General features: G+C 57.4%; 32 protein-coding genes and 1 pseudogene. 18 read left to right on the top strand and 15 right to left on the bottom strand.

The features are described from left to right. From IQ254_RS11295 to pilM, 3 genes are all read right to left on the bottom strand, one after another. A partial coding sequence (locus IQ254_RS11295; RefSeq protein ID WP_193966259.1) for a hypothetical protein occupies positions 1-835 on the bottom strand: 835 nt, incomplete at its 3' end. After that, on the bottom strand, positions 832-1,611 hold the full coding sequence (locus tag IQ254_RS11290) for a PilN domain-containing protein (RefSeq protein ID WP_193966258.1): 780 nt from the start codon (positions 1,609-1,611) through the stop codon (positions 832-834). The genes IQ254_RS11290 and IQ254_RS11295, both read right to left, overlap by 4 nt. A gap of 2 nt (positions 1,612-1,613) precedes the next feature. Next, complete coding sequence (pilM, locus tag IQ254_RS11285) at positions 1,614-2,717, bottom strand: type IV pilus assembly protein PilM (protein ID WP_193966257.1); 1,104 nt, start codon at positions 2,715-2,717, stop codon at positions 1,614-1,616. Positions 2,718-3,119: 402 nt separating this feature from the next. Here pilM and purT point away from each other — a divergent pair, with 402 nt between their 5' ends. Both purT and IQ254_RS11275 read left to right on the top strand, forming a co-directional pair. Further along, on the top strand, positions 3,120-4,328 hold the full coding sequence (purT, locus tag IQ254_RS11280; protein ID WP_193966256.1) for a formate-dependent phosphoribosylglycinamide formyltransferase: 1,209 nt from the start codon (positions 3,120-3,122) through the stop codon (positions 4,326-4,328). A 230-nt stretch (positions 4,329-4,558) separates the two neighbouring features. Further along, entirely contained in the window at positions 4,559-5,839 is a 1,281-nt protein-coding gene (locus IQ254_RS11275) for an ABC transporter substrate-binding protein (protein WP_193966255.1), read from the top strand. 278 nt (positions 5,840-6,117) lie between these two features. Here IQ254_RS11275 and IQ254_RS11270 read toward each other — a convergent pair whose 3' ends face one another. The 3 genes from IQ254_RS11270 to IQ254_RS11260 all read right to left on the bottom strand — a co-directional run bounded on the left by IQ254_RS11270 (position 6,118) and on the right by IQ254_RS11260 (position 9,122). After that, positions 6,118-6,507 carry a hypothetical protein gene (locus IQ254_RS11270; RefSeq protein WP_193966254.1) on the bottom strand — a complete coding sequence of 130 codons (390 nt, stop codon included), beginning with the start codon at positions 6,505-6,507 and terminating at the stop codon, positions 6,118-6,120. Between the two features lie 174 nt (positions 6,508-6,681). Next, positions 6,682-8,364 carry a hormogonium polysaccharide biosynthesis protein HpsL gene (gene hpsL, locus IQ254_RS11265; RefSeq protein ID WP_193966253.1) on the bottom strand — a complete coding sequence of 561 codons (1,683 nt, stop codon included), beginning with the start codon at positions 8,362-8,364 and terminating at the stop codon, positions 6,682-6,684. 101 nt (positions 8,365-8,465) lie between these two features. Continuing rightward, positions 8,466-9,122 carry a Uma2 family endonuclease gene (locus tag IQ254_RS11260; protein ID WP_193966252.1) on the bottom strand — a complete coding sequence of 219 codons (657 nt, stop codon included), beginning with the start codon at positions 9,120-9,122 and terminating at the stop codon, positions 8,466-8,468. 267 nt (positions 9,123-9,389) lie between these two features. Here IQ254_RS11260 and IQ254_RS11255 point away from each other — a divergent pair, with 267 nt between their 5' ends. After that, positions 9,390-10,769, top strand: a complete 1,380-nt coding sequence (locus IQ254_RS11255) for a cell wall metabolism sensor histidine kinase WalK (RefSeq protein WP_193966251.1) — start codon at positions 9,390-9,392, stop codon at positions 10,767-10,769. A 363-nt stretch (positions 10,770-11,132) separates the two neighbouring features. Next, positions 11,133-13,796 (top strand): DUF3536 domain-containing protein, encoded by a 2,664-nt coding sequence (locus IQ254_RS11250; RefSeq protein ID WP_193966250.1) that lies wholly within the window; start codon positions 11,133-11,135, stop codon positions 13,794-13,796. Positions 13,797-13,816: 20 nt separating this feature from the next. On the opposite strand, the gene IQ254_RS11245 is transcribed toward IQ254_RS11250, so the two are convergent. From IQ254_RS11245 to ribBA, 3 genes are all read right to left on the bottom strand, one after another. Beyond that, positions 13,817-15,106 (bottom strand): response regulator, encoded by a 1,290-nt coding sequence (locus IQ254_RS11245; RefSeq protein WP_193966249.1) that lies wholly within the window; start codon positions 15,104-15,106, stop codon positions 13,817-13,819. Between the two features lie 83 nt (positions 15,107-15,189). Beyond that, positions 15,190-21,204 (bottom strand): PAS domain S-box protein, encoded by a 6,015-nt coding sequence (locus tag IQ254_RS11240; protein ID WP_193966248.1) that lies wholly within the window; start codon positions 21,202-21,204, stop codon positions 15,190-15,192. 922 nt (positions 21,205-22,126) lie between these two features. After that, a complete protein-coding gene (gene ribBA / locus IQ254_RS11235; protein WP_193966263.1) occupies positions 22,127-23,875 on the bottom strand; it encodes a bifunctional 3,4-dihydroxy-2-butanone-4-phosphate synthase/GTP cyclohydrolase II in 1,749 nt (582 codons plus the stop codon). Between the two features lie 275 nt (positions 23,876-24,150). Here ribBA and argC point away from each other — a divergent pair, with 275 nt between their 5' ends. After that, positions 24,151-25,215 (top strand): N-acetyl-gamma-glutamyl-phosphate reductase, encoded by a 1,065-nt coding sequence (gene argC / locus IQ254_RS11230; protein ID WP_193966247.1) that lies wholly within the window; start codon positions 24,151-24,153, stop codon positions 25,213-25,215. Positions 25,216-25,284: 69 nt separating this feature from the next. Here the strand turns inward: argC and IQ254_RS11225 are convergent, their stop codons facing one another. Further along, positions 25,285-25,674, bottom strand: coding sequence for a hypothetical protein (locus IQ254_RS11225; RefSeq protein ID WP_193966246.1), 390 nt, complete (start codon positions 25,672-25,674; stop codon positions 25,285-25,287). A 222-nt stretch (positions 25,675-25,896) separates the two neighbouring features. On the opposite strand from IQ254_RS11225, the gene IQ254_RS11220 reads away from it, so the two are divergent. Beyond that, positions 25,897-26,658, top strand: a complete 762-nt coding sequence (locus IQ254_RS11220; RefSeq protein WP_193966245.1) for a metallophosphoesterase — start codon at positions 25,897-25,899, stop codon at positions 26,656-26,658. 383 nt (positions 26,659-27,041) lie between these two features. Here the strand turns inward: IQ254_RS11220 and gap are convergent, their stop codons facing one another. Next, on the bottom strand, positions 27,042-28,094 hold the full coding sequence (gene gap / locus IQ254_RS11215; RefSeq protein ID WP_193966244.1) for a type I glyceraldehyde-3-phosphate dehydrogenase: 1,053 nt from the start codon (positions 28,092-28,094) through the stop codon (positions 27,042-27,044). A 348-nt stretch (positions 28,095-28,442) separates the two neighbouring features. On the opposite strand from gap, the gene IQ254_RS11210 reads away from it, so the two are divergent. Next, the gene (locus IQ254_RS11210; RefSeq protein ID WP_193966243.1) at positions 28,443-28,619 is read left to right on the top strand and encodes a hypothetical protein; all 177 of its coding nucleotides are present in this window, start codon (positions 28,443-28,445) and stop codon (positions 28,617-28,619) included. A gap of 87 nt (positions 28,620-28,706) precedes the next feature. Here the strand turns inward: IQ254_RS11210 and IQ254_RS11205 are convergent, their stop codons facing one another. Together IQ254_RS11205 and IQ254_RS11200 are read right to left on the bottom strand one after the other, a co-directional pair. Next, entirely contained in the window at positions 28,707-29,228 is a 522-nt protein-coding gene (locus IQ254_RS11205) for an alpha/beta hydrolase (RefSeq protein WP_193966242.1), read from the bottom strand. A gap of 193 nt (positions 29,229-29,421) precedes the next feature. Then, on the bottom strand, positions 29,422-30,138 hold the full coding sequence (locus IQ254_RS11200; RefSeq protein ID WP_193966241.1) for a GntR family transcriptional regulator: 717 nt from the start codon (positions 30,136-30,138) through the stop codon (positions 29,422-29,424). A 247-nt stretch (positions 30,139-30,385) separates the two neighbouring features. Between IQ254_RS11200 and IQ254_RS11195 the strand changes: the two genes are divergently transcribed. The 9 genes and pseudogenes from IQ254_RS11195 (at position 30,386) to IQ254_RS11155 (ending at position 38,690) form a co-directional block, all read left to right on the top strand. Continuing rightward, positions 30,386-31,327, top strand: coding sequence for a fatty acid desaturase (locus tag IQ254_RS11195; RefSeq protein ID WP_193966240.1), 942 nt, complete (start codon positions 30,386-30,388; stop codon positions 31,325-31,327). A gap of 3 nt (positions 31,328-31,330) precedes the next feature. Further along, entirely contained in the window at positions 31,331-32,359 is a 1,029-nt protein-coding gene (locus tag IQ254_RS11190; RefSeq protein ID WP_193966239.1) for an alpha/beta fold hydrolase, read from the top strand. Positions 32,360-32,525: 166 nt separating this feature from the next. Further along, positions 32,526-33,917, top strand: a complete 1,392-nt coding sequence (locus tag IQ254_RS11185) for a DICT sensory domain-containing protein (protein WP_193966238.1) — start codon at positions 32,526-32,528, stop codon at positions 33,915-33,917. Positions 33,918-33,926: 9 nt separating this feature from the next. Then, on the top strand, positions 33,927-34,589 hold the full coding sequence (locus tag IQ254_RS11180) for a pentapeptide repeat-containing protein (protein ID WP_193966237.1): 663 nt from the start codon (positions 33,927-33,929) through the stop codon (positions 34,587-34,589). A 46-nt stretch (positions 34,590-34,635) separates the two neighbouring features. Then, positions 34,636-34,869, top strand: a pseudogene (locus IQ254_RS11175) (NAD(P)H-dependent oxidoreductase); the annotation flags it as partial. Beyond that, entirely contained in the window at positions 34,856-35,257 is a 402-nt protein-coding gene (locus tag IQ254_RS11170; RefSeq protein ID WP_228040522.1) for a hypothetical protein, read from the top strand. The pseudogene IQ254_RS11175 and the gene IQ254_RS11170, both read left to right, overlap by 14 nt. A gap of 211 nt (positions 35,258-35,468) precedes the next feature. Continuing rightward, the gene (locus tag IQ254_RS11165) at positions 35,469-37,172 is read left to right on the top strand and encodes a DUF3352 domain-containing protein (RefSeq protein WP_193966236.1); all 1,704 of its coding nucleotides are present in this window, start codon (positions 35,469-35,471) and stop codon (positions 37,170-37,172) included. Between the two features lie 13 nt (positions 37,173-37,185). Continuing rightward, entirely contained in the window at positions 37,186-38,295 is a 1,110-nt protein-coding gene (locus tag IQ254_RS11160; RefSeq protein WP_228040520.1) for a glycerate kinase, read from the top strand. 59 nt (positions 38,296-38,354) lie between these two features. Further along, positions 38,355-38,690 (top strand): STAS domain-containing protein, encoded by a 336-nt coding sequence (locus IQ254_RS11155; RefSeq protein WP_193966235.1) that lies wholly within the window; start codon positions 38,355-38,357, stop codon positions 38,688-38,690. Between the two features lie 134 nt (positions 38,691-38,824). Here IQ254_RS11155 and IQ254_RS11150 read toward each other — a convergent pair whose 3' ends face one another. Then, on the bottom strand, positions 38,825-39,958 hold the full coding sequence (locus tag IQ254_RS11150) for a SpoIIE family protein phosphatase (RefSeq protein ID WP_193966234.1): 1,134 nt from the start codon (positions 39,956-39,958) through the stop codon (positions 38,825-38,827). Between the two features lie 467 nt (positions 39,959-40,425). On the opposite strand from IQ254_RS11150, the gene IQ254_RS11145 reads away from it, so the two are divergent. Continuing rightward, positions 40,426-40,881 carry a cupin domain-containing protein gene (locus IQ254_RS11145; protein ID WP_193966260.1) on the top strand — a complete coding sequence of 152 codons (456 nt, stop codon included), beginning with the start codon at positions 40,426-40,428 and terminating at the stop codon, positions 40,879-40,881. A 72-nt stretch (positions 40,882-40,953) separates the two neighbouring features. Next, positions 40,954-42,657: a CocE/NonD family hydrolase gene (locus IQ254_RS11140; protein WP_193966233.1), complete on the top strand. Its 1,704-nt coding sequence runs from the start codon at positions 40,954-40,956 to the stop codon at positions 42,655-42,657. 390 nt (positions 42,658-43,047) lie between these two features. Here the strand turns inward: IQ254_RS11140 and IQ254_RS11135 are convergent. Beyond that, positions 43,048-44,490 (bottom strand): NFACT family protein (locus tag IQ254_RS11135; protein ID WP_193966232.1); only part of this gene is annotated, 1,443 nt, incomplete at its 5' end.

The following is a 44,490-nucleotide window of genomic DNA, read 5'->3' as shown; positions in this document are numbered from 1 at the left end:
GCGGCACGCGGGGATCATTCACCGGCACCAGTACCTCTAGGGTGAAGTCGGTGAGCAGCAAGCGACTGATACCGAGCAGATCTTCTTCGGTGGCACCATCTGGAGGCGGCGCAATGCTCTGCTGCAGATCGCGGATAATGATCAGCGGCTCTAGGCGCTCAATATTGCGCATAATGCTGAGGGTCTGGGGAAATAGCGCCTGCATGGAGACATCAATGGTGACGCGCTCTAGCTTGCCGTTGAGCTCTGGGGGGCCATCGACCATCAGGGATGAGGGGCTGGGGTTAAACCGCAGCAGATCTGAGGAGAACAGCTGCTTTTGCACCTGAGGGTCACCAGCAAATTGGGTTTTCACCCGCTGAATCTGTTCTCGGGTTAGGCCTAGGGCTGCGAGCTGGGCGTTGTCGAGCTGGGCAGGGTCGGCTCTCAATACATCTGCGATCGCCGCGTTGCTGTTCTGAATCTGCTGGTTGATATCGAGCAGCAGGGTATCGAGGGTTTGGGCGTCGCCCAGGAGGCTATAGACACCTACCCGCTGCTCAATCGCGGCATCGAGCTGGGCTTGAAGGGCTGCTCGATCTTGGAGGCTGGCCCGCTGCTGGTCAACCTGGGCCTGCTTTTGGGTCACTTCAGCTTCGAGTAATGTCTTTTGCTCTTGGACGGGTTTGACCACAAAGTTATAGAGGGCAAAGGAGCCCAGCAGCCCAAGCACCGCGAGGGCAATACCCTGCACCTTGGGGGTGAACTCGACACCAAAAACCATCGGATAGGTGGGGCCAACCTGGTCTAGGCCCTGGTTATCCTCAACGGGGAGAAAATCACCGGCTGCGGTCATTCGATTACTCCTTTTTCTCTTAGGGCCTCAAGACGGGTGACTAAACCGACAGTGCCCTGGCGCTCTAGCTCATCGACCAGCTGCGATGCCGGTGTATCGGTGATCAGGCCACCCAGGCTGTAGTCAATTAAAAAGTCGGGGTCTCCTACGGCGGTGCCCGGGCAGCGACCCTGGGTTTGGGGATCGAGCAGCGTGGGCTGCTGCTGGGCCTGGGTAATGGCAACGGTCTCTGACTGCAACAGCGGCGATCGCTGTAATACCAGGGTGAAATCGTTGATGTCGTCGTAGGAGCAGGCTACCCCATTGATGACCAGCCCTCCGGCTTTCGGTGCGGGCGGTTCGGTGCTGCCTTCTACGGGTGCGGCGGGGGCCGTTTGGCTCAGGCCGACAATTTGGACTCGGGCCGGGGTACGGGTGCGAATATCTTGCAGTAGCGCCGACCAAGGCACAATTTCGTTGAAGACCGCCACGAAGGCGTTATTCTCGGCCCGCACCAGATCAATTTGCCCCTGAATGGCGCTGATCTCGGCCAGCTGCCCCTGGAGCTGGCTCATTTCGCCATCCAGGGCAATGCTGCGGGCCTGAAGCTGGTTCACTTGGTTACGGGTGACAGCCCAGAAACCGCCGACCAGCGCCAGCGGCACGAGCGCTGCGGCTAGACCAATAAAGAGCGGTCTGCGATCGCCTGGTAATGCCCCCCCGCCCTGGGCGCGAGGTCTAGGTTCAAATACCCGAACCTCACGATCCTTAAGGAAATTGATGTCGAGACTATACATAGCTACACCTCCCGCAGGCCAAGACCAATTACCGTTGCCAACCCCGCGCGCTGCCCCTCAGGAATCTCTTCAGCCACTTCTAGCGAAAGGGCCGAGATCGGATCGATCTGACTGGCTGGCAGGCTCAGCCGCTGAGCCAGAAACTCGTCGAGCTGACCAATGGACGCACCGGGCCCGGCTAATAATAGCTGGGCCACTTCCATGTCTTCGCCCTGGTTGAGATAAAAATCAATCGAGCGCCGCAGCTCATCAGACAGCTCGCCCAGTACTCGTAACATCGCCGTAGTGCCGGGGTTAGCACCACCGCCCACTTGGGGAGCGCCGACGGTATCCATGGTCTGAACCGGTACCGTCATACCCTGCAGCAGCTCGGTATTGCGTGAAGGCGGTAGATTCATGGCGCGACTGAGGGCGCTTTGAATTTGAAAGGTGCCAATGGGTACCGTGCGCGAGAAATGAGGTACCCCATCGACCACAATAGAAATCTCAGTGTTTTCAAACTCGATATCAACCACGGCAGCCGCCTCCTGGGGCGTAAACTGTCGCAGCTGTTCCCGGATGGTGCGAATCAGGGCAAAACTTGAGGTTTCGAGCACGTTGAGTACCAGCCCAGCCTGTTGAAACACCTCTATATAGGGGTCGGTGAGGTCTTTGCGCACCGCCACCAGCAGCACCTGCACCTTCTCAATGCCATCCTCATCGACGAAGTAGCCCAGCTTTTGATAATCTACATCCGCCTCTTCGCGAGGAAAGGGCAAATAGAGACTGGCCTCTTGGTTAAGCACCATCTCCCGCAGCTCTTCGTCATCCAGCTCCGCCGGAACCGGTATGACGCGGGTAATGGCCCGCCCTGGGATAGCAGTGGTAGCCTGTTTGACCTTGAGCTTGCTCTCCGTTAGTACCGTCTGAATGGCGTCGGACATGGCAGCAGCATCTAAAATCTGCCCTTCTTCATAGATACCTTCGGCCAGCTCGACTGAGGCCAGGGTTTCTAGCTTGAGGGTAGTGCCCTGCTTCTTCAGGCGGGCAAGGTTGATTCTTTCGGGGGTGAGCTCAATTCCAACTCCCCGAGGCTTGCGACTAAAAATGGCTTTGAGACTATCCACGGTAGTATCCGAAAAACAGGTGGGTAACCAGAAAACCTGCCCAGCCAAACTAATAGCTAAGCAGACCCAAACAGGTCAATTTCCTGTCCTGAAAAGCTCTTGTTAGAGGCTGCAAGACGAGGAGCCATGACCTAGCAATCGCCCCAGGGGGAAAGTGCTAACGAATGGTACACAATTTAATTCAGAATTTCCACTTTATTATTTGAAATTCACTGCTGTTGTGGGTTGAAGGTGGGAGAACCTATCCCTCAATGATGCACCCGAGGCTCTAAAGCTGCTTTTGAAAGAAGGCCGAACCAAAAGAGTTCGGTACCACCAGCGATGTTACACACAATTCTGAAAAGTGAGCACTTAATATTGAGAAACTATTGCTGTACTGCCTTCGACTCGGAGTGACTAAGCATGACTCTTCCCTTACCTGCGCTGGGTACCCCCCCGCAAGACTACGCCCAACGCCTGCTGCTACTGGGGGCGGGAGAGTTGGGCCGTGAGGTGGCGCTGGAGGCAATCCGTCTAGGGTTGGAGGTGATTGCGGTCGATCGCTACGATCGCGCTCCGGCCATGGCCGTGGCCCATCGCCGCCATGTGATTGACATGCTCGATGGCGTAGCGCTGCGACGGGTGGTAGAGCAGGAACAGCCGGGGCTGATTGTGCCGGAGGTGGAGGCGATCGCCACCGATACTCTAGTGGCCCTGGAGGTCGAAGGCTGGCGCGTCATCCCCACGGCGCGGGCCACCCAGCTGACCATGAACCGGGAGGGCATCCGCCGACTGGCCGCTGTGGAACTGGGTTTAAAGACATCCCCCTTTCGCTTTGCGGGAACTGCATCTGAGTATCGGTCGGCTGTGCAGGCCATCGGCCTACCCTGTGTGGTGAAACCGATTATGAGTTCGTCGGGCAAGGGCCAGAGCACCGTGCGGCAGGAGTCTGAGGTGCTGGCGGCGTGGCACTATGCGGGCGCAGCGGGCCGGGGTAAGGGCGATCGCGTCATTGTCGAGGGCTTTATTCCCTTTGATACCGAAATCACCTTGCTAACGGTGCGAGCGGTGGATGGCACCCACTTTTGCCCCCCGATTGGTCATCGCCAGGAGGCGGGCGACTACCGCGAGTCGTGGCAACCCTGTGCCCTGCACCCCGACACCCTGGCGGCCTGCCAGGCGATGGCCAAAGCGGTGACCGATGCCCTGGGGGGGTGGGGGCTGTTTGGAGTCGAGCTGTTTATTGCTGGCACACCCGAGTACCCCCAGACGGTCTACTTCAGCGAGGTCAGCCCTCGCCCCCACGACACCGGCATGGTGACGATGGTGAGCCAGCATCAACCGGAGTTTGAACTGCACGTGCGGGCGATCATGGGCTTGCCCATTGGCGACATTACCCTGGTGCAGCCGGGGGCGTCGGCGGTGATTTTGGCTCCCGGTGCCAGCGACCATCCTCAATACGCTGGCTTAGACAAAGCCTTGCAAGTGCCCACCAGTAAAGTACGACTCTTTGGCAAACCCACTGCCCACCTCAACCGCCGCATGGGCGTGGCGCTGGCGCTGGGCGATACAGTAGATCAGGCTAAGACCAGGGCGATCGCCTGTGCAGAACAGGTTCGAGTTATTTTATAGCTCACCCATAACGGGGCAAGCAGAATGGGTGATGCGACGGAATTGGCCCACGGAATTGGCCACGGAATTGGCCCATCGTGTATACCACTGCCGCCCACTTTAAGGGAGAATAAACAACCGTAAATTAGCTCGCCAACACTCTAGGTATCTGGACGCGTGAGGTTGACGAGGTTGCGGTGGCCCTCTAGGGCCGGTCTTGAGGCTGTCGCGTCCCCTACCCCTGGAAAATCATGAGACTACGCTCCTACGCTCGCTTTGGTCTGTTTGCCCTGCTGGGGTTGCTGCTGAGCTGGCTGGTGGCCTGCGGCAGTCAGCCCAGCGCCACGGCTCCCGCCGCAGACGGCAGCCAGGAAGTCGAGTTTTGGACGATGCAGCTCCAGCCCGATTTTACCGACTACTTTAACGGGCTGATTGCCGAGTACAAAGCCGAAAACCCGGACGTCACCGTGCGCTGGGTCGATGTGCCCTGGGCCGACATGCAGAGTAAAATTCTCACCGCTGTGACAGCGGGAACGGCACCTGATGTGGTCAACCTCAACCCTGACTTTGCTGCCCAGCTAGCCAGCCGCAATGCCTGGATGCCCCTGGATGAAAAAATTACGGATATTGACAAGGCGGTCTACCTACCCAATATTTGGCAGGCCAATACCCTCAACGACCAGAGCTTTGGCATTCCCTGGTATCTGACCACCAACGTCACTCTGCACAATCAAGCGCTACTGGATGCCGCCGGGGTCGCCCCGCCCACCACCTACGCCGAACTGGCCGACGTGGCCCGCCAAGTCAAAGACAAAACCGGTAAGTACGCCTACTTCACCACCTTTGTGCCCGAAGACTCGGCTGACGTGCTGCAATCCTTCGTGCAGATGGGGGTAGACCTGGTAGACGAGCAGGGCCAGGCCGCCTTCGATACCGCCGAGGGCCGCGCCGTGTTCCAGTACTGGACTGATCTTTACCAGCAGGAACTACTGCCCCGTGAGGTACTGACCCAAGGCCATCGCCGCGCCATTGAGCTATATCAGGCTGGGGAAGTGGCCCTGCTTTCCACCGGGGCTGAGTTTTTCCCCACCATTGAAGCCAACGCCCCCGATATTGCCGAGGTGACTGGCAGTGGTCCGCAGATTACCGGTGAAACCGGCAAAACCAACGTGGCCGTGATGAATGTGGTGATTCCAGCGGCGACAGACGTGCCCGATACCGCGCTAGATTTTGCCCTTTACCTGACCAACGACATCAACCAGCTCAATTTTGCCAAAGCGGCTAACGTGCTGCCCTCCACCGCAGCGGCGCTGCAAGACAGTTACTTTGCCGCCGAGGGCACCAAGGGGGTCGAAAAGGCCCGGGCCGTTAGCGCCAAGCAGATGAACCAGGCCGAGGTGCTGATTCCGGCCATGGATGGAATTAAAGAACTCCAGGCGATCATCTACGACAATCTGCAGGCATCAATGCTGGGGCAAAAGACCGTTGACGCAGCCGTTAGCGATGCGGCTGCGGCCTGGAACGGACGGTAGCGACATGCCTGCATCCTCGAAACGACTGTAGGGTGCATCCGCGCAGCGATGCACCCCTGGGAGAGTCTTCACTCACGGACGGCTCGTTATCGTAAGCGGTGTATTATGGCGGGCCGCGGTGGCTCGTTTGGCCGCAGGGGTTACGGGCCACCGAATGATACGAAATCCGATTTGGAAAACCCCGATTCACAATTAGGAACCCCGTAGGGGCATAGCATACTATGCCCCTAACAATCGGGGATATGTAACCAGGATTTGGTATGACACCCTACGGATCGTTACGATTTTAGAACCTGATCCAAAATGTCGCGGGCGGGCTGGGCGCGCTCTAGGGCAATCTGGTAGTCGCCGTAGAGCTTGAGCAGCTTGGAGAGGCCGTTAATGCCGCCGCGCAGTTCTTCCAAGTCATCACCTGCGAGCATCTCGCCATCGAGCAGCCGTAAAATTAAGGGTTTGATGTCACCCACGTCTTGACGAGCCTTTTGCAGCTTTTCTACCGTGCTGAGCAAAGACTTTAGATCCTTAAATAGGTCATCAATCTGGTCCGAATCAACCGCCTCAGCGGCGGTTGATTCGCCATCGTCAGAGGCTACGACCGGGGAGTCTGTGTTGAGAACTTCGTGGGTGTCTGCTTCTGCAACCGCGCTACTACCCTTAACCTGTGCCATTGAGCTGTCTCCGTAGGAACTGCTGGGGGGGAGAATATAGTCTAGCTGAGTTCAAGCGTACTATGAAACTCGGCGAATACTTTCCCTGAGTTTTACCAAGTGCCTTCTTCTGGGGCGAGTTAAGTTCAACAAATGGTTGGCTTAGCGCCCTATCTGGGCGATCGCAGCCCCTTTCTACTCAAACACAATGGTCTGCTGTTGCTCAAGCTGCTTGCGCTCGCGTTTGGTGAGTTTGCGGCGTTGACTCGCCTCTTCCAGTTTCTGCTGTAGGCGTTCGCGCTGGTCGATTTCAGGTAATTTCAGCACAATGCCCGCCGCTAGCCAGTAGTACACATTCACCGGGTCCACATCGAGCGGGTAATAGTAAGGGAAAATGCTGATAAACAGCACAAATACCCACATCGACGCGCCGTAGCCCCGCAGGTTGGGGTCTTTGATCGACCGGTAGGCTTTGAAGGTGGTCACCGTGAGGGTGAGGTACACCGCCAGGGTGGCCAACAGCCCTAGCGGCCCAATTTCATACAGCAGTTTGGGGTGATAGGTTTCGACGAGCTCCGTTTTGCCAAAGATGCGGGCGGCGTTGGTGGCGCGGCCTACCCCCCGCCCCAAAATACCCTGCTGCTGTTTTTGGGCCCACTCAAACTGCTGCACAATGAACTCGTGGGGGGGAGCGGCGTTCCAACGATTCTCGAAGCTGGCCCAGCGCTCACTGACTACCACCGGGTTTTGGACCATAAACACACCGAGCATGAGTGCCAGGCCAATGCCGATGGGCAAAAAGCGTTTGAGGTTGGCAATCTGGCCGGTCAAAATCAACAAGCCCACAATCGTGACCGGTACCAGGGCCAGGGCGATGCGCTGCCCCGACACCACCGCCATCACCCCTACCGCCGCCAGCGACACCAGGCCGACCATGCGCCAGATCGGGCTGCGATCGCTAAACGCCGTGCCAAAGGCAAAAAAGCCGCTAGAAATGAGAAACCAGCCCCACTGCCAGGGGGCATTAAACGTCCCCGGCAGGCGGATCTGGCCCTGCTCTGGGGTATATAGCAGCGACCCACCGACAAAGCAGCGGGCCTCTAGGGAGGCTTTAAACAGGTCTTCGCCCTCGCCGACGGTGCCCTGACAGATGCCCGTCTTGAGCATCAAAAACTGCATGAACCCCAGCCCGCAGCAGATTAAAATCAGCACCACTTGCAGGCGCAGCAAAAAGTAGACGTCTTCGCGATCGCGCAGCAGATAAAAAATGCAGGGAATAATCAGCACATAACCGATCAGCACCTTCAGCCCCAGCACGCCGATTAAAATCGGCACTTCGCCCCCCTCAGCCGCCAACTGCTGACCGCCGTTGACCACCAGCATGGTCAGGCTGCACACCAGCAGCAGCGCCAGCAGCGGGATTTTGATCGCGGGGGGAATAATCAGCGGCTGCCGAGTGCGGCGACAAAACTGGATCACCCCCAGCAATGCGGGGATATAGATAGCATCTTTGGCCAGCTGCAAAATGCCGCTGCCCCCCAGGGCGTAGATCACCGTGCCGCCAAAGGGCACGTAGATGATCAGGCCGTAGATGGCCTGGCGGGGATATTTGAAGGAGAGGGCCAGACAGGCGATCGCCACCACCGCCGCCAGCCCCAGTTTGGGTTCGCCCAGCAGTGCCAGCAGCACCCCCACCAGCCCGGCCCCCAACAACGTGGCCGCCAGGTACTGAATCAAGGCCGTTTGGGCCTTCTTGGCCTGGCGCTTTTGCGCCCGCTCCTCCTTGCGGCTGGGGGCTGAGGCCTCGGCCACAGGCGATGGGGTTGCTTTGCGCCGTTGCCGCGATCGCCTGGTTTTTGCTCTAGAAGTTTTGGCCACGGTGAAGTCTGAGGAGCTTTGATTGCCAGGGTAGCTGTTGATGCCGCCATTGGGGCAAGGTGTCAGGCGTGTAACGATTATCCCTACAAAGTCGATCTTCGTTATGACTGACTCTGGCTGGTCAGAATGTCTCGAATTCGGTGGCGGAAGAGTCTCACGGCGCTGCGCTGACCAAGGGTGCGGCTTTGTTCGATGACGTAACCCACTTCGGCAATGGGCAGAAAGGGAAACGCCAGGCTGGTTTCAGCTAAGTTATAGCTGTTCTCAACCCGCGAGTAGACCAACAGAGATTGATTGGTGTAGCGCCACAGTTCGGGTACCCCTAGGGCCGCATAGATCGGCAGCTTGTTCACAGAAGAATTGGTGTAGTCTGACTCGATCACCAGGTCGGGCGGTGGATCACTGGGAAGATTTATGTTTCGTCCTCTGACCACCGCTTCGTTCTGAATATAAAAGCAGCTATCGGGCTCAACGGCGCGGGCCAGATCCTCCCGTTCCAGGGTCAGTGACCCCAGTTTCCTCACTTCAATTTCAAGTTCGTCGGCGATCGCCTCAATCAAGCTTTCCAGTAAGCCCTTCGGTTCTTCGTGCTCTTCTAGCGGCATTCTTAGCTCCAGCACGCCGCGATCGTAGGCGATTCTCCAGGCGCGATCGCCCCCGACCTCGGCCATCAGGGCTTGATAGGTTGGCCAGCTTACCCCCCGCATCACAATGGCGGTTGACGGACGTTCAAGGGAACGGGGAGGCGTGGCTACCATGGCTCTAAACTAATTCAACGATCAAAGCTACCTATGCCGTGGGGAAACGCCAGCAGCTGAGGAGAACAATTATGCCTCCAGCATAGCGCGTCGGCCCGTCGAGCCGGTCTTTGCAGCCATCTCCTCCCAGGCGGGGGCGGCGTTATCTCCCATTGAGATTGGACTAGGATAGATCTGCATCCACAACGGATTGCCGCTGCTCAACAGGCTATAGAGATGGCGGGGTCAGTCCTCAAATTTGTCATGCAAAAATTGCCCTATATATCTATGTTTCAGGCAACTCGGCGGCGGCTTGCGCTCTGGTATACAGCGGTAACGGCGGTGCTGCTGCTGCTGTTTGCCAGTGGGTTTTATTTCTACGTGCGCACCACGCTGGTCGAGCGGGTCGATGACACGCTGAACCATGTGGTGGAGATTGTGGAGCGATCGCTCGTGATCGAACCCAATGCTGGCGGGGATCGCATCTTCGCCACCGTCGATGCCTCTGGCCCGCCCCTGCGGGTGAATGTGGAAGCCAGCTTTCGCGACAACGCCCGCGCGGTGGAAGACGACCACATCGATCTGGAGTGGTTTGGCCCCGGTGGCCAGCTGCTGTGGTCAACCCTATCGGAGGTGTTGCCCGTGCCGCTGCATGTTAACCCAGCGGGAGAAACCGTGCGGGTCACCCAAGAGGTCGTGTTTCGCCAGATTACCGAGCGGGTGCAGGCCGATGGGCAGGTGCTGGGCTACCTGCGGGTCAGCCATCCCTGGTTTGAGGTCACCAAGCCCAGCCGCAGGCTGATTGTGGATCTGGCCCTGGGTACCAGCCTGATGGTGGGGGCGGTGGCCGCGATCGGCTGGCTGTTGTCGGGCATCGCCATGGCCCCGGTGCGCGACTCCTACCAGCAGCTCAAGCAGTTTACCGCCGACGCCTCCCACGAGCTGCGCAACCCGATCGCAGTGATTCAAACCAACGCCCAGGTGGCGCTGTCAGACCCTGAGCCTGAGGTCGAGATTCAGCAGAAACAGTTTCAGGTGATTGAGCGCCTCACCCGGCGACTGGGTCGATTGGTGGATGACCTGCTGTTTCTCGCCCGCCAGGAGAGCGGGCTAATTCCCTGGGCTCCGGCTTCGGTGAGTCTGGCGGGGCTGCTAGAGGAGGTGGTGGAAGAGCAGCAGGTGATGGCTGCCGAACGGTACATTACGTTGCAGGTTGAGATGCCTAAGGATGCTGTAGTGAAACACCGCCCCGGCAACCCCCAGATGCTCACAGCCCCCACGGCCAGTTCTACAATTTTGGGCGATCCCAGCCAGCTCACTAGGCTATTTACCAATCTAATCAGCAATGCGGTGCAGTACACCCCCGACAGCGGCACCGTGACGGTGACGGTCAAGCCCGCCAAGCACCAGGGGCAGATGGGCATCCAGGTAACGGTGCAGGATACGGGCATTGGCATGGATGCTGAGGCGATCGCCCATGCGTTTGATCGCTTTTACCGGGCCGACCCGTCTCGGCTGCGCAGCGGCGAGCAGGGGACGGGGCTGGGGCTGGCGATCGCCAAGGTAATCGTCGATACCCACCGGGGCTACATTCACCTCGCTAGTCGGCCAGGGAAGGGGACAGCGGTGACGGTGGTGTTGCCGCTGGGGGAAGTGGGGAATGGGTGAGGGGATGGGTGGATGCGGGGTTTAGGTTTCGTCATCACCACGTTGGCGAAATATCAACGGAGATTAAGCGCCCCAGCTTTTCCCTAAAAGTGGCGCTAGAATCAACTGAGATTATTAACGCTCGATTCCATAGTCCCTGTTTCCTGGTTGAAGGAACTGCCCCCGTTACTGGCAGTATTGCGATCCCCAGGCGTTAATCCTGACTAATCTTTAGGCTTAAACTGTGTTTACCCCCTCAAATGCTCCCTAGGGATGTGATCCCCGGCCTTTAAGTTTATTTATCTGTAATTCTCAGCGGCTGCCCGGTCTGTTTAGGCCTGCGGCTTAGCCCAGTTGTTTCCTCACCCCATTTCTCCAGTTCCTATGGCTGATTTATCACAGCATTCTGCATTGCAGACCGCTTCTGCGGCTCTAGAGTTCTACGATCGCCCCAGTGATGGCATGATCCCCGCCGTTAGCACGGGGGTGTTTGTCTGTGTTCACGGGCACTTCTATCAGCCGCCCCGCGAAAATCCCTACCTGGATGCGATTGAAAAGCAGCCCAGCGCTGCCCCGTACCACAACTGGAACGAGCGCATCCACCACGAGTGCTATCGGCCCAATGCCTACGCCCGCATTCTCAACGATCGCGGCGAGGTGGTGCGCATTGTCAACACCTTTGAATACATTAGCTTTAACCTCGGCCCTACCCTCTTGAGCTGGATGGAGCGCTATGACCTGGAGACCTACCAGCGCATTCTCGATGCCGATCGCAACAGCTGTGAGCGACTGAGCGGCCACGGCAACGCGATCGCCCAGGTCTATAACCACATCATTTTGCCCCTGGCTAACTCGCGCGACAAAGTCACCCAGGTGCGCTGGGGCATCGAAGACTTCCGCCGTCGCTTTGGCCGCCAGCCCGAGGGCATTTGGCTGGCCGAAACGGCGATCGACTATCCGACTTTAGATGTGCTCCACGCCGAGGGCATCAAGTTCACCATTCTGGCTCCGTCCCAGGTGCAGCGCTGTCGGCCCATGGTCAGCTATAACGGGGAGCGCGATACTTGGCAAGAAGTCGGCGGCGGCCAGATCGACCCCAGCCGCCCCTACCGCTGTTTTCTCAAGCAGGCCGACGGCCACCCCGACCCCAGCCGCCACATCGATATCTTTTTCTATGACGGCCCGATCTCCCGCGACATGGGCTTTAACGACGTGCTGAGTTCGTCCCAGCATTTTGCCGGGCGCGTCGGCCAGGCCATCCATGGGGATCACCGCCCCTTTCAGCTGATTTCGGTAGCCACCGATGGCGAAACCTTTGGCCACCACCGGGGCGGGGCTGAAAAAGCCCTGGCCTACGCCGTCACCGACGAATTTCCCCGCCAGGGCTGGACGGTGACCAACTACGCCCACTACCTGGCTACCCACCCGCCCACCTGGGAAGCCGAGCTCAAGCCCGTCACCGCCTGGAGCTGTTCCCACGGGGTCGATCGCTGGCAGAACGACTGCGGCTGCGGCGGCGGTGGCGAATGGCACCAGCAGTGGCGGCGGCCCCTGCGCGACACCCTCGACTGGCTGCGCGACGAGTTAACCGGGGTATTCGAAGCCTATGGCTCGGCTCTGCTGCGCGATCCCTGGGCGGCGCGGGATGCCTATGGGGCGGTGATGGGCGATCGCAGCCCCGAGAGCCTCAATGCCTTTTTTGCTACCCATCAGACCCACGAACTCTCTGCCATCGAGCGCGTTACCGCCCTGCAACTGCTCGAAATGCAGCGCCACGCTCTCTTCATGTACACCAGCTGTGGCTGGTTCTTTGAAGAAATTTCGCGGCCCGAAGGTACCCAGATCTTGCGCTACGCTGCCCGCGCCATTGAGTTGGCCGGTGAAGTGTCAGGGCTCGCCCTGGAGCCGGAGTTTGTGCAGCGGCTAGGCCATGCTCCCAGCAACGTTGGTGAGTTTCAAACGGGTGCCGGAGTTTATGAAACCCTGGTGCGACCCTCCCGCATTTCCCTCGAGCAGGTGGTGGCCCACTACGCCATGGGGTCGCTATTTACCGACTACCATCGTGAGCAGACCGTCTACTGCTACACCGTTAGCCAGCAGGACTACCGCCGCCAGCGCCTGGGGCCAATGTCTATGGCCGTGGGGCTGGTGAATATTACCTCGAATATCACCCGCGAGAGTCTCAGCCTGGCTTTTGCCGTGGTTCACCTGGGCGGTTGGGACTTTCACTGCGGTATTTCGGCAGTGCCATCGCGCCTCGACTACACCCGCGCCAAAGATACCGTCTTTGAGAGTTTGGCCACGGCCAGCACCGCCCAGGTCATTCTCGCCATCAACAGCGCCTTTGGCCCCCACACCTACGGCCTACAAGACCTGTTCGCCGAAGAGCGCCACCGCATGATGGGCCTGCTCTCCCAAGACACCCTGCTGCGCCTCGACCAGCTCTATGCCCAGGTCTACCGCGACAACTACGGCGTGCTGCGCGCCTTCCACCGCGATGGTCTACCCGTACCCAAAGAGCTGCAAGTGGCCGCCGATATTGCCCTCAGCCACCGGGCCATGGAGGTGCTGCAAGCCCTAGAGCGCGAAACCAGCGACCCTGCCACTAGCCCCCTACGCCAGGGCGAAGACTATCTGAATGAGCTAGAGGCGATCGCCACCGAAGCCAGCACCTGTAATGCTTCCCTCTCCCTCACGGCAGCCAAACCCATGCTAGAGCGGTTGATTGGGCGATCGGTCTGGCACATTCTCAACCAAGCACCCACCGCATCTCTGGCTGCCGATGTCGATTGGCTGGGGCGGTTGGTCAGCCTGGGTCAGCAGCTTTCTCTGGGGCTTTCCCTAGAGCGGCCTCAGGAACTCTACTATCAACACCTCAACCGCCAGGTGTTTGCCTTGCTCAAGCAGGCCGCCATAGCCCGCACCGCCCTCGGCCCCGACAGCCGTGCCCAGGTCAACGACATTCTGCGGCTAGGCGAATACCTCTCAATGGATGTAGCAGCGGTGCTGAAAGCATTAGATCATCTTGATCCGGGTGGCCCAAGGTAGCTCACCTTACAATGGTCAGGTCACCTGCTGATGGCCGGGAGCGTGATTATAAACTCGGTATAGGTACCGGGCTCAGTTTTCATCTCTAATACCCCTTGATGCTGACTGACGATGATTTCATGGGTCATGGATAGACCCAATCCGGTTCCCTCGGGTGGAGGTTTTGTGGTGAAAAAAGGATCGAAGATTTTGCCCTGGTCTGCCAAAGCAATGCCCATGCCATTATCTCGAATTGAAATTACTACACTACCCTGCTGCTGCTGCGTTTGAATCGATAGTGTAGGCGTAAATTCTACTCCAAGTCGCTGCTTCTTTTGCTTGAGGGCATACAGCGCATTGTCAATGAGATTAATGAAAGCGCGACTGATTTCAGTGGGTAATACGGCTACCGGTTGCAGATTGGGATCGTAGTCTTTATGAATCTCTGCAGCCAAGACTAGATCCTGGGCTCGCTTGCCATGGCAGATCAGTTGAATGGAATCCTCTAGCAATTCATTTAAATTTCTCAATTGATAGACACTCTCACCCATGTGAGCATGTTGCATCATGTTGTGAATGATGCGCTCTGCCCGCTGACCATGGTGATGGATTGTCTTAGCATTTTCTTTGAGATCTATCAAAAGCGTTTGACTAGATGCCAAACTATCGACATCTAAACGATGGATTTGGCTGGTTAGCTCTGCTGCTAATTCGTCTGCTAATTCAACCGAGCTTTCAGCATAGTTATTGATGAAGTTGAGTGGATTGCGAATTTCGTGGGCAATGCCCGCCGTTAAGGCACCCAGGGCCGCCAATTTTTCTCGGGCAATAATTTGATCCTGGGCCATTTTGAGATTGTCTAGCGCCATTTGTAGGGCGGCCTCTGCGGTTCTGCGATGTTCGACCTCTTCGGTTAGGAGATCATTTTGAACTTTAAGCGCTCGATTCAAACTTTGAATGTTGAGATGGGTCGTGACCCTGGCTAATACCTCTTCTTGCTGAAATGGCTTAGTGATATAGTCTACGCCGCCGACGGTAAAGGCCTTCACTTTGTCGCTAATGTTGTCTAACGCACTGAGAAAAATGACTGGAATTTCTCTCGTGCGGCGATCGCTCTTCAAGCGCTCACACATCTCATGGCCACTCATGCCAGGCATGAGGATGTCGAGCAAAATTAGATCGGGCGGGGCTAACTGAGCCGCATCTAGGGCCCGTGCACCATCTAAGGATCGACGTACCTTATAACCTGCGCCTGTCAGTATATCTGACAGCAAATGGAGGTTTTCGGGTCGGTCGTCGACAATTAAAATATCGTCTCGGTGGTCTGTCATAGCGATCGCCTATTCAATGCAATAAGGTCAACAAAACAGGGGTCAAGACTTGGCCATTGGCGCGGGGCCACCGTTGCCATCGGCTACCTGCTGGGGCGATCGCCCAACGCATTAGCCCCATGGCCTGGTTGAGCAGTGGCCGATGCGGTCAACTGCATCAGTTTGTCTAACCGCAGGTCAACTACCCACGATTGGAGTACCGCCAACAGGGTGGTCTGATCGGCTGGAATCTGGTTAAGACACTGCATTACCAGGTCTTCATCGGCTCTGCGAGCGGCCTGATGCAGCTGCTCGATCCAGGCGGGAGGCATGGTTTGCAACGCCTCTAGCAAGGCGGCCATCGTCATCTCTGGAGCGGCCATAACCTCGGCGGGTAAAGCCGACGTAGCTCGGTCTGCCTGGTAGAGATAGCGAACGCCCAGGTGCTCAGCTATTTTTTCAAACACCAGGGTGGCGGTGACTGGCTTCAGCACCAGATCGTCACAGCCAGCGGCGAGAATGGCCTGGCGCTCACTGTCAAAGGCGCTAGCGGTCAGCGCTAGAATCTTGGTGAGGAAGGGCTGCGGGGCCTGGGTTGCTTCTAGGGTGCGAATCTGGCGGGTGGCCGCGTAGCCATCCATCACCGGCATGCGCATATCCATCCAGATCAGGTGGGGCTGCCACTGCTGCCATGCCCTGACGGCGGCTTGCCCATGCTCTGCCTCCTGTACCGATATCCCAATGGAGCGCAAAAGCCGGGCTAAAAACTGCCGGTTTTCGTCATGGTCTTCAACCACGAGGATGTGGTATTGGGTTTGGTTAGGGGCCAACCCGACCACCTGACGAATCAGGGGCTGGGGTGGCAAGTCGCTTGCGGCTACGGGCACCACGGGAATGTGAAAGGCAAAGGTGGCACCCTCACCCAGCCTACTGAAGACCTGTAATTCTCCCCCCATGAGCTGAACAAACTGTCGGCTAATGGGCAACCCCAGGCCAGTTCCTTCGTGGGCTGCCTGACCTGCTTGGGTTTGAATGAAGGGCTGAAATAAAACCGCCTGCTCATCGGAGGCAATGCCAGGGCCGGTATCTTGCACGGAAAATCGGAGCCAGACAGTGGCGGCGGGTGGGGGGAGCTCAACCTCCTCAGGGGAGTGGGCGGGTGAGGCTACCTGGGCCCTGAGCGTGACCCGACCGGCCTGGGTAAATTTGATCGCATTGCTGAGCAAATTGGTTAGCACCTGGCGGAGTTTGGTTTCATCAGTTTGAATGTATTGCGGTAATTGATCCCCCCAGGATATGTTCAGGCTTAACCCTTTGGATTGAGCCTTGAGGTGAAACAGTTCTTCGAGTTGCTGGAGCAGTTGCTGGAGGTCAAACTTATCGACGTTGACGGTAGCGTGACCGGCTTCGATTTTCGACATTTCTAAAATGTCGTTAATCAACGTTAGTAAGTGTTGCCCACTGCGGTTAATAATGCTGACTTGGTGCTGCTGGTCGGTCTCTAGAGCATCATTGCGAGTTAATAGTTGGCTAAAGCCGAGGATGGCGTTGAGGGGGGTGCGCAGCTCGTGGCTCATGTTCGACAGGAAGGTGCTTTTGGCGCGATTGGCGGCTTCGGCGGCTTCCATGGCCTGTTGTAGCTCTTGGGTGCGTTGGGCGACGCGCAGTTCGAGGCTGCTATTGATGAGTCGGAGTTCTTGTTCTAAGCGTTTGCGATCGCTGATATCTCGCACACAGGCAAGGATCACCGGGCGAGTACCGAGTTGAACCCGGCGTAAGGTTACCTCTGTATCAAAGACCGCCCCATTATCCAACCGCTTACTTCCCCATTCTACTCGCACGGCTGCGCCAGCCTGGGCTTGCTGAAAGAGAGCAGGTAGCTGTTCAATGGGGCAATCTGGCGACGACAAATCGGGAACCGTGCAGGCCAACAGTTGCTGCCGACTGGTGCCTAGCATCTCTGTAGCGCGATCGTTGACATCTACGATTGTGCCATCTAGATCATGAACAAAAATGGCATCGTAGACGTTGTTGAAGATGGTGCGCAAATCCTTTTCTGATCGTTGAATCGCTGCTTCTGCCTGCTTGCGATCGCTAATATCTTGGCCCACGGCCTGGTATTCGATCAGCCGTTGCTGGGCATCGAAAACAGCCCGATTTGTCCATTGCTGCCAGCGGATACTCCCATCTGGAGCAATCACCTGATGTTCATAGGTGATTGCTGGATGCTCTACCGTTAGCTGGGCAATCTTTTGCCGAAACTGTTCTCGATCGTTTGGGGGCATGAGGGGCAAGAAACTATGCCCTAACAACGCCGACTCTGGCTGCTCGAAATAGCGGCAATAGGCTGTGTTGACAAAGGTGAGGGTACAATCGGCCAGATAGCGGCAAACCAATTCTGTTTGGTCTTCTACGATCGCCCGGTAGCGCGCCTGGCTCTGTTTAAGGGTGGCTGTGCGCTCCTGAACTCGTTGTTCCAGTTCTTCGTTGAGCTGCTGGAGGGCGAGTTCGGTTTGTTTGCGCGCGCTGATATCGGTGTCAGTGCCCAACATGCGTTCAGGGTTGCCTTGTTCATCGCGAAAGAGCTGCCCCCGCACCAAGATCCAGATATGGGAGCCATCTTTGTGCAACATTCGGTGTTCAAATAGGTACTCAGGCGTTTTGCCATCCAGATACGCTTGAGCGGCGGCCATCACCGCTTCGCGATCGTTGGGATGCACATAGGTCACCCATTGCTCCAGATCGTTCGGAATTTCGGCATCGGTGTAACCCAGTAAGGCTTTGATATTTGGGTCAAGATAAAAGTCGTTGGTCTTGAGGTTCCATTCCCAAACACCTACTTTTGCGGCACGAGTAGCCAGACTGTAGCGCCTCTCTGTATTTTGCAAGGCTAGATCTATCTGTTTGCGATCGCTGATATCTGACAAAATGCCGTTCCACAAAATGCTGCCGTCGGCTTGCAGCGTTGGCACCGATCGACCGCTGATCCAACGCGGCTGGCCATCAACTAGAATCGGGTATTCATAGTTCCAGGGCTCTAGGGTGGTGGCCGAGTGCTGGATAGTAGCCGCCAAGTGATCAATCTGGCTGGGCAGCAGCACATCCCACATCACCTGGGGATCGGTGCATACAGCTTCGGCTGTAATGCCGTAGAGATCTACAATGCCAGCACTCATGAACGGGAAACATTGGTCGCCATTGGGAAAGCGCTGGTATTGGTAAACCGCTCCTGGGATAGCGTTGGTGATTTGCCGCAGCTTGAGTTCGCTGGCTTGCAGCGCCTCGATAGCTTCCTGTAACGCCAGCTCGGTCTGTTTGCGATGGGTGATATCTGTACTGACCAAAATTGCAGACTTGACCTGCCCATTTTTATCAACCGGTGCGATGCGCAGATCATAGTAGGCGGGGTCACCGTTGGCACCGGTACCCAAGGTTTCGATCGCGACAGGTTCTCCGGTGGCAAATGCCTGAGCCAGGGCCGCCTGTTGAAGGTCACGACTGGTTGGGGCTGTAAATTCGTCTATCCGACGCCCAACCACCTCGGCCTTTGTAAAGCCAGGGGCAACGCGGTTGAGAAATAGCATGGTGCCAGCTCGATCGACCTCGACCACAAAACTGGGAATATTGTCTAAAATTGAGCGCTGTTCGGCTTCTAGGTTGGCCAGAGTAACTTCGGCCTGCTTGCGCTCGGTGATGTCTTGCACCACGCCCAAAACCTTTTCTAAGTCGCCGGCTTCGGTATAGAGCCCTTGCCCTTTGACCCACCGCCACACCAGGCGACTATCTAAGAGCCGGTAGCAGTACTCTTCAGCAAAGGCTGTTTGGGTGGCGAGGGCCTGTTGTATATTGGCCTGCACCCGATCGACATCCTCGGCATGGATGCGATCGCACCAGCGTTGAAACATATCGTCTAGGCCGGGGGGCAATTCCAGCAGTTCTTCCATCTTGCCATTCCACTCATAGGTCCCGGTGGTGGGTTGCCAACTCCAGGCACCAATACCCGTGAACTCTAGGGTGAGGTGCAGGTGTTCTTGGCTGGCGCGCAGTTGGGCTTCGGCCTGCCTGAGACTGGCTTCGGCTTGTTTGCGCTCGGTAATATCTTGAGCGTTGCCCAAAATTTGACTGACGCAGCCATCGGCAGCTCGGTCAAAAACTGTGTCTCGGCTGGCAAACCAGCGCCATTCACCATTTTTGTGCCGCATCCGGTATTCGAATTCGGCGATCGCACCATCGGGTAGCGTGGCCAGGCGGGCAAAGTGTGCCATAGCCTGCTCCAGATCATCGCGATGCATGAGACTGACCAGAGACTGACCGGCCTCGCCTTCAACCTCTGCGCTGGTGTAGCCGAGAAAGGTGACGACTTCTCGGTTGATATAGACATTGCGCTGCTGCGCTAGGTCATAGATATAAATCACATTGGGAGAGCTATCGGCAATTTTTTGAATAAATTGCTGACTCTCACGCAGTTGGACGTTGGCCTGTTTGGTTGCCGTAATATCCTGGGTGGTGCCAAAGAGTTTCACCACCTGCCCCTCGGCATTGACCTGGGGAACACCCTTGCTGAGGGCATAGCGCAGGTCACCGTTGGGGCGGATCACGCGGTGCTCGATGGTGTAGGGTAGCCCTTCGGCGATCGCCTGCTCAAGCACCTGCTCAAACGCCGCCCAGTCCTCGGCAGGAATCTGTTGCTGAAATTCGTTATAGGTGGGCTGCCACCGAGCAGAGTCGCGCCCGTAGAGGCGAAACAGTTCCTTAGACCAACTGACCGCTTGGGTGGTCAGATCAACTTCCCAGTTTCCCACCTGGGCAATGCGCTGGGCTTCCGCTAGGCTAACGGCACTCTTTTGCAACGCCGCTTCAATCTTTTGGCGCTCAGTTTCGATAGACTTTGCGGCACTGATATCGCGCACCATACAGAGGACACAGTCCTGCTGGTAGGGCACAATGCGAACTTCTTCGTACTGGATGCGATCGCCAAACCGAATTTGTTGCTCATAGATCTGCATTTCACCCGTGCTCAGGACTTGCTCCAGAACGGCCCGCAACTGGCTGGCGATCTCCTGGGGCAACACATCTGTCACATGCATTCCCGTTAGATCTAGATCTACCGAGGGCAGTAATTTACCCGCAAACTGGTTGTGAGCATAGCTGAGGTACTGCCCCTCGGCATTGATGACCGTCATAATATCGGGAATGGCCGATAGAATCGCTCGATTTTGGGCCTCGCTTTCTTGCAGCGCTAGCTCCGCCTGTTTGCGCTCGGTAATATCGTGAACCGTGCCCAGCACGCCCACAATGGTGCCCTGGGCATTGTGCAGTGGGGTAAATCGGTCGGCAGTCCAGCCCGATTTGCCTGTTGATGGCACCTCAAAAAACGTATCCGGCGCAAATACTGTTTCCCCCGCCAGCGCCCGTTGTAACAGAGAAAACACGCCGTTCTCCTGCAAAAAGGGAAACAGATCTAGGCAATGTTGGTCTAAAACAGCGGCGGCAGGCAGCCCGCTCAGATCCTCCATAACGCGATTCCAGACCCGATAGCGCAGCGTCTGATCCCAGACAATAACGCCTTCTTGGACGGTGGCAATGACCCGTTGGTTAAAGTCGAGAGCTGACTTTAAGGCTTGGATGTGATCGCTCACCTGCTGCCCGAGCTCGACGTTGAGAGGAGTCAGGTCTTGGTTAGCCTGGGCTAGGGCGAGCTGCTGCTGGGCCATCTGCTGCTCTTGCCGATAGCGTCGCAGGGCCTCAGTCACGGTCAGGGTGAGATCGACCTCATGCCAGGGTTTAGACAAAAACCGATAGAGACTGCCTTGGTTAGCCACATTGCTCACCGCCTCAGCCTGGGCTTGCCCAGTCAGCATCACCTTGAGCATTTGCGGGTAGCGGGCATGGAGTTCAATGAGTAGCTCATCGCCCTTCATGCCGGGCATGGTTTGATCGGCAATCACCAACGGCACCTCGCCGCCGCGGTTGACAATCTCATCCATGAGTTCTAAGGCATCAGGCCCGCTTTCGGCGATCTCGATCGCATACTCCGGAAAATGACGCAATAGCTGAGCTCGCAGAGTGAGGAGCACATTTTGCTCGTCATCAACACAGAGGATAGTCCAGGCCTTCATAGGCTACCTTTGGCAAAGAAAAATAAGGGGCCAAACCAATTGACCGATTTGATCGCATATCAGGTTGCCCAAAGCTACTGCCTGACCGACCAGTAGAGGCATAGCAGCATCGGGCTAAAACCCATCTTTAATTTGACTTCTAAAAGTTTAAACGAGATAGCAAGCGGATGGCTTAAAAGGGTTAACTTACCCAATGGGTAAGTTTTGTTGTTTATTATTCACTATAGTTTGACAGATAAGCACTCCAGTCTACAGGGTGAACTGTTAAACCTTCTGGATAACACCTTGAACTTTGGGCTTAAACATAAAATCTTATTCGATTGCTTACAAAATATTAGTTATCCCATAGATTTCGCTAAATAATACCAATCGCATTGGCAATTATTTAGCTGATCTGATACTTAATGAGTATCTGGGCTAATTCAAATGTAGGATGGGTTAGCGATGGCGTAACCCATGCGGACGTTGGTTTATTGCCTCCGGCAAGGCTGCGCCAACGTTCCTCAACCGCAACCTACACAGTCTTATATTTGATTGGGTCTTCCTACTTACATAGATCGAGGGCAAGATAGAGTACGGTTTGAGTCGTAGTCTGGTTGGCTATTCTCGACGCAAAGCAACCGCGAAAGGCGTAGGTTAGTCGCCAATGTGCGAGTACCTGTGCGAGTGCCTGTGCGAGAGACTTTGCTGTGCACTTTACAAACGGTGCCGACAAAACTAGAGAATCAAGTCTGCAACCAGCTAGTGGGGCAGGTTCAGTTAGTGTGGTTTTTCGTCGCCTGCTTGAAATTGCACAGCAGGATCTGTAAATGGATGTCGCGTGGATATCCGAGTTCGTCGATGGGAAACAGGTCTTTGTATTGCGCATCGAAACGCAGGCCCGCGTGAGCGGGGGATGAATTTGGCCTCTGATTGCCCCACCCTAATCGGTTGGCCTATGGCTGGAGAACACATAAATTCGCTGGCTCTCTAGACTGCCGCAGAGGTCAGAGGGCCGGACGGTTCCAGCGGTAGGCACTGTATCGTGGTGGAAGACCTGGCGATCGAGCCCCACCTGCAACCCACTGAAGGGGTCGCTGCCGCCGGAAATCAAAAACGCGAGTTGCTCAATGTCGGGCCAGGCGGCGAGTTTGTCTAGCAGGGTGGCGATCGCGGTCATCTGCGGCTGGTCACAATCGCGGTACCAGGCCTCGGCCCCGGGCACAGGCGGTTTGTTGAGCCCCAGATTTACAATCAAGTGGGGTTGGCTAAACAGCGCTGCGGCGACGGGGCGGGCCTCCTCTTGCAGCATTAATCCCTGGCTGTGAGCCAACGCTCGCAGATTTTCTAGCTTGGGGTAGCTGTCCTGCACTGACAGGTCGCCCCCGCGCCAGTGAATCGCCACGGTCACTAGGTAGGTCTGCACCAGCAGGTGACCCAGCTTTTGGGCCTTGGTGGCCAGGTATCCGGAGTTGTAGTCGGTGGCCTCTATAATCAGCGGCACGCGGCTCACCATATCTAAGCCGTAGCCCTTAATGCCAGCAATCTTACGGGGGTTGTTGGTGATCAGGCAAAATTTCTGGACACCGATGTCGTTGAGAATCTGCGCTCCAATGCCGTAGTTGCGCTGGTCAACCGGCAGGCCCAGCTTTTCGTTAGCTTCTACGGTGTCGAGGCCCATATCTTGGAGCGAGTAGGCCTTGAGCTTGTTGACCAGGCCAATGCCGCGCCCCTCCTGGCGCAGGTACACCACCACGCCGCGTCCAGCCGATTCGATCATTTTGAGTGCCGCCTGGAGCTGCATCCGGCAGTCGCAGCGCAGGGAGCCAAAGGCATCGCCCGTCAGGCACTCGGAGTGGACGCGCACCATCACCGGCTGATCGGCGAAGGTGGCCGGATCGCCCTTGACCATGGCCACATGCTCTGAGCCATCGAGCAGATTGCGGTAGGCATAGATATCGAACTGGCCAAACTGGGTGGGCAGGCTGGCCACCGCCTCCCGTTGTACAAAGCGTTCGTGTTGAAGCCGGTAACTAATTAAATCGGCAATGCTAATCAGCTTGAGGCCAAAGGTTTTGGCGTAGTTGACCAGCTCTGGCAGTCGTGCCATCGAGCCATCGGGGTTTTGAATTTCGCAGATGACTCCCGCCGGGTAGAGCCCCGCCAGTCGGGCCAGATCGACCCCTGCTTCGGTGTGACCCGCCCGCTTCAGTACGCCGCCTTTCTTAGCCCGCAGCGGAAAGATGTGCCCGGGTCGGCGCAGGTCATTGGGGCGTGCGTTGGGGTTGATGGCCACCTGGATGGTGCGGGCGCGATCGTCGGCGGAGATGCCCGTGGTCACCCCCCAGCTAAGGGCGGCGTCGATGCTGACGGTGAAGGCAGTTTGCTCGTTTTCGTCTTCAAAGGCGCTGGGGCTGACCATCAGCGGTATATCCAGTTCGTCGAGGCGATCGCCCGTCATGGCTAGGCAGATCAGCCCCCGCGCTTCTACCGCCATGAAGTTGATGGTGTCGGGGGTGGCAAACTGGGCGGCGCAGACCACATCGCCTTCGTTCTCGCGGTTTTCGTCATCGACTACCACAATCGACTTCCCGGCAGCCAGGTCGTGGAGGGCTGACTCAATCGAGTCAAACTGAAACTCGGAGAATCCAGGCTGAGACTCGGAGGGCGGCGGGTTGACGGCGGCGGGCATCTCCGATGTGGGGTCGAGCACGGTGGGGCGAACCTTCATAAAATACAGTCACGTTTAAAATTCTAGCTTTATTGCCACGCCTTCACCCAAGGGCGGCTTGGGCTCAGCCTGGGGGATGACAATCACGACGGTGGCATCCTAAGCCACCATGCTGATCTGAGATTACTGGTTTACTATTACAGTGCCTATCGCAGGCGATGGCGCTAGCTGAGTCGGCGCGCTAACCCTAAGACCTACCCAGCCTCGTTACGCCCTTAAATAGCTACCCCAAAACCATGAGCGATTCACCCGCAGAGAAAATTAAAGTCGGTATTGTGGGTGCATCGGGCTATGGGGGAGTGCAACTGGTGCGGTTGCTGACCCAACACCCCCAGGTGGAGCTGGTTTATCTGGGGGGCGATAGCAGCGCTGGGCAGCCCTATACCGATATCTATCCCCACTTAGCGGGGTCGGTCAATCTCACGGTGGAGGCGGTCGATCTAGCTGCGATCGCCGAGCGCTGTCAGGCGGTATTCCTCTCGCTACCTAACGGCCTCGCCTGCACCATGGCCCCGACGCTGCTAGAGCGGGGCTGCCGGGTGCTCGATCTGTCCGCTGACTATCGCTTTGAAAATTTGAACACCTACCAGGCCTGGTACGGCGGCGATCGTACCGATCAGAGCACGGCCGCCGAAGCCGTGTATGGTCTGCCCGAGCTGTTTCGCGATCGCATTCGCGGGGCTCACCTGGTGGGCTGTCCCGGCTGCTATCCCACCGCCAGCCTGCTGGGCATTGCGCCCCTACTCAAGCAGGGGCTGGCCCAGCCCGACAGCCTAATTATCGATGCCAAATCGGGCACCTCTGGTGGTGGGCGGGTGGCCAAGACCAATATGCTGCTAGCCGAGGCCAGCAATTCGTTAGGTGCCTATGGGGTCGCCCGCCACCGCCATACCCCCGAAATCGAGCAAATTTGTACTCACCTGGCCAGTCAAGAGGTCACCGTGCAGTTTACCCCCCACCTGATTCCGATGGTGCGCGGTATTTTATCGACTATTTACGCTACCCTGCGCGATCCCGGCTTGGTGCGTGACGACCTGCTCACCATCTACACCGCCTTTTACCGCGCCTCACCCTGGGTGACAGTGCTGCCCAACGGCACTTATCCCCAAACTAAGTGGGCTTGGGGCACTAACCGCTGCTATATTGGCCTCGAAACCGACCCCCGTACGGGCCGTGTCGTCGTCATGGTGGCTATCGACAATCTCATGAAGGGCCAAGCTTCCCAGGCGGTACAGTGCTTCAACCTGATGATGGGGCTGGCAGAATCTACCGGGTTACCCACCACCACCTTTTATCCCTAGCTGCCGAGGGTTAGCTGACTGCCAGGCTGGGCTTTTCCTAAACCTGGTGCCCCTGGTTTGACCAGGAGGCTAGTCATCGGTCCAAACGATAGGTCGTTCCGACGATGATTGGTAGCCGGTTTGCTCTTGGGTGATCCGCTCGGCCTGGGCCGGATCAAAATAGCGATCAAAATCTGCCCGTAGTCTGGTGTTGGCGGTCTCCGTTTCAGCCAGGTCTTGACGGGTAGTTTCTAAGCGGTCTGCTTGCTTCTGCACGTAGGGCACTAGCCGAGTTAGCGATGCCGTCGCGACTAAAATTAAAAATCCATTGATGCCCAAGCGAGCGCTGATTTCCAGTACTGCAGAATGGCGCGCTAATTTTCGCCACGGGCTCACGCGTCGCCGCGATCGCCGCTGCCCGGTTCGCTGTGGTGTTGAGTGAGGGCTAGATAACTGGCGACGAGAGAGATGACGACTCATGAATTGTGGTGCGCGAAGCTGGCATTCATTATGCCTGAGAATTTGGAGATTAAACTTGGTTTGAGAGGATAAATCTAGTTTTCTGAGATCGGTAATCCCAGATAGTTGGGTCGCATCAGCAGATTTACCGAAAACTTTTTCTATATTAAGTGTGAGCATTGCGCAAAGTTGAAAGTTGGGATTGGGGTTAAGGCATAATAAAAGCAACTGGATCTCCTCCCCATGCCTCGAAGAATCTTTATTGGCGACATACACGGTCACTACGACGGCCTACAGCGGCTTTGGGATGCGATCGCCCCAGAATCCGACGATGAGATCTATTGTGTTGGCGATCTCATTGATCGGGGCCCAAAAAGTGCCGATGTCGTTGACTTTGTGCGTCAACATGCCACCGGCTGCGTGCGGGGCAACCATGAACAGTTGATTCTCGATACCTTCATCGACGGCAAAATTAACCCTCCCACTCTCCAGGGCTGGATCTTTAGCGGTGGCCAGGCCACCCTTACCAGCTATCAAGGGTCATCGTCTACCCTCGAAGACCACCTCGAATGGCTGCGGCAGTTACCCCTCTATATTGATCTGGGGGATCTATGGCTGGTGCATGCTGGGGTCAACCCCATGCTGCCCGTCGCCGAACAAAGCAGCTACGAAATGTGCTGGATTCGGGAAACCTTTCACAGCAGCCTGACTCCGTTTTTCTCCGATAAGTTAATCATCACGGGGCATACCATTACCTTTACGTTCCCCGGTATAGACCCAGGCCAAATTGTTGCTGGGCGCGGTTGGCTCGATATTGATACTGGTGTCTATCATCCCCGCAGTGGCTGGCTCACTGCCCTCGACTGGGACAACCAAATCGTCTACCAGGTGAATGTGTTTGAGCCGATCGAACGGGTGCGATCGTGCGATGAAGCGATTACCTACCTAGATCCCACGCTACTCAAGAAGCGCCCCCGCGATCTCCTCAGTCGCACTGCCTTTTGAATTGGGCAATAGCTAGTACCGCAAGGCAGCAGTAAGAAGGCAGAGGCAGAACGGGAACCCCAGGTCTCATAAGGGTTTCCGCGTGAGTAAACAGCTGGGTTATTGCCGCCTCAGAGGACTAGGGCGGCAAGGAATTTTGGATGCAGTCGATAACAATTTTGGGCATCGCTAGAGCATCGGTACAGGATGGCCAAAACCCCGGTTTCTTTGTCACTGCCCCAACGGCGTGACTGGTATTCTGGCTGAGAAACCGGGGTTCTGTACCGGCGGGCTAGGGGCTATGGCTGCTTCCACAAACGCCGAGTCACGGCTGATGGCCAGCCCGGCGGCGGTCAAAGATCCCCGATTTTTAAAAAACCAGGGATCTGGTTACCCAGGGCAACCTACACCGTGGCGGGAATCTTCACCCCAGCTAGAATACCTTCGCTTTGGGCCATATAGAGCATGAGGTCGATGACCCGCATCGAATACCCCCACTCATTGTCGTACCAGGCGACGACCTTAAAGAAATTGGCGTTGAGCCCCAGGCCTGCCCCGGCATCAAAAGTGCTGGAATGGGGATCAGCCGTAAAGTCGCTAGATACTACCTCTTCTTCGGTATAGCCCAGCACGCCCTTCATCGAGCCTTCAGCGGCAGTTTTCATGGCGGCGCAGATAGCCTCGTAGCTGGTGGGCTGCTCGGTTTTAAAGGTAAGGTCAACCACCGATACGTCAGGAGTCGGCACTCGCAGCGCCATGCCCGTGAGTTTGCCCTTAAGCTCTGGCAGCACCAGGGTGACCGCCTTGGCCGCTCCGGTGGAGGCAGGGATAATATTCTGCCCGGCCCCGCGACCGCCGCGAAAGTCTTTTTTAGACGGGCCATCGACGGTGGGCTGGGTGGCGGTAGAGGCATGAACCGTGGTCATTAGCCCCTCGGCCAGACCAAAGTTCTCGTGAATCACCTTGGCGATGGGGGCCAGGCAGTTGGTCGTGCAGCTAGCGTTCGACACAATTATGTCGCTGCTTGGGACAAAGCTGCCGTGGTTGACGCCAATGACCAGCGTGCGTACTTTCTCCGGGTCTTTGGTCGGGGCCGAGAGAATCACCCGCTTGGCCCCGGCCGCAACGTGCTGATGGGCGGTGTCAAAGGTGGTAAATAACCCCGTAGACTCAACCACATAGTCGGCACCCAGCGCCCCCCAAGGGAGCTCAGCCGGGTTGCGCATTGACATGCAGGGAATCTTTTTGCCGTCGACGACAATGCCATCGGCTACGGCTTCAACGGTGCCATCGAAGCGACCGTGGGTCGAGTCGTACTTAAGCAGATAGGCCAGATTTTTGGGCGGCACTAGATCATTAATGCCAACAAATTCGATATTGGGGTTTTTAATGCCGCCCCGCAGCACCAGACGACCAATGCGGCCAAAGCCGTTAATGCCAACTTTGAGGGTTGTCATGGTCAAATTATCCTTTGCGTAGGTTTGCCGTAAAACGCGTGGCTATTCGATCAGCCGATATGTGGCCCAATCGAAATGGATTGCCCGATGACGATGAGCCGGGGATGAAAACTCATCACACCTTGACAAATGTGTGTCGCTCCCCACTCCCCATGGGCAAATGCTACGGTCAAAATTTCTGTGACTGAAAGATTTACGCTTTTATTTCAGAGTTGAGTTTTGGGCTGGGGGTACTAAAATACTGGGTAAAGTAGGTGGCTCTACAGGCTCGTTGCTACCACGCCTCAAACTGGCTGGGTAAGTAGGGTTACCTGTAGCGGTTTACCAGGGTTTTAGTTCCAGTCGGCCATGGGAGATAGCGTCGTGTTTACTGGCTTGGATCTGGTAGTGATTTTGCTGGTGTTTTTCGCATTTTTCTACGCGACCGGCTCAAGTAAAGAATCAGAATTTAAGCTGGAACCCCTGACACTGCTGGTGGTAGCCATTGTGGTGGGTATGGTGGCGGTTTCGCTGTTAAATCGTTAACTTGTCGCCGCGATGTGGCCAGAGAGCGGCGGGTATGAAGCGTGTCGCCGCGAACCTCAGACGCACAACGATAGCTACAGAAAAAAGCTAGAGAAAAATCGATAGAGGCTCTAGCAAATCGGCCAAACGGGTCATGGCCGACTGAATGTTGTCGCCCTCTAGCACCACTTCTTCGGTGGGGTAGTTTTGCAGTACTTCGAGTAGGGTGATCTGCCGATCGCCGCTGGCTGAGAGAACTAGGGCCGATCGCAATGCTTGGCGATCGGCGACGCCGGTACCGGTATGAATAGATTCACCGAGATAGTCGAGAACCCACTCGCCAGGTCGGCTATTCAAGGAGCGATCGAGCATGACCGGGTCGGCCGGGAGTTCTCGGGTGAGGGCCGATCGCAGCTCGTCGGGCCCTTGTCCCGCCTGATCCAAAAGTCCAGCCAGGGTGCCCGACGATTCTCCTGTTTCGGCCAGCACCGCCAAAAGCGCTACGGGTACCCTGCGGCTAAACCCGCGATAGTTCAGCCGCACGTAGTCGGCCGCAACAACGGGGCTTGCCCCCAAGCAGGCGAGCCCAAGACTGGCCAGGGCGATCGCCGTTATTTGCTGTGGTTTCATCGCGCGCTCCAAATGGATATTAGCTCATGCATTAGCTGACGCAGGGCCGACCCTGGGGGTTGCCGCTGGGTTTAGTCAGTATAGCCGCGTTATGGAGGCCAGCCTTCGCCGCGAGACCCGCCGAATTGTGGTGATGAACGCTGGCTAACAGCCGGGTTGACGGAGGAGAGGAGCCGCCCCAAACCGCCTCCGACTATTGCCCCGATCGCGTGCTGAGAGAGTAGCAAAAGCGATCGGCCCGAGACACCGTAGCGCCGTGGAGCACTGGCTGCTGGCCGGTGGTATGGGCGGTGTAGCGATAGACCATCAGCGGGTGGCCCAATGGTACCTCTAAGTAGGTGCTCATTTCATAGTCGGCGTGGGTGCATTCGATGATGGCATCGACATGTTCAACCGGAATACCGTTTTGAGCCAGGGTGGGAAAGGTCATCTGGTGCTGTAGCTGGGATGCCAGCGGGTCACCGAACTTAGCATTTAGGTACGACAGGTCGATGGCCCCGGCGACTCCATCCATGCAGAGTAGTTTTTTTTGTAGATAGACGTTGCCCTCGGCGAGTAGCCCCAGCTCTATCGCCACGTCATCGGGAGGCACCGTGCGTTCAAACTCGAGATTCTCAAATGAAAAGGCTACGCCCTGGCGGATCATGTCTTGCTCTAGAAACACCAGGGGGCTAGACAGCGAGTAGGTAACTTTTTTTTGCGGCGTGACAAATACGCCTTTGCCTCGGTAGGCGATCGCCAACCCCTGACTGACTAAATTGGCCACTGCCTGTCGGGCCGTGATGCGACTGACGCTAAAGGTTTCCATTAGCTGGTGCTCGCTGGGGAGGCGATCGCCAGACCGGTATTCACCTGCTTCAATCTGGTGACGCAGCCGTTGAGAAATGCTGATGTGAAGAGGCGTTGACATTGTCGGAGCCGTGGGTGAGTACCCTGGAGATTGCCTGCGTAGGGGCTTTGATGACCCAGGGCAAATATGCTAGGTTAACTTGTTATAACAAGTTGTGTGTGGTTCTGGTGGCGAGTGGTGCCACCGATGAACTGTGGTCGGGAAATAAGCTCAGGGCAAACAGCCGCTACAGGGTGTCTGACTCAGCTGGTTCCCGATTGCTTGATTATCAGACCTTGTCTCGACATTTGCTACCTAAGCCATAACTATGCTGACGAATACTACCTCTGTTGCTGGGCTCGATCCGCTGCCCAGTCAGCCCCGTCAAATTTTATCGACTGAGGCCCTAGCCCTGCTCAATCAACGCTCTAACCGAGCGGGCCTGCTTCAGTTTACCGGTCATCTAGGGGCGATCGCGCTGAGCGGCTATCTCTGGGCCACAGCGCCCTGGTGGTTGGCGCTGCCGTCGCTGGTGCTCTGTGGGGTGGCCCTGGCGCTGATGTTTTGCGCCATGCATGAATGCTGCCACCGCACCGCTTTCGCCAGCCCTCGGCTCAACGACGCCGCTGCCTGGCTGGCGGGTCTGCTGTCGTTTTATAACAGCACCTTTTATCGGCGCTACCACAAGTGGCACCATCGCTATACCCAAATTCCGGGCAAAGACCCAGAGTTAGAAGACCCCAAGCCGGTCAGCTTGGGTGACTACTGTTGGCAGCTCAGCGGCATTCCCTGGTGGATTGGTAAGCTGAATTGTCACAGCCGGGTGGCGGTGGGCCATTTGGAGGGGTGCTACTATCTGCCCGACACTTGCCATGGCGAAGTCATGCGATCGCTGCGCCTGCAACTGCTGACCTACGCCGCCGTGGCGGCGGTATCGGCCCTGCTGGGTCACCCTTGGTTTTTGCTGACCGGCTGGGTCTTGCCCCTGGCACTGGGTCAACCGCTGCTGCGATATGTGCTGCTGGCCGAGCACACGGGCTGCCCCAACGATGCCAACCCGTTGCGCAACACGCGCACTACCCTCACGCTGTGGCCCCTCCGCTGGCTGATGTGGAACATGCCTTACCATGCTGAGCACCACCTGTATCCATCGATTCCGTTTCAGGCTCTGCCAGCGGCCCATGCCCAGCTCAAGCCTTACTTTGAGCATGTCGATGACGGCTATGGGCAGGTTCACCGCGAGATCGTGGCCGAGTTAGCTAGGGCATAAATAATGACAACGCCCGGTCGGTTTGTGCTCAAAGATTTTTCGCTGCAGTGTGGGGTGGTGCTGCCTGAGGTTGAGGTGGTGTATCAGGTCTACGGCGAACTCAATCGCGCTTTCGGGGCGGATCGCGCCGCGAATCGCACCAACGCCATTCTCTATCCCACCTCCTACGGGGCCCAGCACACCGATGTCGACTGGCTGGTGCGCCCCGACGGCATTCTCGACTCCAGTCGCTGGGGTGTAGTGATGGTAAATATGTTGGGCAATGGCCTCTCGACCTCACCGAGCAATTGCCCAGCGGTGGCCCAGCCCGGTGTCTACTTCACCCACTACGACAACGTGCGGGCCCAGTTTGCCCTCGTCACCGAGGAATTAGGCCTCGACCAGCTGGCCCTCGTCTATGGCTGGTCGATGGGGGCGCAGCAGGGTTACCACTGGGCAGCCCTCTACCCCGATCGAGTACAGCGCCTGGCGGCCCTCTGTGGCACGGCCAAAACCACCGACCACAATAAGGTCTTTCTCTACAGTTTGCGCGCCGCCCTCACCAGCGACCCAGCCTGGAATGGAGAACGGTTTGAGGCGGTGCCCGATCGCGGCTTTCATACCTTTGCCCAGATCTACGCCAGCTGGGCGGCATCCCAGGCCTACTACCGGGCCAAACCCTATCTGGCCTGGGGCTATGAGTCGCTCGAAGACTATATCTTGCGAGGATGGGAGGCGGGCTATCGCCAGCGCGATCCCCACAATCTGCTGGCGATGATCGACACCTGGCTGCGCTGTGACGTGGGCAACAACCCGGTCTATAACGGAGACTACGCCCGCGCCATGGGGGCGATCGCCGCCCAGACCCTGGTGATGCCCGCCGCCACTGACCTCTATTTCACCCCAGAAGATTGTGCAGCCGAGGCGGCGCTGATAGCCAACGCGACGTATCGGCCCATTCCTTCGATCTGGGGGCACCGAGCGGGTAACCCCTATCAAAACCCCGAGGATGAAGCCTTTATCCGCCAGGCGATCGCAGAGCTGCTGGCCTAGCGGTGTGATTCTCGTAGAGATGCTGGTGTCAAATTGATGGCCAAACACCGCACCAATAGCCAATGGCTGGAGCGACCCCCATTGTGCATTGACCATCGGCAGCGCCTATTCCCGAGCTGCGTTATTATCCTAGATACGTGGTCGTAGGGTTATTTAGAGGGCTGAAATGCTAGACGGGTCAATACTCAAGCAGTTGGTAAACGGCCGCGCTGAGCCAGACGCCACGCCGCTCAACTATGGCGTTTACTACAAATATACCCTCGTCGCCCTCTGCCACGCCCTCGAAGACTGCATCCTGACCTCTGGCACGGATCCCCTTGTCATTACCGCCTTTCAGCGGGGCAAATGGTATCTCGAAGAGGCTGAACGCTACAGTGCGATCGCCGATAAGGCCAAGCAGATTGTCATCATGGCCTCGCCAGAAGCGGGCTTCCACGAGCATCCCACCAGCCAGCGTGAGAACGTCGCCTTAGTTGATCTGGCCGACGACGACCCGGTGGCCGAAGAATGGCATCTGATTATTATCTCGCCCAGCTACACGGCCATGGTGCTCTGTCAGGAGCTGTCAGCGGATGACTACGGTAAAATTGGCGTGCCCGAGCACGATCTAGAGCGCAAGTTTTACGGATTTTGGACCTTTGACGCCACCCTCGTGAAACAAACCGTAGACCTGGCTGTGGCCCACCTCGGGCGATATAACCCCGCTCTCCAGGCCCAGCTCACCGATCACCTAGCTAAGCTGACGACTCAAACCCCTTTACTCCATAGCGATGAGCCCGCTGCGGTCAACAATACCGTTGCCCAGGTGGTGCAATACCTAAAAGACAGTCGCAAGGATCTCAAAAATAATCTCACCTTTAGCCTGATTGACGACCTAGACCAAAACCTCATCTCCAATGAACTGCAGGCCTTTTTGCGTATGGCCCAGCTGGTCGATTTGAGCGACCCCATCAATCCCATGGCAGCCAGCGAAGTGGTGGCCCTACTCGAAATGATGAGCCAGTTACTCGATTTGCCCGCCTGGCAGATTCAGCGGCTGCGGCTAGCGGCTATGCTGCACCGCATTGCTCCGGCTCCCGATCTAACGGCCATTACCAACGCCGGGCCCAGTTGTCCCCTCATACCAGAGGTGCAGACGCTGCGCCTGATGCCCCACCTGCGGGCCGTGGCAGCCATCATCGCCCACCAAGGAGAATACTGGGATGGTAACGGCTACCCAGCTGGCCTAGCTGGCGATGCCATCCCGCTGGAGTCGCGAATGCTGGCTTTGGTCGCTGAATTTCAGCGCCGGGTTACCGAGGTACGTCACCACCAAGCTACCGCTGACAGCGACCTGTCACTCCTGGGAGACGTCTTGGCCACCTGCCAAACCGAAGCAAGCCAACGATGGGATCCTAAACTAGTCGAAATCCTCGGTTTGATGGTGATGGGCCTACAGCAGGGGATGAGTTTGCCCACAATACCCACTAAAATTACCCTAGGGTCTGGGCTGCTGAATCCTGATTTAGACGAGCACCCAATAGTGTCTCATACCCAGTCTTCAATACTGCCTCACTAAACTGTACCTGTGCCTACGGATTCCCTCGATATTGCCGCCCTGCGCCAGGGCAAGCTCCGCCACCTGGCCGGGGCCGACCTTGAAGATGAAGACCTCTCGGGTAGCAACCTGGCGGGGGTAAACCTGGCGGGGGCTACCCTGGTGGGAGCCAACATTAGCCGGGCCTCGCTGGCCAAAGCCCATCTGGAGGGGGCCAACCTGATGGGAGCCAGTCTGGTGGGTACTGACCTGCGGGCCAACCTGTGGGGGGCCAACCTGATGCAATGTGATCTCACGGGAGCTGACCTGCGGGGTGCTAATCTGCGCGGAGCCAACCTGATGGGGGCCCGGCTGGATGGGGTGAGCCTGGCGGGGGCTTTTTTGAGCGGCTGCAACCTGATGGGGGTCAATCTCCAGGGCGTAGACCTGCGCGGAGCCGACCTCCGGGGGGCTAACCTCAGTGATACCAACCTGAAGGCAGCCGATCTCACCGGTGCTGACCTGCAAGGGGCCCGGCTCGACAATGCCAACCTGGAAGAAGCCGATCTGCGTCAGGCTCGGCTATCGGGAACATCGTTGATTGGGGCCAACCTGCTCTGTGCCGACCTCTCGGGCACGCAGCTAGATGGTGTGAGTTTTACGGGAGCCTGCCTGATTGGCACTACCCTAGATGGTTTACCGCAGTTGGGTTGAGCGACTGAAACACAAAATTTGCCATGAGCGCTGAGCACCGGACAAAATTTTATTTCTCTATGGCTCGCTGCGATCGCGTTCCTACAGTCGGCTACTGGCTGAGGAGGCCGCTCGCATGATTGAGGAGTTTGGGGCAGAGGCCCGGTTTTTTTATCCCCACGATTTGCCCCTGCATGGCAGTGTGCCTGACAGCCACCCTAAGGTGCAGGAGCTGCGGAATTTAGTGCTGTGGTCAGAGGGGCAGGTCTGGTCAAGCCCTGAGCTGCATGGCAACATTAGATGAAAGACTCGCCCCATGCTTGGGGTTGATCGTCCTAACCGCTACCGTTGGTTGCCAGCCAGCCGCTACGACAGGCAGCTTGAGCGCCACAGATAAGATCGCCTTTGACCTCAGCGCCCTAGATGACAACGGTCTCTACGGCCCTGCCGATGGCAAACGCTCCCTCGACTACGAGTTTTGTATCCCTACCGGCGAGGCCTATGCGGTGGCCATTAGCGCCATTGACCCCTCGGCGCAGTTCTTTCCCCAGAGCCAGGGCCGCATTGGTTGTGGCGACGGTGAGGTACTGACGATCGGCAATACCCACCAGGCCAACCACCAAGACATTCTGATCGAGTTGGCCAACCTCAACTATATCGATCGCATTCAGCCCGTCTACTGGGAGTAGACCCTACCAGGGCTTGGGCGGCGGGGCGATCGCTGCGATCGCAGCGGAGAAGGTTAGACCTGGTCGGCAAGCAATGGGACAATTTATATTGTTGAGTTTCTCAACAGTCCGTTGGTTTCTCAGCAGCCATGGGTAGGGCCGGGCCATACACTAGGGGAGCAATAAATTGCGTGGATAATCACTGTGGGTACGTTGGGGTCGCATGAGGTCAATGAAGTTTCGCTCATTTATTCGCCCCCTCGCTATTGCTGCCGGGCTGGTGCTGGTGCTGGGGGTGGGTCTGCTGGGACGATTTACCCTCAACACTCCGCTTTATTTAATTGAGCGTGGTGGTTTAGCGCAGCCCCAGGCCCTCCAGTTTGTGCCCAAGCAGTCAACCTTGGTGGCCTCGGTGCTGGTGCGCCCTGACCGTTTGGCCAGCCTGTGGGAGTACCTGGCTGCCCCTAGCCAGCGTCAGGAGGCCCGGCGCGACCAGGCCAGTATCGAGCAGGTGTTGCTAGCTAACACTGGGCTGAACTACGATCGCGACCTGCAACCCTGGCTGGGGGATGAAATCACTGGCGCCCTGGTGACCGCTGATCTTGATCAAAACCCAGCCAATGGCCTGATGCCTGGCTATCTTGCGGTCTTGTCTTGCCAAGACCCCCAGGCGGCCCAGGCGGCTCTAGAGCTGTACTGGCAAAACCGCGCGATCGCAGGGGATGCCCTGACCTTTGAAGACTTTTCGGGAAACCGCCTGATCTACGCCCGCCCACGGGCTCAGCGAGCGCCCGCTGAGGACTCGGCTCAGCTCGCCACCGCCCTGGTAGCCAACCGCTATCTGCTGGCGGCCAATCACCCTGAGGTTCTGCGCCAGGCCCTGACCGCAGCCCAGTCCAACGATCTCAACCTGCAATCCGATCGCCGCTATAAAACCGCCCTGGGTAAATTGCCGCCGACTCGAGTGGGGTTGCTAGCCCTTAATCTGCCCGCGCTAGGGCAATGGCTCAATCCTACGATGGCCAAGGGACAAGGTCTCGGTGCCTTGGGTGCCATCGATGACCAGGTCGGTTGGGGGTTAATGTCTTGGCAACTGACCCGTCAGGGGCTGGTGGGCCATACGGCCCTGCTAGCCGCCCAGGGGCATCGCCTCCATGCCCAGCAGCCCAGTAACACTAGCTGGGCTGCGATCGCGCCCTACCTGCCTGACTCTCTGGCTGTGGCAGCGGTAGGATCTGACCTGTTGACCCTGGGGCAAGCCCTGCAGCCGCTGCTGGCGATTGTTTCCCCTGATGAAACGACCCCTCCCCTCGATCGCCTGCTGGATGAGGCCCTGGGGGCCGGGGCCACGGCTCTGGTCAAGACTGGGGTTGACGGTGCCTATGGTGTGGGGCTATCGGCTTCTACCCCAGGCACCACGCTAGACTGGTTGATCGTGGCTCCCCAGAGTGAGACCCTGACCGCTAACCTAGAGGCGCTGAGCGATCTGGCCCGGCACCAGGGCCTTGGGGTAGGGACGCTGGATTTGCAGGGGACGCCGACGATCGCCTGGACTCGCCTGTCGTTGCCCCAGCGTTCGGGGTCACAGCCTCTACAGGTGAAGGCGGCGGTGGCGGGGCTCAACGCTCAGGTTGACCAATACGAGGTGCTTACCGCCTCGCCTGCTACGCTAGACATGGTGCTCAACCCAGCGGTGCGGCAGCGCCCGAGCTGGTGGCAACAGGTGGCCGAGGTGTCGGGGCCTAGCACTGGCTACATTCACATCGACTGGCCCCAAGTACAGGGCAACTTAACCACCCGGCTGCGCCATTGGCAGCTGTGGAGCACCGCCGCTCAGCCTGCCCTCAAGCATCTCCGCCAAATTACCCTGGTCGGTAGCGATCGCAGCGACGCGATGCAGATCGGTCGCATTCTGGTGCAGCTCAGTAACCAATAGGGTGAATGCCGCGATGGTAGATTTGACAGCGACTCCCGACAATGTTGCGACTCCCGACAATGTTGCGATCGCCCCGCTGCTCGCCAGCCACTTGGCTGGTCATGCCCTCGACGATGCCCAGTGGCAGCAGCTCTTGGCCTGGGAACTGGCTGACCCCCCGCGGGCTATTGCCTGGGGCCTAGACACGAGTAACGGCCTCGCCCAACTCCAGGAACGGCTGCACTGGTTGCAGGCTGTGGCGCCTCACCACAGCGCTCTGCCGCTGCCTGCGGCCCCGATCGAGCGCTACTTGAACCTGTACTGGCAGTTGTGGCTACCCCTCGCCCTGAGCCTCAAGCAGGCTCGCGACCGGCTCGATGGCCCCCTGGTACAGGGGGTGTTAGGGGGGCAGGGCACCGGCAAGACCACCCTGACGCTGATTTTGCGGCACCTGCTGGCGGCGATGGGCTATAACGCCGTGGGGCTCTCCATTGATGACATCTACAAAACCCATGCCGACCGCCAGCGGCTCATGCAGATCGACCCTCGGCTGCGGTGGCGGGGGCCGCCGGGCACCCACGATGTCGATTTGGGGCTGGCTACCGTAGCCCAGATGCGTGGGGCAGCTCGGGGTGAGGCCGTAGCGCTACCCCGGTTTGATAAATCTCTGCACGGTGGCGAGGGCGATCGGGTCGAGCCAGAATGGGTGCAAGATATAGATATTTTGCTGTTTGAAGGCTGGTTTTTGGGGGCGCGGCCCATTGACCCCGCTCAGTTTGATCAGGCCCCGGCTCCCATTGTCACCGAGGCCGATCGCCAGTTTGCCCGCGCCATGAACGATCAACTTGCCATCTACCTGCCGCTTTGGGACTGCCTAGACCGTCTGATGGTGCTCTGCCCAGCAGACTATCGCCTCAGTAAACAGTGGCGTAAGGATGCTGAACACCAAATGAAAGCTCAGGGTAAAGCGGGCATGAACGACGCCACCATTGATGAATTTGTGGAGTATTTTTGGCGAGCCCTGCACCCAGAGCTGTTCATTAACCCCCTTAAGCGCGATAGTGATCACGTTAATCTGGTGGTGGAAATTGGCCGCGATCGCACTCCTACAGCCATTTACTCTCCGGCATTAGCTATGATTTAGGCGTAGTGCTAGAGGGCCAGTTCCCCGCCCATTGTTTATTCAGGACAGTGAATTTTATTATGACTACTAACGTTCAAGTTATTCAGCCCACCGGTATTTTAGATAGCACCAAGGCTGAAGAGTTTCGTCAGGCGGTGGAAGAACTGCTGCAAGACGGAGCCAATGTCATTTTAGTTGACCTCAAAGATATTACTTTCATTGACAGCTCGGGCCTGGGCACCCTGGTGGTACTGCTGAAGAAGATTCGGGGACTGAACCGCAGTCTGTGTATTTGCTCCACCAATGACCAGGTGCGCATGTTATTTGAGCTCACCAGCATGGATCGGGTGTTTGACCTATACGAAAACCGGCAGGCATTTGAAAATGCCCATCTCTCAGTATCTGAGGGTGTCTAAAGTCTATTCAAGTTCAGGGGCTCTACCACTTTTCCCCTAGGCCTTTGTGGCTGGCAGGGGGATTTAGCCCAACTTTCGGTTTCTGCTCTCGGCGTTGAGACGGTATAGGCGAGCCGATGGAGCAACTCAAAGCATCAATCTAAGCTGACCATCATCAGCGACATATCATCGCTGGCGATGTCTCCCGCCTGGCGCTGAATGACCGTATCTAGAATATGGTCAACGCTTTTCTCGCGCTTGGCCAGGGCCAGTAAGTCTACAAAAGCATCCAGACCGATATATTGATCGTTCTTTTGGAGTACTTCGTAGAGCCCGTCGCTAAATAGGTAGAGGCTACTATTGGGGGGCAGTTGGCAGCGCTGCCACTTATACTTGGCGTCGGGCAACATACCCACGGGCATGCCAGAAGTCCGTAGACAGGTCGTGGTAATCTGCTGATCGGCATCGATAGACACTAGCACCGCCGGGGGGTGCCCCGCGCTGGCATAGAGCAACTGGCGGTTAGCGCAGTTGAGCACGCCATACCAGATGGTGAAATATTTCTGATTTTGGTCGCTCATTTGAAAAGTTTCATTGAGCGCCCGCAGTACTTTCTCGGGTCGGTAGAAGCTGACATCGGGCAGCGACTGCGATCGCAGCACATTGAGCACCGATGTCGAGAGCAGCGCTGACCCCAACCCGTGGCCAGACACATCGAGCAGGTACATGACCAGGTAGTCGGGGTCAAGCCAATAGTAGTCGTAGCAGTCGCCGCCCAGCTGCTGAGAGGGCACAAACCGCGACTGAATCGGTACCCGGCCCGTCTGATCGTTGGGCAACAGCGATCGCACGTAGCCCTCGGCCTCGGCCATTTCGGCCTCCATGCGCTGCTTTTGCTGGCGCAGATCCTGGGTGAGTTGGTAAATGCGTAGCCCCGCTCGCACCCGTGCATTGAGTTCGTTAATATCTACTGGCTTAGACAGCAGATCGTCGGCACCCATTTCGAGCCCTTTGACCCGGGCCGCCGTACTGTAGCGGGCAGTCAGCAGCAGCAGCGACGTAATCGACAGCACCGGATGGTGCTTGAGGGCGTGGCAAATGGCCAGTCCATCAATGGTGCCAGGAATATTCCAGTCACAGATAATCACCCCAGGCAGCAGCTTTTCTGCCAGCACTAATCCCTCAGCCCCGGTGCGGGCAGTCGTCACGCTGTAGCCCTGCTGCTTCAAAGCGCTAACTAAAAACTGCTCTGTAGGGGCATCGTGCTCAATGATGAGAATGTCGATCATGCTGCGCGTTAGGCCAAGGAAATAATCATTGAATCGGCAAAGGTTATAGAGGGCTGGGGCTCAATCGCGATGACCAAAGTAGGTGCTCAGGCCCCGTACTCAACCATCTCTCACTCAGCTAACCCTCGGTGCAAGGCAATTCTGAGATTTAGCCTAACCCTAAACCATGCTGCTCAGTGCGGTTTATGAAGATCTGACATGATCGGGTGAAAGGAACCGATTGGTAATTAGCTCTAGGTTAACTGTGCCCTGACCAGCTCAGATACTCACAGTTAGATAGTCACACTCGACTATTCACAGGTGATTTTGCCAACCAGGCAACTTTTTATGAAAGGTGCGGTGGGTTACTGTGGTCTCCATGGCAGTCTGGAACGATGGTTAAGCCCGCACTAGCAGCTCGCAAATTAGGCCGATCTTTTATGGACACTTTAGTAATGCCCACCGAGGTCATACCTGAGCCCTGCGCACTGCCCACCAGCTGCGTTATGCCGATCTACAAGTCGCCTCGAGACTACCAAGCTTACCGAATTAGCCCGGGTGACACCAACCGTCTGGCCCTAGTGTTTGACCCCACCATTGCGGGTATGTCGCTAACCTACTGCGTCGAAATTTTTGATGTGGGCGGTAAAACCCCTCCCAACCGCCACCGGGTCGCCGTCGAAATGTTCTTTGTGCTTAAGGGTGCAGGCCGCGCCACCTGTGATGGCAAAACCGTAGACATCAGCGCTGGCGACAGTATTTTGGTGCCTCCCAACGGGGTTCATGAGGTGGAAAATACTGGCTCGACTCGACTTTACACCCTTTGCATTATGGTGCCTAACGAAGACTTTGCCGAGCTGATTCGCAGCGGCATGCCGGTCGAACTCGATGCCGAAGACTTGGCCGTGCTGGAGCGGCACGATGCTCGGCCCATGAGCCTGTAGCGTTGTGAGCAGCGCCGATCCTTGAGTAAGCCCCATCGCTCTGGCCCATACCCTGTTCTTCCTGTGCAGACCATGATGCTGACTGTACCGGGAGATGCGGGTACTGCTGCTGTCAAGCTAGAGGCCGACCTGTACTATCCCCTGGGGGATGGGCCATTTCCCGTGCTGCTGATGCGGCAGCCCTACGGTCGGGCGATCGCATCGACCGTAGTCTATGCCCACCCCACCTGGTATGCCAGCCATGGCTACATCGTGGTGATTCAAGACGTGCGGGGGCGCGGTACGTCTGGCGGTGAGTTTGATCTGTTTCGCCATGAGGCTGACGACGGCTACGCCACGGTGCAATGGGCGGCAGGGCTACCCCAGAGCAGTGGCAGGGTGGGCATGTATGGGTTCTCCTACCAGGGCATGACCCAGATTTATGCGGCCTCTAAACAGCCACCCGCGCTGCAGGCGATCGCCCCCGCCATGGTGGGCTATGACCTCTACAGCGATTGGGCCTACGAAAATGGTGCGCTACCCTTGCAAATTGGCCTGGGCTGGGCGCTCCAACTGGCCGCCGAGACCGCCCGCCGACAGCAAAACCCCGTCGCCTATCAGGCCTTGTTTCAGGCAGCCCATGCCTTGCCTCTAGACGAGGCTATGCCCGCTCGGCCCCAGGTGCTGCAGACCTACGCCCCCGACTCATTTTTTCATCACTGGCTCGACCATCCCCAACCCGACAGCTACTGGCTAGAGTTGCAGCCCGACCTAGGACAGGTGGATTTGCCGATGCTGCACATCGGTGGCTGGTACGATCCTTATCTGCGCGGTGATCTACGTCTCTATCAGCAGATGGTGGCCCAGAGCCATGCTCCCCAGTCGCTCTGGATTGGCCCTTGGGGACATTTGCCCTGGTGTCGTCGCGTGGGTGCCCTCGACTTTGGCCCAGAAGCCGATAGCCCAATCGACTGCCTGCAGCTGCGCTGGTTTGATCGATTCCTCAAGGGCCAGGTAGCTGACGAATCCCGGGAACCCGCTATTCGACTGTTTGTGATGGGCCTCAATCAGTGGCAGGAATGCGATCGCTGGCCGACCGGCCCCGGCTCACCCGTCTACCTCACCAGTACGGGCTTGGCGGGGCTGCGTTCTGACGATGGTCGCTTGACCTCTGACCCGCCTGCGTCACTGGATCCACCGCCCCCAATGGATGTGATTGTCCATGACCCCTGGCGACCGGTACCCTCCCTGGGCGGGCACTGCGGGTTGCCTGCGGGGCCGTTTGATCGGGCTGCTATCGACAGCCGTACCGACGTTCTCACCTACACCACCCCACCTTTGCCCGATGGTTGGACGCTGGTGGGTGTACCCACGACCACCCTCTACTGCCGGGCCGATACTCCCAGCTTTGATCTCAGCGTAGTGCTCTCTGAGGTTCGGGGCGACGGTCGAGTGATGCATCTGACCCAGGGGCATTGCCGCGTCGATCACCATGACCCTAACCAACCGCATTTCCAGGCGATCGCCCTAGCGCTCCACCCTACCGCCTGCACCCTGGCCCCAGGGCATCAGCTGCGGCTGAGTGTCGCGGCAGCGTGCTTTCCGGCCTATGCGCTCAACAGTGGTACCGGGGCCGGGCCGGGTGACTGTGCCCAACTCGATTACCGCGTGACTACCCTGACGTTGGCTCACGATGCTCAGCATCCTGCCTGTATCACCTTGCCGATCAATGGGCTCTCGACAGCAGCCCCTGCCCGGCGCCCTACCCGAGAGGGCGATCGCAAACGTAACGAATAAAAAAAATCGGCCCCCGAAGGAAGCCGATGTAGGTAATACTAAAAATCTACGTTGTTCTCTCAAATTGGAAGAAACCACCAGAATCTATTGCACTTGGGTAGTGCTAGAAGCTGACTGTCTTTTCCCTGGAGGGCTCTCATCTCCTCCGTTGCTCATTGTAACAACAAGTACAGAATTTCATTAATACAATCTCTGTCGATTGTGTTATGGTTCGATAACTTAAGCTGATGAGCAGATGTACTCAGTGTCTGTGGAATTTCTTCACCATTGCCCTGCGGGTTAAGCGCAGTCCAGCCTGTGCTTAGAGGTTAAGCGCAGGCTGTTTGGTATCAGCGGCGACGGGGCGTGGATGGTGGCCCTGGCTCCCTCAGATGGATGGCCGACCGAGGGCTAAGCCAGCGTAAAATGCTGCTCAATGCAGCGGGGTTGTCCCCAAATCACCGTTTCATATTTGTAAATCACCATGCCGGGCCGGGCGCCCTTGGGTTTGTAGACGTGGCGGGGTTGGGTGTAGACCACGGGCACCTGGTCGGCCTGCCGGGCGCGGCTAAAGTAGGCGGCTAGGTTGGCGACGTACTGGAGGTCGCGATCGCTGGGGGCCTGACCGGCCCCCAGCCGTAGCAGCACGTGGCTACCTGGAATTTCCTGGGTATGAAACCAGAGGTCGTAGTCGGTGGCCAGGGTTGATATCAGCAGGTCATTTTGGTGGTTGTTGCGACCCACCAGCACCGGCAGCCCGTCGGGGGTGCTGAACTGCCGCAAGCCCTCGCTGGCATCTTTGCGATCGCTAGGGCGATAGTCGGGCACGGTCATATAGCCCTGCTGAATCAGCTCACTGCGGATATCGCTAAGCGCTTCGAGATCGCCGGGTTCGTTATAGATGGGTAAGTCGCCCAGGGCCGCATCAATTTGCTCTAGATACGCCAGTTCTGCCTGCACCTCGGTCAGTAGGGGGGCCACGGCGTCTTTAGCGCGCCGGAGTTTTTGGTGTTGCCTATAGAGCCGCTGAGCCTGTTGAATCGCGGTTTTATCCGGGGCAATAGGAATAGTCACCGGCTTCCCGGTGGCAAAATCTTCTCCGGTAATGCTGGTGCAGCCGGGCTGCCACTGGTGGCTATAGGCCATCAGCAGGTCAGCCTGCTGGCGATACTGGTCGGCCTGGGCCGACTGGTCGAGGCGTTGCTCAAAGGTGTTGGCCTTTTGCCTGAGCTTGTCGAGTAGCCCCTTGAGTTTTTGCTGAATCTGGTTTTTGAGCCGCTCAAACTGTTGGAGGTTGAGTTCCTGGCTGTAGTACTGGTTGAGCAAGCTATGCACATCGGCCACCGGATCCTTGCCATCCCAATCGAGCATGGTGTAGCCCCCCTCGACCCAGCCGGGGTAAAACTGGCTTTGCGCCAGGGCTAAGAGCCAGCGCTGCCACGCCTCAAACAGCCGATCCCAGTCGGGTTGGGTGAGGCTGTCGGCGGCTTGGTCGGGGGTGAGGCGGGCCGTTGCTAGCAGCGATCGCACCAGCGACGAACTCAGCCCCCCATAGCTCTGCATCAGCATTTTTTTAAGGGTAGAGGGCACCAGGGTCACCCGTTCTTGCCATGTCGCTTGGGATTCTTCTAGGCTGGGCAGCTGGTTCATAATCGCTGGCGGCAGCACATAGGGATCCCCAGTTTGAATGGGGCGCACCCGCGACTGCTGGTCACTGACCTGGTGGGCGGCGGTCACAATCTGGTTTTGGGCATTGGCGAGAATAACATTGCTGTACTTGCCCATGATTTCGACATAGAGGTGCCACTGGGGCGGGTCGCCAGGGCGGGGGCCAAACTTCAAGTCGAGGGATCG

Source organism: Nodosilinea sp. LEGE 07088 (genome assembly GCF_015207395.1).
In the GTDB taxonomy this organism is placed as follows: Bacteria; Cyanobacteriota; Cyanobacteriia; order Phormidesmidales; family Phormidesmidaceae; genus Nodosilinea.
Note: the sequence above shows the minus strand (reverse complement) of the source record. Positions and strands in the feature narration are given on the sequence as shown.

Coding starts and splice junctions, on each gene's coding strand:
- IQ254_RS11270 (WP_193966254.1), bottom strand. CDS start 6,507: ATGGCACAGGTTAAGGGTAGTAGCGCGGTTGCAGAAGCAGACACCCAC.
- IQ254_RS11200 (WP_193966241.1), bottom strand. CDS start 30,138: ATGTCAACGCCTCTTCACATCAGCATTTCTCAACGGCTGCGTCACCAG.
- argC (WP_193966247.1), top strand. CDS start 24,151: ATGAGCGATTCACCCGCAGAGAAAATTAAAGTCGGTATTGTGGGTGCA.
- IQ254_RS11290 (WP_193966258.1), bottom strand. CDS start 1,611: ATGTATAGTCTCGACATCAATTTCCTTAAGGATCGTGAGGTTCGGGTA.
- ribBA (WP_193966263.1), bottom strand. CDS start 23,875: ATGCCCGCCGCCGTCAACCCGCCGCCCTCCGAGTCTCAGCCTGGATTC.
- IQ254_RS11170 (WP_228040522.1), top strand. CDS start 34,856: ATGGCAACATTAGATGAAAGACTCGCCCCATGCTTGGGGTTGATCGTC.
- IQ254_RS11195 (WP_193966240.1), top strand. CDS start 30,386: ATGCTGACGAATACTACCTCTGTTGCTGGGCTCGATCCGCTGCCCAGT.
- IQ254_RS11255 (WP_193966251.1), top strand. CDS start 9,390: ATGTTTCAGGCAACTCGGCGGCGGCTTGCGCTCTGGTATACAGCGGTA.
- IQ254_RS11190 (WP_193966239.1), top strand. CDS start 31,331: ATGACAACGCCCGGTCGGTTTGTGCTCAAAGATTTTTCGCTGCAGTGT.
- gap (WP_193966244.1), bottom strand. CDS start 28,094: ATGACAACCCTCAAAGTTGGCATTAACGGCTTTGGCCGCATTGGTCGT.
- IQ254_RS11275 (WP_193966255.1), top strand. CDS start 4,559: ATGAGACTACGCTCCTACGCTCGCTTTGGTCTGTTTGCCCTGCTGGGG.
- IQ254_RS11240 (WP_193966248.1), bottom strand. CDS start 21,204: ATGAAGGCCTGGACTATCCTCTGTGTTGATGACGAGCAAAATGTGCTC.
- IQ254_RS11150 (WP_193966234.1), bottom strand. CDS start 39,958: ATGATCGACATTCTCATCATTGAGCACGATGCCCCTACAGAGCAGTTT.
- IQ254_RS11250 (WP_193966250.1), top strand. CDS start 11,133: ATGGCTGATTTATCACAGCATTCTGCATTGCAGACCGCTTCTGCGGCT.
- IQ254_RS11205 (WP_193966242.1), bottom strand. CDS start 29,228: ATGAAACCACAGCAAATAACGGCGATCGCCCTGGCCAGTCTTGGGCTC.
- IQ254_RS11260 (WP_193966252.1), bottom strand. CDS start 9,122: ATGGTAGCCACGCCTCCCCGTTCCCTTGAACGTCCGTCAACCGCCATT.
- IQ254_RS11220 (WP_193966245.1), top strand. CDS start 25,897: ATGCCTCGAAGAATCTTTATTGGCGACATACACGGTCACTACGACGGC.
- IQ254_RS11165 (WP_193966236.1), top strand. CDS start 35,469: ATGAAGTTTCGCTCATTTATTCGCCCCCTCGCTATTGCTGCCGGGCTG.
- purT (WP_193966256.1), top strand. CDS start 3,120: ATGACTCTTCCCTTACCTGCGCTGGGTACCCCCCCGCAAGACTACGCC.
- IQ254_RS11155 (WP_193966235.1), top strand. CDS start 38,355: ATGACTACTAACGTTCAAGTTATTCAGCCCACCGGTATTTTAGATAGC.
- IQ254_RS11245 (WP_193966249.1), bottom strand. CDS start 15,106: ATGACAGACCACCGAGACGATATTTTAATTGTCGACGACCGACCCGAA.
- IQ254_RS11185 (WP_193966238.1), top strand. CDS start 32,526: ATGCTAGACGGGTCAATACTCAAGCAGTTGGTAAACGGCCGCGCTGAG.
- IQ254_RS11160 (WP_228040520.1), top strand. CDS start 37,186: ATGGTAGATTTGACAGCGACTCCCGACAATGTTGCGACTCCCGACAAT.
- IQ254_RS11210 (WP_193966243.1), top strand. CDS start 28,443: ATGGGAGATAGCGTCGTGTTTACTGGCTTGGATCTGGTAGTGATTTTG.
- IQ254_RS11140 (WP_193966233.1), top strand. CDS start 40,954: ATGATGCTGACTGTACCGGGAGATGCGGGTACTGCTGCTGTCAAGCTA.
- IQ254_RS11225 (WP_193966246.1), bottom strand. CDS start 25,674: ATGAGTCGTCATCTCTCTCGTCGCCAGTTATCTAGCCCTCACTCAACA.